This window comes from Dactylosporangium sp. NPDC049140 (genome assembly GCF_040648435.1).
The window spans coordinates 210,265-263,138 of record NZ_JBEZDS010000009.1; the positions used below are offsets into that span (position 1 = coordinate 210,265).

Annotated in this window: 50 protein-coding genes, 1 tRNA gene and 1 pseudogene (1 of these 52 running past the window's edge); 24 read left to right on the plus strand and 28 right to left on the minus strand. The window is 73.1% G+C overall.

All coding sequences use genetic code 11. The features are described 5' to 3' along the window. On the minus strand, nucleotides 1–277 hold the beginning of the coding sequence (locus tag AB0B76_RS17755) for a hypothetical protein (protein ID WP_360375850.1). 305 nt of this gene lie to the left of the window's left edge; only the first 277 of its 582 coding nucleotides appear in the window; it begins with the start codon at nucleotides 275–277; its stop codon lies beyond the left edge, outside the window. 96 nt (nucleotides 278–373) lie between these two features. Here AB0B76_RS17755 and AB0B76_RS17760 point away from each other — a divergent pair, with 96 nt between their 5' ends. The 4 genes from AB0B76_RS17760 to AB0B76_RS17775 are packed head-to-tail and all read left to right on the plus strand — an operon-like array spanning nucleotide 374 to nucleotide 3,819. Then, nucleotides 374–1,039 carry a response regulator transcription factor gene (locus AB0B76_RS17760; protein WP_360375852.1) on the plus strand — a complete coding sequence of 222 codons (666 nt, stop codon included), beginning with the start codon at nucleotides 374–376 and terminating at the stop codon, nucleotides 1,037–1,039. Further along, the gene (locus AB0B76_RS17765; RefSeq protein ID WP_360375854.1) at nucleotides 1,036–2,412 is read left to right on the plus strand and encodes a HAMP domain-containing sensor histidine kinase; all 1,377 of its coding nucleotides are present in this window, start codon (nucleotides 1,036–1,038) and stop codon (nucleotides 2,410–2,412) included. Before AB0B76_RS17760 ends, AB0B76_RS17765 begins: the two co-directional genes overlap by 4 nt. Before the next feature lie 54 nt (nucleotides 2,413–2,466). Next, nucleotides 2,467–3,039 (plus strand): TIGR03086 family metal-binding protein, encoded by a 573-nt coding sequence (locus AB0B76_RS17770; protein WP_360375856.1) that lies wholly within the window; start codon nucleotides 2,467–2,469, stop codon nucleotides 3,037–3,039. Nucleotides 3,040–3,093: 54 nt separating this feature from the next. Then, nucleotides 3,094–3,819, plus strand: a complete 726-nt coding sequence (locus AB0B76_RS17775; protein WP_360375858.1) for a hypothetical protein — start codon at nucleotides 3,094–3,096, stop codon at nucleotides 3,817–3,819. A gap of 135 nt (nucleotides 3,820–3,954) precedes the next feature. Here the strand turns inward: AB0B76_RS17775 and AB0B76_RS17780 are convergent, their stop codons facing one another. Beyond that, a complete protein-coding gene (locus AB0B76_RS17780) occupies nucleotides 3,955–4,623 on the minus strand; it encodes a uridylate kinase (protein ID WP_360375860.1) in 669 nt (222 codons plus the stop codon). Next, on the minus strand, nucleotides 4,620–5,348 hold the full coding sequence (locus AB0B76_RS17785) for a TetR/AcrR family transcriptional regulator (RefSeq protein WP_360375862.1): 729 nt from the start codon (nucleotides 5,346–5,348) through the stop codon (nucleotides 4,620–4,622). Before AB0B76_RS17785 ends, AB0B76_RS17780 begins: the two co-directional genes overlap by 4 nt. A gap of 30 nt (nucleotides 5,349–5,378) precedes the next feature. On the opposite strand from AB0B76_RS17785, the gene AB0B76_RS17790 reads away from it, so the two are divergent. Then, entirely contained in the window at nucleotides 5,379–6,608 is a 1,230-nt protein-coding gene (locus AB0B76_RS17790) for an NAD(P)/FAD-dependent oxidoreductase (RefSeq protein ID WP_360375864.1), read from the plus strand. An 8-nt stretch (nucleotides 6,609–6,616) separates the two neighbouring features. Here AB0B76_RS17790 and AB0B76_RS17795 read toward each other — a convergent pair whose 3' ends face one another. The 7 genes from AB0B76_RS17795 to AB0B76_RS17825 are packed head-to-tail and all read right to left on the minus strand — an operon-like array spanning nucleotide 6,617 to nucleotide 13,317. Continuing rightward, nucleotides 6,617–7,534: a TAXI family TRAP transporter solute-binding subunit gene (locus AB0B76_RS17795; RefSeq protein ID WP_360375866.1), complete on the minus strand. Its 918-nt coding sequence runs from the start codon at nucleotides 7,532–7,534 to the stop codon at nucleotides 6,617–6,619. Next, nucleotides 7,531–8,142 carry an HAD family phosphatase gene (locus AB0B76_RS17800; protein WP_360375868.1) on the minus strand — a complete coding sequence of 204 codons (612 nt, stop codon included), beginning with the start codon at nucleotides 8,140–8,142 and terminating at the stop codon, nucleotides 7,531–7,533. The genes AB0B76_RS17795 and AB0B76_RS17800 overlap by 4 nt, the downstream gene beginning before the upstream one ends. A 13-nt stretch (nucleotides 8,143–8,155) precedes the next feature. Beyond that, a complete protein-coding gene (locus tag AB0B76_RS17805; RefSeq protein WP_360375870.1) occupies nucleotides 8,156–9,229 on the minus strand; it encodes a glutamate--cysteine ligase in 1,074 nt (357 codons plus the stop codon). Then, nucleotides 9,223–10,209, minus strand: coding sequence for an aldo/keto reductase (locus AB0B76_RS17810; protein ID WP_360375872.1), 987 nt, complete (start codon nucleotides 10,207–10,209; stop codon nucleotides 9,223–9,225). The genes AB0B76_RS17805 and AB0B76_RS17810 overlap by 7 nt, the downstream gene beginning before the upstream one ends. A 39-nt stretch (nucleotides 10,210–10,248) precedes the next feature. Further along, entirely contained in the window at nucleotides 10,249–12,027 is a 1,779-nt protein-coding gene (locus AB0B76_RS17815) for a 5'-nucleotidase C-terminal domain-containing protein (protein ID WP_360375874.1), read from the minus strand. A gap of 24 nt (nucleotides 12,028–12,051) precedes the next feature. Continuing rightward, complete coding sequence (locus AB0B76_RS17820) at nucleotides 12,052–12,672, minus strand: TetR/AcrR family transcriptional regulator (protein WP_360375876.1); 621 nt, start codon at nucleotides 12,670–12,672, stop codon at nucleotides 12,052–12,054. Between the two features lie 21 nt (nucleotides 12,673–12,693). After that, entirely contained in the window at nucleotides 12,694–13,317 is a 624-nt protein-coding gene (locus AB0B76_RS17825; protein ID WP_360375878.1) for a TetR/AcrR family transcriptional regulator, read from the minus strand. A gap of 45 nt (nucleotides 13,318–13,362) precedes the next feature. Here AB0B76_RS17825 and AB0B76_RS17830 point away from each other — a divergent pair, with 45 nt between their 5' ends. The 3 genes from AB0B76_RS17830 to AB0B76_RS17840 are packed head-to-tail and all read left to right on the plus strand — an operon-like array spanning nucleotide 13,363 to nucleotide 16,950. Continuing rightward, nucleotides 13,363–14,514 carry an acyl-CoA dehydrogenase family protein gene (locus AB0B76_RS17830; RefSeq protein ID WP_360375880.1) on the plus strand — a complete coding sequence of 384 codons (1,152 nt, stop codon included), beginning with the start codon at nucleotides 13,363–13,365 and terminating at the stop codon, nucleotides 14,512–14,514. Between the two features lie 13 nt (nucleotides 14,515–14,527). Next, nucleotides 14,528–15,877 (plus strand): aldehyde dehydrogenase family protein, encoded by a 1,350-nt coding sequence (locus AB0B76_RS17835; protein ID WP_360375882.1) that lies wholly within the window; start codon nucleotides 14,528–14,530, stop codon nucleotides 15,875–15,877. Continuing rightward, the gene (locus AB0B76_RS17840) at nucleotides 15,874–16,950 is read left to right on the plus strand and encodes a Zn-dependent alcohol dehydrogenase (RefSeq protein ID WP_360375884.1); all 1,077 of its coding nucleotides are present in this window, start codon (nucleotides 15,874–15,876) and stop codon (nucleotides 16,948–16,950) included. Before AB0B76_RS17835 ends, AB0B76_RS17840 begins: the two co-directional genes overlap by 4 nt. On the opposite strand, the gene AB0B76_RS17845 is transcribed toward AB0B76_RS17840, so the two are convergent. The 7 genes from AB0B76_RS17845 to AB0B76_RS17875 all read right to left on the minus strand — a co-directional run bounded on the left by AB0B76_RS17845 (nucleotide 16,901) and on the right by AB0B76_RS17875 (nucleotide 23,474). Further along, nucleotides 16,901–17,716 carry an alpha/beta fold hydrolase gene (locus AB0B76_RS17845; protein WP_360375886.1) on the minus strand — a complete coding sequence of 272 codons (816 nt, stop codon included), beginning with the start codon at nucleotides 17,714–17,716 and terminating at the stop codon, nucleotides 16,901–16,903. The two genes, AB0B76_RS17840 and AB0B76_RS17845, sit on opposite strands and share 50 nt — an antisense overlap. Continuing rightward, nucleotides 17,713–19,161, minus strand: a complete 1,449-nt coding sequence (locus tag AB0B76_RS17850; protein WP_360375888.1) for an NAD(P)/FAD-dependent oxidoreductase — start codon at nucleotides 19,159–19,161, stop codon at nucleotides 17,713–17,715. Before AB0B76_RS17850 ends, AB0B76_RS17845 begins: the two co-directional genes overlap by 4 nt. Nucleotides 19,162–19,261: 100 nt before the next feature. Next, nucleotides 19,262–20,269: a hypothetical protein gene (locus AB0B76_RS17855; protein WP_360375890.1), complete on the minus strand. Its 1,008-nt coding sequence runs from the start codon at nucleotides 20,267–20,269 to the stop codon at nucleotides 19,262–19,264. 11 nt (nucleotides 20,270–20,280) lie between these two features. Then, complete coding sequence (locus AB0B76_RS17860) at nucleotides 20,281–21,039, minus strand: hypothetical protein (protein ID WP_360375892.1); 759 nt, start codon at nucleotides 21,037–21,039, stop codon at nucleotides 20,281–20,283. A 62-nt stretch (nucleotides 21,040–21,101) separates the two neighbouring features. Continuing rightward, entirely contained in the window at nucleotides 21,102–21,704 is a 603-nt protein-coding gene (locus AB0B76_RS17865; RefSeq protein ID WP_360375894.1) for a hypothetical protein, read from the minus strand. A 9-nt stretch (nucleotides 21,705–21,713) separates the two neighbouring features. Continuing rightward, nucleotides 21,714–22,166 carry a hypothetical protein gene (locus tag AB0B76_RS17870; RefSeq protein ID WP_360375896.1) on the minus strand — a complete coding sequence of 151 codons (453 nt, stop codon included), beginning with the start codon at nucleotides 22,164–22,166 and terminating at the stop codon, nucleotides 21,714–21,716. Nucleotides 22,167–22,364: 198 nt separating this feature from the next. Continuing rightward, a complete protein-coding gene (locus tag AB0B76_RS17875; RefSeq protein ID WP_360375898.1) occupies nucleotides 22,365–23,474 on the minus strand; it encodes a damage-control phosphatase ARMT1 family protein in 1,110 nt (369 codons plus the stop codon). Between the two features lie 29 nt (nucleotides 23,475–23,503). Here AB0B76_RS17875 and AB0B76_RS17880 point away from each other — a divergent pair, with 29 nt between their 5' ends. After that, nucleotides 23,504–23,824 carry a YkvA family protein gene (locus tag AB0B76_RS17880; protein ID WP_360375900.1) on the plus strand — a complete coding sequence of 107 codons (321 nt, stop codon included), beginning with the start codon at nucleotides 23,504–23,506 and terminating at the stop codon, nucleotides 23,822–23,824. Here AB0B76_RS17880 and AB0B76_RS17885 read toward each other — a convergent pair. Further along, nucleotides 23,763–24,962: an MFS transporter gene (locus tag AB0B76_RS17885; RefSeq protein ID WP_360375902.1), complete on the minus strand. Its 1,200-nt coding sequence runs from the start codon at nucleotides 24,960–24,962 to the stop codon at nucleotides 23,763–23,765. The genes AB0B76_RS17880 and AB0B76_RS17885 overlap by 62 nt on opposite strands. 164 nt (nucleotides 24,963–25,126) lie before the next feature. Between AB0B76_RS17885 and AB0B76_RS17890 the strand changes: the two genes are divergently transcribed. From AB0B76_RS17890 to AB0B76_RS17900, 3 genes are all read left to right on the plus strand, one after another. After that, nucleotides 25,127–26,956: a pentapeptide repeat-containing protein gene (locus AB0B76_RS17890; RefSeq protein WP_360375904.1), complete on the plus strand. Its 1,830-nt coding sequence runs from the start codon at nucleotides 25,127–25,129 to the stop codon at nucleotides 26,954–26,956. Nucleotides 26,957–27,030: 74 nt separating this feature from the next. Beyond that, the gene (locus tag AB0B76_RS17895; protein ID WP_360375906.1) at nucleotides 27,031–28,101 is read left to right on the plus strand and encodes a DUF5937 family protein; all 1,071 of its coding nucleotides are present in this window, start codon (nucleotides 27,031–27,033) and stop codon (nucleotides 28,099–28,101) included. A 7-nt stretch (nucleotides 28,102–28,108) separates the two neighbouring features. After that, the gene (locus AB0B76_RS17900; protein ID WP_360375908.1) at nucleotides 28,109–29,554 is read left to right on the plus strand and encodes a beta-N-acetylhexosaminidase; all 1,446 of its coding nucleotides are present in this window, start codon (nucleotides 28,109–28,111) and stop codon (nucleotides 29,552–29,554) included. Here the strand turns inward: AB0B76_RS17900 and AB0B76_RS17905 are convergent. Beyond that, entirely contained in the window at nucleotides 29,551–30,588 is a 1,038-nt protein-coding gene (locus AB0B76_RS17905; protein ID WP_360375910.1) for an SAM-dependent methyltransferase, read from the minus strand. The two genes, AB0B76_RS17900 and AB0B76_RS17905, sit on opposite strands and share 4 nt — an antisense overlap. A gap of 76 nt (nucleotides 30,589–30,664) precedes the next feature. Here AB0B76_RS17905 and AB0B76_RS17910 point away from each other — a divergent pair. Continuing rightward, a tRNA-Val gene (locus AB0B76_RS17910) sits at nucleotides 30,665–30,736 on the plus strand. 343 nt (nucleotides 30,737–31,079) lie between these two features. Here AB0B76_RS17910 and AB0B76_RS17915 read toward each other — a convergent pair. Beyond that, nucleotides 31,080–32,021, minus strand: a complete 942-nt coding sequence (locus AB0B76_RS17915; protein WP_360375912.1) for a D-2-hydroxyacid dehydrogenase — start codon at nucleotides 32,019–32,021, stop codon at nucleotides 31,080–31,082. 5 nt (nucleotides 32,022–32,026) lie between these two features. Beyond that, on the minus strand, nucleotides 32,027–33,214 hold the full coding sequence (locus AB0B76_RS17920; RefSeq protein WP_360375914.1) for a mandelate racemase/muconate lactonizing enzyme family protein: 1,188 nt from the start codon (nucleotides 33,212–33,214) through the stop codon (nucleotides 32,027–32,029). A gap of 99 nt (nucleotides 33,215–33,313) precedes the next feature. Between AB0B76_RS17920 and AB0B76_RS17925 the strand changes: the two genes are divergently transcribed. Continuing rightward, a complete protein-coding gene (locus AB0B76_RS17925) occupies nucleotides 33,314–33,673 on the plus strand; it encodes a GntR family transcriptional regulator (RefSeq protein WP_360375916.1) in 360 nt (119 codons plus the stop codon). On the opposite strand, the gene AB0B76_RS17930 is transcribed toward AB0B76_RS17925, so the two are convergent. After that, nucleotides 33,670–34,617, minus strand: a complete 948-nt coding sequence (locus AB0B76_RS17930) for a hypothetical protein (protein ID WP_360375918.1) — start codon at nucleotides 34,615–34,617, stop codon at nucleotides 33,670–33,672. The two genes, AB0B76_RS17925 and AB0B76_RS17930, sit on opposite strands and share 4 nt — an antisense overlap. 49 nt (nucleotides 34,618–34,666) lie before the next feature. Continuing rightward, complete coding sequence (locus AB0B76_RS17935) at nucleotides 34,667–34,912, minus strand: hypothetical protein (protein WP_360375920.1); 246 nt, start codon at nucleotides 34,910–34,912, stop codon at nucleotides 34,667–34,669. A 146-nt stretch (nucleotides 34,913–35,058) separates the two neighbouring features. Between AB0B76_RS17935 and AB0B76_RS17940 the strand changes: the two genes are divergently transcribed. Together AB0B76_RS17940 and AB0B76_RS17945 are read left to right on the plus strand one after the other, a co-directional pair. Further along, nucleotides 35,059–36,912, plus strand: a complete 1,854-nt coding sequence (locus tag AB0B76_RS17940) for a hypothetical protein (RefSeq protein ID WP_360375922.1) — start codon at nucleotides 35,059–35,061, stop codon at nucleotides 36,910–36,912. Between the two features lie 79 nt (nucleotides 36,913–36,991). Next, nucleotides 36,992–38,065, plus strand: a pseudogene (locus tag AB0B76_RS17945) (MFS transporter); the annotation flags it as partial. Between the two features lie 50 nt (nucleotides 38,066–38,115). Here AB0B76_RS17945 and AB0B76_RS17950 read toward each other — a convergent pair. Next, nucleotides 38,116–38,757 carry a TetR/AcrR family transcriptional regulator C-terminal domain-containing protein gene (locus AB0B76_RS17950; protein ID WP_360375924.1) on the minus strand — a complete coding sequence of 214 codons (642 nt, stop codon included), beginning with the start codon at nucleotides 38,755–38,757 and terminating at the stop codon, nucleotides 38,116–38,118. Between the two features lie 70 nt (nucleotides 38,758–38,827). On the opposite strand from AB0B76_RS17950, the gene AB0B76_RS17955 reads away from it, so the two are divergent. Further along, a complete protein-coding gene (locus tag AB0B76_RS17955) occupies nucleotides 38,828–39,727 on the plus strand; it encodes an ATP-binding cassette domain-containing protein (protein ID WP_360375926.1) in 900 nt (299 codons plus the stop codon). After that, nucleotides 39,724–40,512 carry an ABC transporter permease gene (locus AB0B76_RS17960; protein WP_360375928.1) on the plus strand — a complete coding sequence of 263 codons (789 nt, stop codon included), beginning with the start codon at nucleotides 39,724–39,726 and terminating at the stop codon, nucleotides 40,510–40,512. The genes AB0B76_RS17955 and AB0B76_RS17960 overlap by 4 nt, the downstream gene beginning before the upstream one ends. A gap of 4 nt (nucleotides 40,513–40,516) precedes the next feature. Here AB0B76_RS17960 and AB0B76_RS17965 read toward each other — a convergent pair whose 3' ends face one another. The 3 genes from AB0B76_RS17965 to AB0B76_RS17975 form a co-directional block, all read right to left on the minus strand. Next, nucleotides 40,517–41,434 (minus strand): hypothetical protein, encoded by a 918-nt coding sequence (locus AB0B76_RS17965; RefSeq protein ID WP_360375930.1) that lies wholly within the window; start codon nucleotides 41,432–41,434, stop codon nucleotides 40,517–40,519. Between the two features lie 128 nt (nucleotides 41,435–41,562). Further along, nucleotides 41,563–42,897, minus strand: coding sequence for a chitosanase (locus AB0B76_RS17970; protein WP_360375932.1), 1,335 nt, complete (start codon nucleotides 42,895–42,897; stop codon nucleotides 41,563–41,565). A gap of 95 nt (nucleotides 42,898–42,992) precedes the next feature. Further along, complete coding sequence (locus AB0B76_RS17975) at nucleotides 42,993–43,589, minus strand: TetR/AcrR family transcriptional regulator (protein WP_360375934.1); 597 nt, start codon at nucleotides 43,587–43,589, stop codon at nucleotides 42,993–42,995. Between the two features lie 111 nt (nucleotides 43,590–43,700). Between AB0B76_RS17975 and AB0B76_RS17980 the strand changes: the two genes are divergently transcribed. The 3 genes from AB0B76_RS17980 to AB0B76_RS17990 are packed head-to-tail and all read left to right on the plus strand — an operon-like array spanning nucleotide 43,701 to nucleotide 46,554. Continuing rightward, nucleotides 43,701–44,843, plus strand: coding sequence for an NAD(P)/FAD-dependent oxidoreductase (locus tag AB0B76_RS17980; RefSeq protein WP_360375936.1), 1,143 nt, complete (start codon nucleotides 43,701–43,703; stop codon nucleotides 44,841–44,843). A gap of 10 nt (nucleotides 44,844–44,853) precedes the next feature. Further along, entirely contained in the window at nucleotides 44,854–46,011 is a 1,158-nt protein-coding gene (locus tag AB0B76_RS17985; RefSeq protein WP_360375939.1) for a DUF2786 domain-containing protein, read from the plus strand. 48 nt (nucleotides 46,012–46,059) lie between these two features. Then, on the plus strand, nucleotides 46,060–46,554 hold the full coding sequence (locus AB0B76_RS17990) for a hypothetical protein (RefSeq protein ID WP_360375941.1): 495 nt from the start codon (nucleotides 46,060–46,062) through the stop codon (nucleotides 46,552–46,554). Between the two features lie 69 nt (nucleotides 46,555–46,623). On the opposite strand, the gene AB0B76_RS17995 is transcribed toward AB0B76_RS17990, so the two are convergent. Further along, complete coding sequence (locus AB0B76_RS17995; RefSeq protein WP_360375944.1) at nucleotides 46,624–49,794, minus strand: glycoside hydrolase family 3 C-terminal domain-containing protein; 3,171 nt, start codon at nucleotides 49,792–49,794, stop codon at nucleotides 46,624–46,626. A gap of 163 nt (nucleotides 49,795–49,957) precedes the next feature. Here AB0B76_RS17995 and AB0B76_RS18000 point away from each other — a divergent pair, with 163 nt between their 5' ends. From AB0B76_RS18000 to AB0B76_RS18010, 3 genes are all read left to right on the plus strand, one after another. Beyond that, nucleotides 49,958–50,968: an SDR family oxidoreductase gene (locus AB0B76_RS18000; protein ID WP_360375946.1), complete on the plus strand. Its 1,011-nt coding sequence runs from the start codon at nucleotides 49,958–49,960 to the stop codon at nucleotides 50,966–50,968. A gap of 51 nt (nucleotides 50,969–51,019) precedes the next feature. Further along, nucleotides 51,020–52,168, plus strand: coding sequence for a nucleotide disphospho-sugar-binding domain-containing protein (locus AB0B76_RS18005; protein ID WP_360375949.1), 1,149 nt, complete (start codon nucleotides 51,020–51,022; stop codon nucleotides 52,166–52,168). Nucleotides 52,169–52,248: 80 nt separating this feature from the next. Then, complete coding sequence (locus tag AB0B76_RS18010) at nucleotides 52,249–52,665, plus strand: hypothetical protein (RefSeq protein WP_360375952.1); 417 nt, start codon at nucleotides 52,249–52,251, stop codon at nucleotides 52,663–52,665. Nucleotides 52,666–52,874: the final 209 nt, after the last annotated feature.

Below are 52,874 nucleotides of genomic sequence, written 5' to 3' on the forward strand. Positions count from 1 at the left end.
ACACGCGGAAGATCTCGTAGCGGTGCCGGTTACCGGCCGTGTAGCGGTGGACACTCGCCGTGCGGCCCGCGGCGGTCAGCAGCTCCGCGAGGCGCTCGGCCGCCGCCCCGCGGTTGAACTCGGCCAGCACTCCGTCGAGAGATCGTGCCCGGGTGCCCCCCAGCGCCCGGGCACGGCCTCCTCCTCCACACACCCCCGTACATCGCACCAGCACGGCCGCCTCGAACGCGGCGACGGTCGAGGCTCGGTAACGCTCGCCGCTCGACACGATGTCCACGGGAACACCGTGGCAACCGGCGACCCGCCGCGGGAGAGGCCGCCGCTGTTCCTTGACGAACTCTTGAAGGTGAGGCTCCCGTACCATGGGCGCACGATGCGGGTGATGCTGGTGGAAGACGACGCACGGGTGGCGGCCGCCCTGGCCACCGCCCTGCGCCGGCGCGGGCACGAGGTGGTGCACTGCCCGACCGCGCAGTCCGCCCTGGACACGTTCGCGGGCGAGCCCTTCGACCTGATCCTGCTCGACCTCAACCTGCCCGACGGCGACGGCATCGAGGTGTGTCGCACGCTGCGCCGCAAGGACGAGAGCGTCGCGATCATCGCGGTCACCGCGCGGGCCGAGGAGCGCGACCGGGTCATCGGGCTGCAGACCGGCGCCGACGACTACGTCGTGAAGCCGTACTCCATGGCCGAGCTCAACGCGCGCATCGAGGCGGTGCTGCGCCGGGCCGCCCGGGCCGCGCCGCCGCCGAGCGAGGTGCTCACCGCCGGGCCGGTCTCCGTCGACGTGGCCGCGCGCCGGGTGCTCGCCGACGGGCGGGACGTGGCGCTGACCCGCAAGGAGTTCGAGATCCTCGCCGTGCTGGCCCGCACGCCGGGGGTCGTGGTGTCGTACGACCGCCTGATCCTCGCCGTCTGGCAGACCAGCTTCGTCGGGCGGCACACGCTCGACGTCCACGTCGGCTCGCTGCGCGCGAAGCTCGACGTGCCCGGGCTCGTGCAGACCGTCCGTGGCGTCGGGTACCGCCTCGCGCCATGAGGGTCCGGCTCGGCACGGTGTACCTCGTCCTGCTGCTGCTCGTGCTGGCGGCGCTGGAGGTACCTCTGGCGATTTCCCTCGCCGGTCGCGACACCCAACGGCTGGTCGCCGACCGGCTCGCCGACGCGACGCGCTTCGCCACCTTGGCCGAACCCGCGCTGCGCGACACCGACACGGCGGAACTGGCGGCCGAGCTGACCCGCTACGACGACGTGTACGGCGTCGCCGCGGTCGTGGTCGACCAGGACGCCCACCAGGTCGTCGGCTCCCGCCCCGACCTGCGCCTCGCCGACGACGACGTGCTGCGCCAGGCCCGCCGCGCGCTGGAGGGGCGCGAGGCGAGCGAGGACGGCACGATCTGGCCGTGGCGCACCGACCCGCTCGTGGTCGCGGTGCCGGTCGGCCGGGGCGGCGAGGTGATCGGCGCCGTCGTGACCATCTCGCCGACCCGCAGCAACGCCAACGGCGTCGGCAGCGCCTGGGGCATCCTGGCCGGCGGCGGGCTCGTGGTGCTCTTCGCCGGCATCGTCGCGGCCTGGTCGCTGGCGCGCTGGACGCTGCGCCCGGTCGCCGAGCTCGACGCGGCCGCGCACGAGCTCGCGGCCGGCGACTACACGGTGCGCGTCCCGGCCGCCGACGGCCCGCCGGAGCTGCGCCGCCTCGGCAACGCCTTCAACGAGATGGCGGCGACCGTCGCCGACGCCCTGGAACGGCAGCGCGCGTTCGTCTCGCACGCCAGCCATCAGCTGCGCAACCCGCTGACCGCGCTGCGCCTGCGCGTCGAGGACCTCGGCGTCGACCTCACCGACCCGCAGGCGGTCGAGGGTCACCGCCTCGCGCTGGAGGAGACCGAGCGCTTCGGCGACGTGCTCGACAGCCTGCTCGCGCTGGCCCGGGCCGAGCGGGGCAAGTACGACCTCACCGACTTCGACGCGGGCGAGACCGCCTGGGCGCGCGTGCTGGCCTGGCAGCCGGTGGCCGCGAAGAAGGACATCACGCTGCGGTACGTGCGCCCGGCCCGTCCGCTGCGCGCCCGCGCCGTGCGCAACGCGATCGACCAGGCCCTGGACGCACTCATCGACAACGCGGTGAAGTTCTCCGGCCCCGGAACCACGGTGACGGTACGCCCCAGCGCCGACGACAACGGCGTGGACCTCCACGTGATCGACAACGGCCCGGGCCTGACCGAGCAGCAGCGCGAGATGGCGATGGAGCGCTTCTGGCGCGCCCCCGACGCCCAGAACGTCGACGGCAGCGGCCTGGGCCTGCCCATCGTCGCCGTGCTGGTCGACGCCTCGGGCGGCCGCTTCGACCTGCTGCCCAACGAGCCGTCGGGCCTGCACGCCCGGGTCTGGTTCCCCGCCGCCCTGTAACGCGACGTCCGATCCCCGCCGGCGTTCTTCCGGGTGTACCGGCACGCTGGGGGCATGGACGAGCCCGACCGCTACGAACGAGCGAGCGCGGGGTTCGCGGCCGCCCTGCGCGAGGTGCACCCGCAGCAGTGGACGGCTCCGACCCCCTGCGCCGAGTGGGACGTGCGCGCCCTGGTCAACCACATGACCCGCGGCAACCTGAACTACGTCGCCCTCCTCGCGGGCGCGACGGCCGCCGACTTCATCCGGCTCCGCGACGCCGACGCGCTCGGAGCCGACCCGGTCGCCGCGTACGACGCCTCGGTCCGCGACTGCGCGCACGCCTTCCGCGCGCCGGGCGCCCTGGACCGGCTGCTCGACTACCCGCTGGGCCGGGCGCGCGGGGGCCGGCTGCTTGCGGTACGGACGACAGACAGTCTTATCCACACCTGGGACCTGGCCCGCGCGGTCGGCGCCCCCGAGGCGCTCGATCCCGGGCTGGCCGCGTGGGCGGCGGCGAGCCTGGAGCAGACGTACGCGGGCCTGGCCGGCCTGGAGCGCTTCTTCGCGCCGGAGCAGCCGTCGGAGCGGCCGTCGGCCGGGGACGAACAGGACCGGCTGCTGCGCCGGCTCGGGCGGTGCCCCTAGACACAGTTCGGGCTGTCGGACATGGGCGTACTGCACTGCAGGTAGCGTGCGCGCATGCTTCGTGCCGCTCGAGTGCCGCTGGCGATCGCCGTGACCGCGACCGTCGTCGCCGAGGCCGGGATGCTGGTGACCATCGTCCTGCTCGTGCTGCCGGCGACGGGCCGCGCCCTGGCCGGCCCGGACGGCGACCCGCCGGCGGCCGCGCCCGAGCTGCCGATGGTGGACACCGGCTTCGCGGTGCCCGTGCCCGTCGCGGCGCCTCCGCCCGGGCCGCTGCGGGCCGCGCCGCCACGCTTCGCGGTCGCCGGCGCGGTGACGCTGGCCGGGTACGCCGCCGCGATGCTGCTGACCGCCGACCTCGGCGACGCCTCGATCGTGCTGCTGGTGCTCGGCGGGCCGTTCGCCATCTGTACCGCCATCGCGTGCAGCGCCGCGGTCCGGGCCCGTAGCGGCCGCCGGGGCGCGGTGATCGGGGGCCGCCTGGCCGCGGGACTCATGCTGCTGCTGCAGACGCTGCTGCTGATGCAGGTCGTCTCCGCGGCCGCCACCCCGCTCGCCGCGGAGGGCCCGCACCTGGCGCTGCCGCTCGGCGTCACGTTCGTCGCCGCCGTCACGGCCGGCATCGTGCTGACGCTGGCCGGGCGGGCGGGGCTGGGGCACCCGGCCACATCGCGGCACGTCCGGCCGCCGGCTCCCGTCTCCTGGTCCTCGTGGGCCCCGTCGGCCGCCGCGGGCCCGCCGCCGCCGGCCGCGTCCGGCAACGACTGGGTGGCCCCGTGAAGCCGGTCTACGCGGTGAGGACCCGCAACGTCTCGGTTCCGTGCTGGGGGAAGCCGCGCGCGTTGTAGCCGGTCAATCATCGCGATCGACACGAGGAGGCCGGGGGCCTCCTGCCGCGGAGGCCCGCCGTCCGGTTCAGCGGACGATGCGCGGGGCGTCGAAGTCGCGGTTGTCGATGACGATGTCCGCTCGTTCGGCGGGGCGGACCTCGGCCAGGTACAGCTCCTCGCCCGGGATGTAGTAGGTGCGGTACCGCTCGGCGGCCGCCTCCGCCGAGACCATCCACGCCTGGTCGCGCGCCGTGCCGCGGTGCAGTACGTCCGCCACCTCGATGTGGACGTACACGCGCAGGTCCCAGTGCCGGAACAGGGCCGGCTTCTGCAGGAAGCCGCCGTCCGCCACGAGGATCGCGTCGTCCGGAGCCACGTGCACGCCCGAGTCGACGGGCGTGCGGCCGCTGAAATCCATGATCTGGGTGCGGTACCGGCGGCTGCCGAGGGGGCCCAGCGGGACCAGCAGCTCATCGCGGATGGCGTCGACGTCGAACATTTCGAAGTAGTAGCTCTCCGGCGAGCCGGGTGGATATTGCGTACGCCGGTCCACGTGCCGTTTGAAGTGGTCGACCGCGACCCGGAGCACGGGCCGGGCCGTCCTCCCGCGCAGGACGGCGGCCAGCTCGTCGGCCAGGGTCGTCTTGCCCGCGGCGGAGTGGCCGTCGATGCCCACGCGTGTCGGGTGATCCGGCCGCGGCACGAGGACCCGGCGGGCCAGCTCGTCCAGCACCTGCTGCCGGGGCGTGGTCATCGCGGCGCGGGACGGCCGGTGATGCCGTCCAGGACGGTGGTCAGGTTGCGATCGAAGTCCTCCTCGGCCTCGAGGTGGGCGCCGTCGATGACGAGCCGGGCGATGGTCGGGTACCGGCCGGTCTCCAGTTGCCGCGTCAGGTAGGGGCCGAGGCTGGCCTGCCAGGCGCGCTCGTCGGTGCCGGTGGAGCGCGCGGTGCGCCGCTCGGTGATCTCCCGGCGGAGCGCGCCGATGAGGAAGGCGCTCAGGGTTCCCGCGGCCCGCTGCAGGTCGGCGATGTCCCGCACGCCCGGGGCCTGGCTGAGCGCCGCCGCCGTCGACTCGCCCACGGCGAGCGCGTTCGGGCCCAGGTGCGGCCTTCCGCCGAGCAGGTCGGCGAACCACTCGTGCTCCAGGGCGGCGACCCGGGTCAGGCGGGCGATGGCCACGACCGCGGCCCGCCAGTCGGCCGGCCGGTCGGCCTCGGCGATCCGGGCGTAGACCGCGTCGACCATCAAATCAAGCAGTTCGGACCGGTTCACCACGTAGTCGTAGAGCCGCATCGGACCGACGCCGAGCTCCTTGGCGATCTTGCGAACCGACAGCCCGTCGAGGCCGTGCTCATCGGCCACCCGGATCGCCGTGGCGGCGATCTTCGCGCGGCTCAACGGAACCGGCGCCGACCGAGTCCGGGGCTCGGGCCGCTCCCAGACGGGCTCCGCCGCGCTAAGGTACGGTGTAGTCACACGATACAGTGTACGCTAAGGAGGTTGACGATGCGCGTAGCGATCGCCGGTGGCGGCCTCGGCGGGCTGACCCTGGCTCGAATCCTGCACCGGCAAAACATCGATGCGGTGGTGTACGAGCGCGAGCCCGACCGATCCGCCCGATCACAGGGCGGATCGCTCGACCTGCACCCGGAGTCCGGGCAGCACGCCCTGGCGGAGGCGGGCCTCACCGCCCGGTTCCGATCCGCCGCGCGGCCCGAGGGCGAGGAGTTGCGCATCCTCGACCCGGCCGGCCGGACCCTCCTGCACCACGAGCCGGAGCCCGGCTCGTTCTCCGGACGACCCGAGATCGACCGGAACGCCCTGCGCGACCTTCTGCTCGATTCGCTCCCCGGCGACACGGTCGCGTGGGGGCACCGCCTCACCACGGCGACACCGGCAGCCGGCGGCGGCTTCCGGCTGGAGTTCGACGGCGGTGACCGATCGGACTGCGAGATCCTCGTCGGCGCGGACGGCGCACGGTCGATGGTCCGGTCGCTGCTGACCGACGCGAAACCGACCTACGTGGCCACCTTGGCCGAGCTGGGCATCGCCGACGTCGACCGGCGCCACCCGCACCTGGCCGAGCTGGTCGGCCCCGGAAACCTGTGGTGCCTCGGCGTGAACCAGCTCCTGGCCGCACAGCGCAGCGGCGACGGCAGCCTGCGCGTCGTCGCGTCCCTGCGCGCGGACGACCACCACGTCGGCAGCAAGCGTGCCCTGCTGGACCTGTTCGACGACTGGAATCCGAGGCTCACCGCACTCATCGAGGCCGGCGACGGCGAGGCGACCCCGCGCCGGATCGAGACCCTGCCGATCGGCACACGCTGGACCGGCCGCCCGGGCGTCACCCTGATCGGCGACGCCGCGCACCTCATGCCGCCGGTGGGTGAGGGCGCCAACCAGGCGATGCTGGACGCCGCGGTACTCGCCCGCGAACTGGCCGCCCACCCCACCGACCCGCACGCCGCGATCCGCGCGTACGAGGAGGAGATGTTCACCAGGATCGGCCCGATCGCCGAAATGTCCGCCCGGGTCCAGGCGATGATGCTGTCCCCGACCGCCGCGGAAGACCTCATCCGCTTCTTCACGGCCCACCCCGCCGAGAACGATGGGCCGCGCCGTGACGGCGCGGCCCACCCGGACGGATCAACGGGTCAAGCGGATGCCGGCGCCGGCGCGGATCTTGAGGGGGTTTGGGTGGAGCGAAGCTCCCCCAACGCGAGCGCAGCGAGCTGAAGGTACTGCTAGGCCTTCTGGGCGCGGTAGTAACGGATCGCGCCGGGGTGCAGGGGCAGTGGCGGAGTGGAAATAGCCGAGCGGATGTTCAGGCGTGCGGCCGCCTGGTGGGCCTTCGCGAGCTCGTCGCGCCCCTCGAACAGCAGGCGCGTCACGCCGTACGCCAGAGGCTCGTTCATCGACATGCGCACCACGAGGTAGTTGGCGATGCCTATGGCCACCGTCGCCGTGATGCCCGTGTACGTCGAGGCCGGTACGACCCGCTCCGCGTAGTAGTCGCCGTACTGCGCCCGCAGCGCCTTCACCGGCTCCGACAGGTCCAGCAGGCGGATCGGGAAGTCGCGGGCCAGGTCGGCGATCGCGGCCACCGGCAGGCCCCCGGAGAAGAAGAACGCGTCGATGCCGCCCGCGCGCAGCGCCGCCACCGAGTCGTCCAGGCCGAGACGCTTCCCCTCGATGGCGATGTCGGAGATCGACAGCACCCGGAGGGCGGTGATGGCGGTGCCGGAGCCCTCGCCGCCGATCGACACGCGGCGCTGGCGCAGGTCGTGCAGGCCCTTCACCGGGCCGCTGGCCGCGACGACCACGTGGATGTGGTCGTCGTACAGGCGGCCCAGGGCGGCCAACTGGTCCGGGTGGCTCTGGTCGTTCTCGGCGGCGATGTCGGCCTGGGTGAACGCCACGTCGGCGGTGCCGTCGAGGATGCTCTGCACGTTGAACTGGGACGCGGCCGTGGTCAGGACGCTGGCGTGGACGTTGGGCAGGTAGCGCTTGCACAGCTCGGCGATCGCGGAGCCGTAGCGGTAGTACACGGCGCCGGGGCTGCCCGTGGCGATGCGCAGGTTGCCGGTGGCCTCCGCGCCGTCCGACTCGCACGCGCTCAAAGGCAAGGCCGCGGCGAACGCGAGCAGCGTGCGGCGTCTCACCGGGTCAGGCCCAGCAGGGGGCGCAGAGCGTCGATGGTCTGCGTCGCGCCCCGGTGGTGCAGCGTGGTCATGCCCAGCGCCCGGGCGGGCTTCAGGTTGCCCGGCAGGTCGTCGACGTACACGCACTCGTCCGGCCGCAGCCCGACCGCCTCCGCGCCCAGGGCGTAGATCTCCGGCGCCGGCTTGCGCAGCCCGACCTCGCCGGAGATCACCACGCCGTCGAAGAGCTCGGCGAGCAGATTGCGGTCGTACCGGTCGATCCCCCACGAGTTCGAGATGAGCCCGGTGCGGATGCCGCCCGCGCGGGCGGCCCGGACGAAGTCGAGCATCGCCCGGTCGTCGCCGGCGTCGCCCATGAGCCGCGTGACGAGCCCCTCGGCGGCGATGCCCGGGCCGAGCAGCGCGGCGAAGCCGGCCTCGAACTCGGCGTCGGGCAGGGTGCCGTCCTCCAGGCCGGCGAGCAGCTCGCGCGCCCGGGGATCGGCGCGGAAGAGCTCGCGAACGGTTCCGGGCGCGAGCCCCTCCCGCGCGCAGAACGCGTCGAACGACGCGAACACGTCGGTGGTGAGCACGCCGCCCCAGTCGACCAGCAGACCCCTGTGCGTCATGCCCCGAGGGTAGTCACCCCTTCGCGGTTTCGGCGGCGAGGGCGAGCACCACCTCGCGGTGCGACTCCGCCCGGCGCTGCCGGTAGGCCGAGGTGCCGCGCGAGCGCAGGGCGGCCAGGAGCTCCAGGGCGGTGTCCCACTCGTCGCGGGCCTCCAGCGCGGGGCGCACGCGCTGGAGCAGGGCGTCGATGCGTACCCCGGCCGGCACCGCGCTGCGGGTCGACGGGTCGACGAGGTGGCCGCTGAGGCCGGAGCGGGCGGCCCGCCAGGTGGCCGCGCGCAGGAGCACCTGCGGCGTCTCGGGCAGGGCCCGGCCGGAGTCGTCCTCCTCGGCGGCGACGGTGAGCAGGCCCCGGGCGAGCGCGGCCAGCAGCACCACGTCGTCGATGTCGGGGCAGGAGTCGGCGACGCGCACCTCGACCGTGGGGTACCGCGCGGACGGCCGGGCGTCGAAGTACACCATCCCGGCGTCGCTTATCACCCCGCTCTCCACCAGCGTGGCGACGACCTTGTCGTACTGCGCGGCCGAGTCCAGGTCCGGCGGCGGCCCGACGGTCGGCCAGCGGGAGGTGACGATCGTGCGGTAGGAGGCGTACCCGGTGTCCTGGCCGGCGAAGTACGGCGAGGACACGCTCAGGGCGAGCAGCGTCGGCAGCCACTCCCGGATCCGCCGGGTGAGCCGCACCGCCTGGTCCCGGTCCGGCACCCCGACCTGCACCTGACACGCGGCGACCTGCTGCTCGTCGACGAGCTGGCGGTACTCCTGGGCCATGCGCTCGTACCGCTCGTTGGGGTACACCCGGCTGGGCGTGCTCCCGGAGCCCGGCACGGAGCCGGCGGCGACGATCGCCAGGCCGTGGCGGCCGGACGCCTCCACGAGCGACCGGCGCTTCTCCACCAGGTCGGCCCGCAGCGCGGTCAGGTCGGTGTGCACGGCGCTGGCGGTCTCGACCATCGAGCGGTGCAGCTCCGGCTCGGCGTCGACGCCGCGCAGCACCCGGCGCGCGGCCGGCTCTAGCATGCCGGTCTCGCCGTTGACGACGTGGAACTCCTCCTCGACGCCGATCGTGTCGCCGACGGCTACCACCGGTCGTGCACCGACCCCCGCACGAGCTCGTCGTAGACCACGGTGACCGCCTCGTGCGTCTCCGGCGGCAGCGGCGGCCGGGACGCGGCCTCGGCGTTGCCGCGGGCCTGCTGGGCGTTGCGCGCGCCGGGGATGACGACGGAGACGGCGGGGTGGTCGATGATCCAGCGCAGCGCGACCTGGGCCATGGTGGCGTCCTCGGGCCGCAGCGCGGCGAGGCGGCGCACGGCCGCGAGCCCCGTGGCGTAGTCGACGCCGGAGAAGGTCTCGCCCTGGTCGAAGGCCTCGCCGTGGCGGTTGTACGTGCGGTGGTCGTCGGCCCCGAAGGTGGTGTGCTCGTCGTACCGGCCGGAGAGCAGCCCGCTGGCCAGCGGCACCCGGGCGATGATGCCGACGCCGGCCTTCTCGGCCGCCGGCAGCACCTCGTCGAGCGGCTTGAGCCGCAGCATGTTGAAGATGATCTGCACGCTGGCCACGTTGGGCCGGGCGATCGCGGCGAGGGCCTCGGCGGTGGTCTCGACGCTCACGCCGTACGCCTTCATCCGCCCCTCGGCGACCATCCCGTCGAGCTCGTCGAACACCTCGTCGGTGTGGTAGACCTCGGTCGGCGGGCAGTGCAGCTGCACCAGGTCGAGGGTGTCGACGCCGAGGTTCTCCCGGGAACGGTCGTTCCAGGCCCGGAAGTTGGCGAGGTTGTAGTGCCGGGGCTCCTGCGGCACCCGCCGGCCCATCTTCGTCGCCACGGTGATCCGCCGGCCGTCCGGCAACGATCGCACGAACTGGCCGACGATCCGCTCACTGCGCCCGTCGCCGTACACGTCGGCGGTGTCGATGAACGTCACGCCCGCCTCGTGCGCGGCGGACAGGGTCGCGAGCGCCGCCTCCTCGTCGACACGGCCCCAGTCGGCGCCAAGCTGCCACGCGCCGAGCCCGATGACGCTGACGGGAACGCCGGTGCGCCCCAGAATCCTCTCCTGCATGGAGAACACCCTAAGGCGCACCGGATCTCCGCGCCCGCTTTAGAACACCGGCTCGCCCTCGCGGACGAGCCGCCAGTTCGGGGTGAAGAAGTCCGCGGGGTCGATGACGCCCTTGGCCTGCGCCCAGTCGATGAGCAGCTGGCGGATCTCCTGCTGGGCGTTGTACACCTGCGTCTTGACGATCCCCGGGAAGTTTCCGCCACCGGAGCGCCGGTAATTGTTCACCGCGACGACGAACTGCTCGGCGGCCCCGACCGGCGTGTCGGTGCCGGGATGGACGAGCCGCGTGATGCGCTGCCCCACCGGCTTGGAGATGTCGATGTCGTACTCCACACCCGACAGCGTGTCGTAGTTGTAGTCCGGCACCGTGGGGTCGCTGATCGTCGCCGGGTCGACCGGAGCGCCCGGGGCCAGCGTCACGAAGTACTTCGCCGAGTACTCGAGGTAGGCCCGGACCTCGGCCCCGGTGAGCACGACGGCCTCCAGGGTGTTGTCGTAGATGTACAGGCCGGCGACGTCCTTGATCTTCACCTGCCCGGCCGGGAACAGCGCGGTGCGGGAGAACGGCGCGGCGATCGACAGCACCGGCAGCGCCGCGTACTGCCCGCCGGTCAGCGCTGTGGCCACCGTGTCGGTCTGCACCTTGTTGATGTAGTCGAGGATCGCCGTGTCCTTGTACCGCGACTCGGCCGCCGAGAGCTCCTGCGTCGAGTTGGCCACGGCCTGGTTGACGTAGGCGACGGTCTTGTTGTGCTGGGCCCGCACCGCGGCGAGCACCACCGGGTCGGCCTCGTAGGCGTTGGTGTTGATGGTCGTGGCGGCCTTGGTGGTGATCTGCCAGCGGCCCCGGTCGCGGCTGAGCGTGAAGTCCATCCGGGTCACCCGCTGGCCCCACTTCGACGGCTCCGACAGCAGCACCTGGGCGCCGGTGGCGGTGTTGGTGACGAAGCGCTGCGGGATGTCGTTGTGCGCGTGGCCGAACAGGATCGCGTCGACGCCGGCCACCTGCGCGGCGAGCAGCGCCGCGGGGTTCTCGTTGGGCAGTTCCGGGCCGTAGCTGGAGGTGCCGCTGTCGCCGCCGTGCGCGCTGATGAGCACGATGTCGGCGCCGCGGCGGCGCATCTCCGGCACGTACCGGGCGGCGGTCGCGATCATGTCGTCGAAGCGCAGCCGGCCCTCGACGTTGGCGCGGTCCCAGATGGCGACGCCGGGGTTGGTCAGGCCGAGGATGCCGACGCGCAGGTTGGGCGCGCCGTGGCCGAGGTCGACCTTCTTGATGACGTAGGGCAGGTACGCCGGCCGGCCGGTCTTCACGTTCACCGCGTTGGCGGCCAGCGCCGGGAAGCCGAGCTGGCGGATCCACAGGTCCAGCAGCGGCAGCCCGTAGTTGAACTCGTGGTTGCCCAGCGTCACCGCGTCGTAGCGGATGACGTTCATCGCCCGGGCCATCGGGTGCCGCTCGTGGGTGGTGGTGATCGGCTCCTGCTTGGCGTAGTACGTCGCCAGCGGCGTGCCCTGGATGGTGTCGCCGGCGTCGAGCACGAGGGTCGCCTGGCCGCGGCGCTGGGCCCGGATCGTGTTCACGACCGTCGCGACCTTGGCCAGGCCGACGTCGTTGTGGGCGCCGTCGTCGTACTCCGCGTCGCGGTAGTAGTCCCAGTTGTAGACGTTGCCGTGGGTGTCGGAGGTGCCCAGCAGGGTGAGATCCCAGGTCTTCGGCTCGCTCGGGTGCGCCTCGGCCGCGGAGCCCGCGACGAACGGCGCGGCCGCGGCGGCCGCGGCGGCGGCGAGGACGCCGCGCCGGGAGAGGTTTGTCATGTCAGGCCCTCCATGTAGGGGTGGTCAGTCCGCCTCGTGGGCGTCCCCCGCACCATAGCGGCCGATCAATGCCGAGATCCCGGCCAGGTACGTCTCCCGCCCGACCCGCCCGGCCAGGACCTGCTGGATGATGTATCCCTGCACGAGCCCCATGATCACCGTGGCCACGGCCTCCGGGTCGGCGTCGGGGCGCAGCTCCCCCGCGTCGCGCATCCGCACGGCCAGCGCCGTGGCGCGGGTGCGGATGCGGACGTAGATGTTCCCGACGAGCTCGGCGAACGCGGGGTCGTAGGCGGCCTCGCCCCAGACCTGCACCGCGATGCGCACCGGCCCCTCGGCGCCGAGGTTGTGGTCGACCTGGGCGAGCAGCTCGGCGAAGGCGACGGGCAGGGGCGGCGGCGGTTCCTCGGCGAGCAGCTGCTCCAGGGTCGTGAGGATGCTGCCGACCTTCTCCTCGGCGATGGCCCGGATGAGTTCGGCCTTACTGTCGAAGTACCGGTAGAAGGCCCCGACCGACAGCCCCGCCTCCTTGATGACGTCCTGCATCGACGTCTGGTGGAAGCCGTTGCGCAGGAAGCAGCGCGTGGCGGCGTCGAGGATCTGCTCACGGCGGGCGGCGAGGTGGGCTTCCGAGACGCGGGGCATAGCTAAATATAGAGCGAACGCTCATTTTTCGGAGAACTTGCGCTCCAGGCCGTCGACGAGCGCGTCCAGGCCGAGCTCGAAGGCGGAGTCGTCGACCTGGGTGTGGCGGCCCGCGAGGCGGTGGGCGTCGCGCAGGTGCGGGTAGTCGGCGGCGTACAGCGACGGGTCGTCGACGAAGCCGAGCGCGAAGGAGCCCAGCGCCGAGCCGGCCACGAAGTACCGCATGGCCGCGCCGATCCGGGTCGCCTGGGCCGGCGTCCAGCCGGCGTCGACGAGGGCGCCGTAGACGGCGTCGGCGAGGCGGAGCGAGGCCGGACGGCGGGCCGGGCCGCGGGCCAGGAACGGGACCACGTTCGGGTGCGCGCGGAAGGCGGCGCGGTAGGCGCGGGCCCACGAGCGCAGCGCGGCCGGCCACGGGTCGCGGCCGAGCATCGACAGGTCGACGCCGGCCACGATGGCGTCGCCGATCGCGTCGACGATCTCCTCCTTCGTCGCGAAGTGGTTGTACAGCGATGGCGCCTGCACGCCGAGCTCGCGGGCCAGGCGGCGGGTCGAGAGGGCGTCGAGGCCGTCCGCGTCCACGATCGCGGTGGCGACCTCGACGATGCGGTCGCGGCTCAGCAGTGGCGTTCGGGGACGGACCATGAGTACGATCCTAGAAACTAACATCGTTAGTTAAGGAATCAGGTTATGGATCTGACCCTCAGCGACGAACAACAGGCCGTCCGGCGGATGGCCGCCGAGTTCACCGACCGCGAGATCGCGCCCCACGCGGCGGCCTGGGACCGGGCCGAGCAGGTCGACCTCCAGATCGTCAAGAAGCTGGCCGGCCTCGGGATCTTCGGCATCACGATCCCCGAGCAGTACGGCGGCAGCGGCGGCGACCACCTGACGTACTGCCTGGTCCTGGAGGAGCTCGGGCGGGGCGACTCGTCGGTGCGCGGCATCGTCTCCGTCTCGCTGGGCCTGGTCGCGAAGTCCATCCACACGTACGGCACCGAGGCACAGAAGACGCAGTGGCTGCCCCGCCTGTGCGGCGGCGAGGACCTGGCCTGCTTCGCGCTGACCGAGCCCGACACCGGCTCCGACGCGGGCTCCCTCGCCACCCGCGCCACGGCGGTCGAGGGCGGCTGGCGCCTCGACGGGGCCAAGATGTTCATCACCAACGGCACCTGGGCCTCGGTCGCGCTCGTCTTCGCGCGCACCGGCGGGCCCGGGCCGAAGGGCGTCTCGGCGTTCCTGGTGCCGATGCCGTCCGACGGCCTGCAGGTCACCGAGGTCCACGGCAAGCTCGGCCTGCGCGGCCAGGCCACCGCGATGCTCAGCTTCGACGAGGTCTTCGTGTCCGCCGCGAACCTGCTCGGGGCCGAGGGCGAGGGCTTCAAGATCGCCATGGCCGCGCTGGCCAAGGGGCGCATGTCGCTCGCCGCCGGCTGCGTCGGCATCATCCAGGGCTGCCTGGACGCGGCGACCGGCTACGCGACCCAGCGCGAGCAGTTCGGCAAGAAGATCGCGGCGTTCCAGCTGGTACAGCAGCTGCTCGCCGACATCTCCGTCGAGGCCGACGCGGCGCGGCTGCTCACCTGGCGGGTCGCCGACCTCATCGACCGCGGCCGGCCGTTCGCCACCGAATCCTCGACCGCCAAGCTCTACGCCAGCGAGGCCGCGGTCCGCGCGGCCAACGCGGCGCTGCAGGTCTTCGGCGGCTACGGCTACATCGACGAGTACCCCGTGGGCAAGTACCTGCGCGACGCCCGGGTCACTACCGTGTACGAAGGCACCAGCCAGATCCAGAAGCTCATCATCGGCCGCGCTCTCACCGGCGTGAGCGCGTTTTCGTAAGGGGCGAAGCAACGTGATCGACGTCGTCAATCCCGCCACCGAACAGGTCATCGGCTCCGTCCCGACCGGCTCGCCGGACACCGTGTCGGGCGCCGTCGCGGCCGCCCGCGCCGCCCAGCCCGCCTGGGCCGCCCTCCCCCGCGCCGAGCGGGCCGCGCGCCTGCAGGCGCTGCTCGACGCGATGAGCGCGGCCGCGCCGGAGCTCGCCGAGCTGATCAGCACCGAGATGGGCGCGCCGCTGCCGATCGCCCGCAAGGTGCAGGTCGGGCTGCCGCTGGCCACCCTCGGCTCGATGATCGAGCTGCTCAGGGCGCCGGAGGAGCCCCAGCGGATCGGCAACTCCGAGGTGTACCGCGAGCCGGTCGGCGTCGTCGGCGCGATCACGCCGTGGAACTACCCGCTGCACCAGACGGTCGCCAAGGTCGCGCCCGCGCTCGCGGCCGGCAACACCGTTGTGCACAAGCCCAGCGAGGTCGCCCCGCTCTCGGCCAACCGCCTCGCCGAGCTCGTGCGGGCCGCGGGCATCCCCGACGGGGTGTACAACGTCGTCCACGGCTACGGCGACCCGACGGGCGCGGCGCTCGCCGGGCACCCGGGCATCGACCTGGTCTCGTTCACCGGCTCCACGGCCGCGGGCCGCCGGGTCGCCGCGCTCGCCGCCGCGAACGTGACCCGGGTGGCGCTGGAGCTGGGCGGGAAGTCGGCAAACGTGATCCTGCCCGACGCCGACCTCGCCGCCGCGGTGAAGGTCGGCATCGGCAACTGCTTCCTCAACTCCGGCCAGACGTGCACGGCGTGGACGCGGATGCTCGTGCCCGAGTCCCGCCACGACGAGGCCGTGGAGCTGGCGGTGGCGGCCGCGGCGAAGTACACCGTGGGCGACCCCGCCGACCCGGCGACCCGCCTGGGCCCGCTCGCCTCGGCGGCGCAGCGCGACCGGGTGCTCGGCTACATCGAGCGCGGCCGGCGCGACGGCGCGACGGTGGCGTTCGGCGGCGGCGAGGTGCCGTCCGTCGGCTACTACGTGGCCCCGGTGGTCTTCGCGGGCGTCGACCCGGATGCCGCGATCGCCCAGGAGGAGATCTTCGGGCCGGTGCTGTCGATCATTCGGTACCGCGACGAGGACGACGCCGTGCGCATCGCCAACGCCACCAGGTACGGGCTGGCCGGCGCCGTCTGGTCGGCCGACCGCGACCGGGCCGTGGCCTTCGCCCGGCGCATGCGCACCGGCCAGGTCGACATCAACGGCGGATCGTTCAACCCCCTCGCGCCCTTCGGCGGCATCGGCCACTCCGGCTACGGCCGCGAGCTGGGCGTGCACGGGTACGAGGAGTTCACGGCCGTGAAGTCGGTGCAGCTGTGACCAGGGCCGCGGTCATGCGCGCGCTCGACGGGCCGCTCGCCGTCGAGGACATCGAGCTCAACCCGACCGGGCCCGGCCAGGTGCGGGTACGGCTGGCCGCGGCCGGGGTCTGCCACTCCGACCTGTCGCTGGCCGACGGCACCCTGCGCCAGCCCTTCCCGGCCGTCCTCGGCCACGAGGGCGCCGGGGTCGTGGTCGAGACCGGCGCCGGCGTCACCGGCCTGGCACCCGGCGACCACGTGGTGCTGAACTGGTCGCCGCCGTGCCGGGCCTGCTGGTTCTGCGAGCACGGCGAGCCCTACCTGTGCGTGCACGCCGACGACGCCCGCGGCGTGCCGTTCGCGACCGCGGCCGGCGAGCCGGTCTACGCGGGCCTGGGCACGGGCGCGTTCGCGGCCGAGACGGTCGTCGGCGCGCACGCGTGCATCCCGGTGCCCGACGACATCCCGCTCGCGGAGGCCGCGCTGCTCGGCTGCGCGGTGCTCACCGGCGTCGGCGCGGTCACGAACGCGGCGCGGGTCCGGCCGGGCCAGACCGTGGTCGTCGTCGGGCTCGGCGGCGTCGGCCTGGCCGCGATCCAGGGCGCGCGGCTCGCCGGTGCCTCGGCGATCATTGCGGTGGACCCCGCCCCGGCCAAGGAGGCGCTGGCCCTGTCGCTGGGCGCCACCCACTACCTCGCCCCGCACGCCGGGCTGGCCAAGGAGATCCGGGCGCTGACCGGCGGCCTCGGGGCCGACCACGCGATCGAGTGCGTCGGGCGCGGCGAGACCATCCGGGCCGCCTGGTCGGCCACCCGCCGCGGCGGGACCGCGACCGTGGTCGGGCTCGGCTCGGCCCAGGACCCGGTGACGTTCAACGCCCTCGAGGTCGCGTTCTTCGCCCGGACCATCGTCGGCTGCATGTACGGCAGCACCGACCCGGCGGTCGACGTGCCGATCCTGCTCGAGCACTACCGGGCGGGGCGGCTCGACCTGGCCGCGCTCGTCTCCGACGAGGTGGAGCTGGCGGACGTCGGCGAGGCGTTCAGCCGGATGCGGGCCGGTCAGGGAGCACGGACGCTGGTCCGGTTCTAGCGGCGGTTGCGAGCACGACCCGGGCCACCGCGTCCGGGTCGTCGCTCATCGGCACGTGGCCGCAGCCTTTCAGTTCCTGAAAGAGCGCATTCGGCAGTACCTCCTGGGCCCGCCGGGCCTGGACGGGCAGCAGGATGCGGTCCCGCTCGCCCCAGGCCACGGTGACCGGGACCGCGCCCAGGTCGCCCGCGAACGCGTAGCGCGACCCGTGCCGGGCCACCGCCGCGAACCCCCGCCCGCCGCGCAGCGCCAGGGTGTCGGCGAGCGCGCGCTCGGGCGTGAGCACCGTCGGGTCGACGACGAGCGCGCCGAAGGAGAACCGGCGCCCGAACGCGGTGCGGTAGAACACGCGCAGCACCGGCGCCGGGGTGAACGCGCCGAAGCGGAGGCTGCGCAGCACGCGCAGGGCCCGCCGCACCTGTTCCGGAGTGGCGAAGCCGGCCGGGGACAGCGCCGTCGCCGAGCGGGCCAGGCCGGCCGCGGCCAGCTCCAGCGCGATCGCGCCGCCGAGGCTGTTGCCGGCCACGTGCGGGCGGTCGAGGCCGAGGTCGGCGAAGAACTCCGCCAGCGCCGCGACGGCGGTCGGCATGCCGAGGTTGACCGCGGGCGCGGGCGAGCGGCCGAAGCCGGGCAGGTCGAGCGCGATCACGTCGTGGTGCTCGGCAAGCGGGGCGATGACCGGCTCCCAGGCCCGCCAGTGGTGCCCGATGCCGTGGATGAGCACGAGCGGCTCGCCGGCGCCCTCGCGCACGTAGTGGATGGTCATGTCGTGATCTCCCGGTACGCGGCGGGGTCGAAGCGGCGCATGCGGCGGCGGTACGCCCACGTCGACCCGGGCCAGAGCGTCGAGTTGCGGCCGGTGGCGTCGATGTACCAGCTGCGGCAGCCGGTCGACCACACCGTGCCCGCCATCCGGCGATCGAGCCCGGCCACGAAACGCGCCTGAACCTCGGGCCGGGGCTCCAGCGCCCGGATGCCCTTGCGGTCCAGGGTCTTGAGGGCGTCGAGGACGTACGCGATCTGGGCCTCGATCATCAGCACGACCGAGTTGTGGCCGAGACCGGTGTTGGGCCCCAGCAGCAGGAAGAGGTTCGGGAAGCCGGCCACGGTGGTGCCGCGGAACGCCTGCGGGCTGCCCTGCCAGTGCTCGGCCAGGCTGCGCCCGTCGCGCCCCCGGATGCGCTCGGCGATCGGCAGGTCGGTGACCCGGAACCCGGTGCCGAAGACGATGACGTCGGCCGGGTGCTCGGTGCCGTCGCGGGTGACGACGGCGTGCGGGCGCACCTCGGCGATCGGGTCGGTGACGACCTCGACGTTGTCCCGCGCCAGGGCCGGGTAGTAGTCGTCGGACTTGAGCACCCGTTTGCAGCCCATGCGGTACCGCGGCGTGAGCTTTTCCCGAAGCCCCGGGTCGGGCACCCCGCGGCGCAGGTTCGCCCGCGCCGCCCGCTCCGCGACGCGCATGAGCGCCGGGCGCAGGAAGGCCAGCACCGTCGCCTCGGTCTGCCAGTACACGAGTGCGCGCATCAGTCGCTGGGCGCCCGGGATCCGGCGGTACACCCGGTGCTCCCAAGCCCGCAGGGGACGCTCCCGGCGGGGCATCACCCACGCCGGGGTCCGCTGGAACACGGTGAGCTTCCCGGCCTCGGGCTGGATCGCCGGCACGATCTGGATCGCCGACGCGCCGGTGCCGATCACCGCGACCCGGCGCCCGGCGAGGACGGCGTCGTGGTTCCAGCGGGCGGAGTGGAAGGCCTCGCCGCGGAACGTCTCGAGGCCTGGCAGCTTCGGGATGACCGGCTCGTTCAGCGGGCCGCCGGCGGCGATGAGCACGTCGGCGGTCCAGCCTCCCTGCGTGGTCTCGATACGCCAGCGGGCCGCGGCGGCGTCCCAGTACGCGCAGTGCACCTCGGTGCCGAAGCGGATCGCGGGGCGGACGCCGAAGCGGTCGGCGCACGCGCGCAGGTAGTCCCAGATCTCGGCCTGTGGGGAGTACGTGCTCGTCCAGCGCGGGTTCAGGGCGAATGAGAAGGAGTACACCTGGCTGGGCACGTCGCAGGCGCAGCCCGGGTAGCTGTTGTCGCGCCAGGTGCCGCCGAGCTCGCCGGCACGCTCGAACACGACGAAGTCGGTCTGGCCGCGCTGCCTGAGCCGGATGGCGGCGCCGAGCCCGCCGAAGCCGGCGCCGATGATCGCGATCCGCGTGTGCACTGGCCGCTCCCTCGGTACTAGCCGGTACCAAGGCACGTTACCATCGGGTAACGCACGACAAAAGGCCCGCCGCACCGGCGGGCCTTTCGCGTTCGGGTCGTCACATGCCGAGCAGGCGGTCCAGGTAGTCGCGGTAGCCGCGGACGGCCGCGCGCAGGCGCTCGGTGTCGTCGCCCGGCTCGTTCTGCCAGTTGGCCAGTTCGCGCCGCTGGGCCTGCAGGGAGTTGGTGATGGTGTCGAGGGCCTCCCCGACCAGCGCGTCGGCCTCGTCGGCGACCGAGCGGGGCTCGTCGATGAAGCGCAGCTGCAGCTCGCGCCACCGCTCGCGCAGGCCGTCGGCGGCGCCGTCGGCCCAGATCGCCCCGACGGCGGTCACGTCCACGGAGCCCGGCGTCGAGCCGGCCGGGGTCTCGTCCCGGTCCCGGTCCCGGTCCTCGTCGGCGTCCGCCTCGCCGGTCATCTCCTCGACCGCCACGGGCGCGGCGACCGCGGCCGGCTCGTCGTCGAGGTTGGTCTCGTCGAGGTCGTTCTCGTCGCCGGTCTCGTCGTCGTCGAGGTTCGTCGAGCCGGCGCCCAGCTCGGTGGCGTGCTCCGCCGCCCACTGCCGGTCCTCCTGTGCCTCGGCGCTGGCGATCTCGGCCTCGTCGCGCTCGTCCTCGACGGCCGCGGGGGCCTCGCCGGCCTCGGCGTCCGCCTCCGTGTCGCGGACCTCGTTCTCCCGCACCGCGTTGTCGTAGGCGGCGTCGACGTCGTCGACGTCCTCGTCGTCGGTCTCGCGGACCTCGTTCTCCCGCACCGCGTCGTCGTAGGCCGCGTCGACCTCGGCCTGGTCGACGGCGCGCGTGTCGTCGTCGCGATCCCCGTTGTCGTCGTCCCCGCGCTCGTCCTCGGCCAGGGCCTCGTCGCGGTCGACGACCTCCACGTCGTCACGGTCGGCGACGTCGGTGTCGGCCGAGCCGGAGGCGTACGTCGAGGCCGGGTAGGCCTCCTCGCCGCCGCGCTCGTCGTTCTCCTCGTAGGGCGCGTGCGCGGTACCGACGGCGTGCTCTTCCTGCTCGCCGTCGCGCTGCCCCGGCACGTAGGTGTGGTGCTGCTCCTGCTGCGTCATCGCCTTCCCCTTCACGACCGGCTGCGGGTGTCATGCGGCACGTCGCCGCCGTTGCGCTGGGCGGGCACGTCGTTCGCCACGTCGGCGGCGGGCTCGTCGTCGACCTCGTCGTCCGCGCGGTGCAGCGCGGCGTCGTGGCGGGCCTCCGGGTCGTCGAAGCCGGTGACGTGCTCGGCGTCGTGCTCGGCCGCACGGGCGGCGGGCTCCGCGTCCTCGGCCCGGTCGCTCGCGGTGGGGGTCACGTCGGTGCCGAGCAGCTCCGAGAAGAGCGTGCGGTAGTGCACGACGGCCTGGCGCAGCTGCTCCGTGGTGGCCTCACCACGGTCCGAGAGCTGCGAGATCTCGTGGGCGTCGCGGTAGTGCCCGATGGTGCGGGCGTGCTCGACCGACAGGTGGGCGAGGTGCTGCTCGTAGTCGCCGGTGGGGTACCCGCGCTCCGCGACCAGCTCGGTCACGAGCGCGTCGGCGTCACGCACGGCGCCGGCCGGGTCGTCCAGGAAGCGGGCCTGGATCTCCTCCCACTTGCTGGTGTATCGGGCCCGGGACTCCGGGGAAAGCTCCTTGAGCTCGAGCTCGGCGTGGCGCCGTTCGCGCTCACGCAGCTCACGCTCGGCGGCGAGGCGGCTGTCCCCCTCGGCTACGGCCCGGTCGTACTCGGGGCCGAACCGGTTCTGCAGGGCCCGCCGCCGGGTGACGAACCAGATGCCGTAGCCGAGCGCGGCGATCACGACCAGGACAATGATCGTGACCAATACTTGGGTGGCTGTCATGGCGGTCCTCCTTCAATGGAGGTATTCCCGCCTCGCACCCCCGCTCAAACGAAGCCGATCGTTCACGCTCCCACGAGGTGGTTGAGGAAGTCGCGGTAGCCGTGGACCGCGGCCCTGAGCTGTTCGGTGTCGTCGCGGCCGGACACCCGCCAGTTGCTGAGCTGGTCCTTGCGCGCGTTGAGTGAGGCGGTCACCCCGGCGAGGGCGTCGTCCACGAGCCGCTCGGCCTCCCCGGCCGCGGTCTGCGGGTCGTCGACGAAGCGCAGCTGCAGCTCCTGCCAGCGGTTGCGCACCTCGTACGCGTGCGCCTCGCTCGTCAGCGACGAGTTGACCGTGAAGCCGCCGCCGTACGGCACCGACGACATCGGCGCGGCCGCCTGGGGCATCGCGGCCGCCGGGGCCATCCCGCCGGCCGGCATCCCCGCCGCCGGCGCCATCCCCGCCGCCGGCGGCATCCCCGCGGCCGCCGGCATCCCGGTCGCCATGGTGCCGGCCGCCGCGGCCGTCCCGGGTGACGGCGGCCGGGGCTGGGCCACGGGCGCGGCCGGCGCGGCCACCGCCTCCTCCAGCTCCTCCTCTTCCTCCTTGCCCCCGCGCAGCAGGATCCAGCCGCCGACCGCCAGGGCCAGCACCACCAGGCCGATCGTGATCGTCGTGGAGTTCATGGGTACCCCTCACAATCCGAGGATGCGGTCGAGGAACTCGCGATAGTCGCGCAGCGAGGCGCGCAGATTCTCGGTGTCCAGCCCGCGGGCGGCCCGCTGCTGGTGCAGCTGGCCCCGGCGCGTGTCCAGCGACGCGGTCAGCGAGGCCACCGCCTCCTGCACGAGCCGCTCCGCCTCCCCCGCCACCAGGTGCGGGTCGTCGATGAACCGCAGCTGGAGCTCCTGCCACTTGGTCTTGATCCGCTGCCGGTCGGCGTCGTTCCACAGCGCCGCCAGGCTCCCCGGCGAGCCCCCGACCGGCCGGTACGCCGATCCGTTGACCGGCGCCGGACCGCTGACCGGCGCGGTGCCACCGACCGGCGCGGACCCGACCGCGGGCGCGGGCGCCGCCGAAACGCTCTCCGGCGCGGGCGGGGCGTCCACATCAGGTTGGGGCGCCAGCTCGTCGCCTTCAGGTTGCATGCGCGCGTTCCTCTCCATCGGGAGGTGGCGCGATACCCCGGTACACCCATACAAAAGCCACTCCCGGGGGTGACCCAGAGCACGCTTGCGGCCCTTCGCAAGCCGGCCGCAAGCGCCCGCCAAGTCCGTCACGGCAGAGTGCGGAGCATGACGAACTCCTGCAAGTCCTGGGCCGGCCCGACCTTCTCCTCCCCGACCTCAGCCTCGCACTTGGACAAGGGCAAAAGCGCCGCTGGTGCGCCATGAGGCGGGCAGTCCCCGCTCCGCGCCCGCGTCCAGCCCGGCGACCACGTCGGACTTCACCGTCCGCAGCGCGGCGACCGGCCCCGGAAAGTACCCGCTGACCTCCCCGAACGACGTGGTCGCGGGCCACATCCGGTCCCCGGCCAGGCGGCGGTAGTTGAGATCCCCCTTGAGGATCGTCAGCTCCGCCGCCGCGAACCGCGCCGCGAGCCCGTCCGGCGCGTCGTGGAAGGTCAGCGGCGCGCAGTAGAAGTCCTCGGTGTACAGCTGCAAGGCCCCGCTCCGCAGCGCACCGTCCAGCCGTCCGCCGATCGCACTGCCCACGGGGAAGCGCCCCAGCTCGGCCAGCACGTCGGCGGTCAGGGCGTCGGAGACGAAGTACGGCGCCGGCTTGACGTGCAGCTCGACCCGTGACGCCCGCCCGGTGCGCAGCAGGAAGTCGATGAGCACCAGGTCGGGCAGCAGCTCCCGCCCGGCGTTGTCGGCGACCACGATCACCGGCCCGCCGCGTGTCAGCGCCCACAGCCGCGCGCTGTCGTCGACGAGCGGCGTCTCGACCCGCTCCTTCTTCTCCTTGACGAGCCCGAACCCGAGGTCCGCCCGGTTGCCCCAGAGCGCCGCCCGCACCACCCCCGCGGCCTGCTCCTCCTCCGGCAGCCGCTGCAGCGCGTCGAGCTCGGCCAGCTCCCGCTCCCCCGGCAGGTCGACGGCCTTCTGCGGCCCGAACGGGTCGATCCCGCGCCAGGCCCCCGGCGCGTAGTAGCCCACCGCCTCCAGCAGCCGGCGATAGAAGAAGTTCTCGGCGAAGAGGAACGGCACGTCGTACCACGACCGCCCGAACATCCCCGCCCCCCAGACGCCCCAGGCCTCGAAATCGTGCGCCTCTTCACCCAGCGGCCGGACCAGGTCCTCTTGCAAGAGCATTCCAAGCCGCTCTTGTACCTCGGGCGCGTACGGATATGCCTCGAGCACCCGCTTGACGATCGCGGGGTGCCGGTCGCGCAGCACGGAGTGGGGGAACGAGCGCGGGTCGGTGCTCACGATGACGGGCGGCTCGACGGGCATGGGGGCAGTATCACCCGTAAACTCGAACCATGTCGGACGGTTGGTTCTACGCCCTCTTCGTGATCGGCACCCTGGTGCTTATCGCAGTCCTGGTGGTGGCCATCGTTCTGGCCGTGCGGGTGTGGAAGACCGGCAAGTACCTCCAGGCGATGGGCCTGGGCGGCAAATGGGTCATCTGGGGCGCGATCCTCTACACGATCTTCCCCATCGACCTGCTCCCCGACCCGATCTACCTCGACGACGTCGGCGTGCTGGGCGGCGCGCTGATCTACCTGAGCCGCCTGGCCGTCAAGGCGCGCCAGAACCAGAACCGCCAGCCCGTGCCGCCACCACAGGTTCAGCGCCGCTGAGCTCGGCCCGCTCCGGCGGCACCGGCCCCCACCGCCCGATCACCCACCCCCCGAGGGCGGTGGCGACGACCAGCCCGCTCCACAGTGGAGCCTCACCGGCCTGCAGCAGCCCGAGCAGCAACGCGGGCGCGAGCGCGTTGGCGACACCGGTGGAGAGCTGGAACCCGGCGAGCGCCCGCCCGACCTCACCGGACGGCGCCGCGGCGGCTACGAGGGCCGTGCCGAATCCGGCGTAGAGCAGCTCCCCGACGGTGTACACCACAGCGACCCCGGCGACCGCACCGGCGCTGCCGCTGACCCAGAACCCGGCATAGGACACGGCCAGCACTCCCCCGGCCACGGCCAGCAGCCCCCGCCGCGACCGCCCGGCGAGCCGGACCACGAGCGGAACCTGCAGGACCACGACGAGCACCGTGTTCCCGGCAAAGATGAGCCCGGCCCAGACCGCCGGCGCGTGGAGCCGCTGGGTGAGCACGACGGGCAGGACGACCTCGAGCACGGAGTAACACAGCGCGAGCGGAAGATTCCCCCAGACGAGCACCCGATGGCTCCGGCCCTTCCCCTTCCGGCGCACGCTCGTCGCGGCCGTGACGCGCATGGTGCCGACAAGCCCGGCCGCCACCGCATAGCCGACCATGGTCCCGACGGCGAGCAGCCGCAGCACCCCGGTCCCCGCCCCGACCGCCACGGTCGCGACGAGCGCCCCGACCCCGAGCCCCCCGTTGCGCAACGCCCGCCCGAACGCGAGCGCCCCGTCGGCCCGCCCGCCGGCCATGGCACTGACGAGCGCCGCATGCGCGGGCGGCCACGCCTGGTTGCCGACCCCGAGCAGCACCGCGGCCACGGCGAACGCCCCGAGCCCGCGGGCCCCGAGCAGCACCGCGACCCCGGCCACGCGCACGACGAGCGCCGCCACGACCGGCCCGACCCGCGCGCCGCGATCGATCCACCGCCCGACGGGAGGCACCACGACCAACCCGGCGAGCAGCCCGGCGGTGAGCGCGATCCCGGTGGCCGCGGCGGGAAGCGCCAGGACGCCGACGCCGTAGACCACGAGAAACGGGCGGAGGAGCCCGGCTCCGATCGCGTCGACCGCGAGAGCCGCGGCGTACCGCGCGCCAAACCCACCCCATCGCATGCGGCCAAACCTGCGCCCCACCACCCATGGCGGTCACGCCGATTGACGATCCCCGTCAACCCTTCCGGCTCACCGGTTCGTCGAGGGGCCTGAGCTGATCGGCCGCCGGAGTCGGAACCTTCCGCGCTGCGTTTCCGTGGTCACGGATGGTCACAATGCCGGGCATGGGTCTGCCGAAGGTCGGGCGAGCAAGCCGGACGAGCCACGAACCGGTGCCGTCCGCCGATGTGCCGCTACAGGTGCTGCCCTGGTGGTGGGCGGTCGTCATCGTGGCGGCCGTCTTCGCGGGCGGCGCGCTGGCGATGTGGTGGCTGAGCGTTGCGGTACCGATCCCGTCCGGGCCCGCGAATCCTGCCTCGGGTGCTGTTCCTTCCTCGGGTTCCGTTTTTTCCTCGGGTTCCGTGAACGCCGATCAGTTGCGGCTGGATCGGATCAAGACCGCGTTGACCGTGGCGGCGGCGCTGGCGGCCGGCGCGACGTTGTTGATGACGTTGCGGCGGCAGATGCTCAGCGAGCGGGCGCAGTTGTACAACGAGAGGGCGCAGCGGTTCGCGGAGAGCGAGGCATTGGAGCAGCGTTCGACGGCGTTGTACGTGGCGGCCGCCGACCAGTTGGCGAGCGACCGGGCGGCGGTCCGGCTGGCCGGTTTGTACACGCTGGAGCGGCTGGGCCAGGACAACGTGAAGCTGCGCCAGACGGTGGTGGACGTTTGGTGTGCGTACCTTCGGATGCCCTACAAGCCTCCGAGTGAGGTCCTGCGCGGCAACGCCCACGAATCGCCGGAGCACCCGGGCGCCGGCAGCGTGGTGCCGGATGCGGCCGCAGAGGCGGAGCGACGCGAGGAGCTGCAGGTCCGGCTGACCGCGCAACGCCTGCTGAAGACCCATCTCGACGAGGCGCTCGGCGACGCGTACTGGCTTGACGCTCGGGCGGGCCGAATGGTGATCGACCTCGTCGGTGCGGTGCTCGTCGACTTCAGCTTCGGTGGGTGCACGATCGGTCGCCTGAGTCTGAGCACGGCGCAGTTCCACGGCCGCACCGACCTGACCGAAACGCGGTTCCACGAAGCCGCGAACCTCCGTGGGGTGCAGTTTCACGGCCGCGCCGACCTGGGTGACGTGCAGTTTCATGGTCTCGCTGATCTTCGCGGGGCGCAGTTCCACGGCGTCGCCGACCTCGCCGCGGCCTGGTTCCGCGGCCACGCCGACCTGCACGGGGCGCGATTCCACGGCCTCGCCACTCTGCGTGGGGCGCAGTTTCGCGGTCGCGCCGACCTGCGGGAGGCGCAGTTCCATGGTCTGGCCGACCTGCACGAAGCGCAGTTCCACGGTGTCACCACCATGGGCGGGTCATGGTTCGGGGGCGACGTCAACCTGCGTGAGGTGCAGTTCCATCGTCGTGCCGATCTGCGCGAGGTCCATTTCGACGGAGTCGCCGATCTGAGTGAGGCGCAGTTCCGCGGCGTCGCCGACCTCGGGAAGGCGAGCTTCTTCGGCAGCGCCGCACTGGTCGGCGTGCAGTTCCGCGGCGATGCCGGCCTGTGCGGCACCCAGTTTCACGCGGTCGCCGCACTGGACGGCGTGAAGTTCGGCGGCGATGCCGATCTGAGCGAGGTGCACTTTCGCGGGAACGTCCGGATGCGTAAATCGCGGTTTGAACGGTTCGCCTACCTTCGTGGTGCGCGGTTCGAAGGCGATGCCGACCTGCGCGCGGCACAGTTCTACGGCGAGGCCGTTCTGGTCGGGGCCCGGTTCCAGGGATCCGCGGACCTGCGCGACGTCGAGTTCCACCGCAACGCCGACCTGTCCAACGCACAGTTCGTACAGCGGCTCGAGATGACGGGTGCGGTCGGCACCGCCAACGTGGTCCTCCCCCGCGGCTGGGAGCTGTCGGGCGAACCCGGGCCGGCCGACGGGCTCCGGGTGGTGACGCCGGCGAGCGGCTGGTCCGCCGGCCAGGAGGCTCATCGGGCCGGGAACACCGAGGAGGCGTAGCCGCGGCGGCGGACGATTGACGATCCGCGTCAAGTGGCGGGCCGTAACCGGGTGGACGCTGGCACGATGGGTGGGTGCTCACCATCGACGTGACCGGGATGCCGGCCGAGTGCGTGACGTTCGCCGCCTCGCCGCTGGCCGAGCTCACGTCGATGCTGCACGTCCTCGCGGAGCCGGCGCACCATCCGGCGACGCAGGCGTGGGCGGCCGCGACGCTCGCCGGGCTCAAGCCGGCGCTCGCCGATCGGCTCTTGGAGGCCGAGTTCCTGTGGCGCTCCTCCCGCGCGGACTTCCTCGTCCCGGCCCGGCCCGGTGCGACGCTGGAAGATGAGCTGGACGACGTGGACCGGCTTCCCGACGACGTGTACGTCGCCGCTGCGCTCGTTACCACCTGTGGCTCCTCCCGGCTGTCCTTCCGCCGTACCGTGTCGGCCGAGCGGGCCCTGGAGCTTGCGCTCGCTCGGGGGCCTCGGCAGGCCGCGTTCGCCGAGCGGTTGCTCTCCGATCCCGGCTCCGTGCGGGCCGTTGTACGGCGGCTGCTCGAGGACTGTGCGGACGCGTTCTTTGCCGATGCCTGGCGGCGCGTCGAGCATCGGCTCGCGGCCGATGCGCGGCACAAGTCGGAAATCCATGCGCGGCTCGGGCTCGGGGCGGCACTCGAGGCCGTCTCGCCCGCGGTCGGGCTGGTCGAGCGGGGCGGCGGGGCTCGGGAGGTACAGCTCGACAAGCTCCAGGACAACTGGGCGAGCGGGGTCGGCGGGGTGACGTTCATTCCCTCGGTGTACAACCGGCCGCACCTGCTCACCGTGCACGCCCCGGGCTGGCGGCCGGTCGTGCAGTACCCGGCCGCGGACCGGCACGACGCGGCGCCGCTCGCGCTCGATGTCGTGCGGCGGCGGCTCGACGCGCTCGCGCACCCCGTCCGGCTGCGGCTGTGCCGGACGCTCGCGCGCGGGCCGCACACGACCGGGGAGCTGGCCGAGGCGTGGGAGCTCAGCGCGCCCGAGGTGTCGCGCCACCTGGCGGTCCTCAAGAAGGCGGGCCTGCTCACCACGACCCGGCGCGGGCGGTACGTCAGCCACGCCCTCGACGTCCAGGCGACCGCCGCGCTCGGGGCCGACCTGCTCGCCGCTTTCCTGCGATGATTTGGACATGAACGACATCACGGTCGTACCCGTCCCGGCCCGCGTCGAGCCCGCCTCCGGGGTCACCTTTGTGCTGCCGGCCGACGGGGTGATCCGCTCGGACTCGGCGTCCGCCGGGGCGTTCCTCGCCGGCGCGCTGCGGCCGGCGACCGGGTTCGCGCTGCCCGTCGTCGCGGATCATCCGGCCCCGGCGATCGAGCTGCGGCTGGTCGCGACGGGGGCGGACGAGGGCTACGAGCTCGACGTCGACGCGGGCTCGGTCGTCGTTCGGGCCCGTACGGCGGCGGGGTTGTTCTACGGGGTGCAGACGCTCCTGCAACTGCTGCCGTCCTCAGTGGACGCTACGACCGTCCAGGACGGACCCTGGACCGTCCCGGGTGGACGGATCCGTGATGAGCCGCGGTTCGCCTACCGGGGGGCGATGCTCGACGTGTCGCGGCATTTCTTCGGGCCCGACGTGGTTCTGCGGTTCGTCGATGAGCTCTCGCGGTACAAGATAAATTTCCTGCATTTGCACCTCAGCGACGACCAGGGCTGGCGCATTGCGATCGAGTCGTGGCCGGAACTTGCGCGTTCGGGCGGTGCGACGCAGGTCGGGGGCGGGGCCGGTGGGTGTTTCAGCCAGGCCGAGTATGCGCGGATCGTCGCCCATGCGGCCGAGCGGCACGTCACGATCGTGCCCGAGATCGACCTGCCGGGGCACACGAACGCCGCACTGCACGCGTATCCGCAGCTCAATGCCGACGGGACCGCACCGCCGGCGTACACCGGCGTCGATGTCGGGTTCAGCACGCTCGCGGTCGGCCGGGAGGCGACGTACACGTTCGTGCAGGATGTACTGCGCGAGGTTGCAGCGCTGACGCCCGGGCCGTACCTGCACATCGGCGGCGACGAGGCGCAGAGCACGTCCACAGAGGACTATCTGGCGTTCATGGACCGCGTGCAGCCGATGGTGACCGCGCTCGGCAAGACGGTCGTCGGGTGGCACCAGATCGGGCCGGCACGGCGGGAGCCGGGGCGGATCGCGCAGTACTGGGGCCACAAGCCCGAGCCCGACGAGGACCTGCTGGCCGCCATCGCGCAGGGCGACCGGATCCTGTTGTCGCCGGCGGATCGCGTGTACCTCGACATGAAGTACACAGTGGACAGCCCGATCGGGCTGGACTGGGCGGGGCACATCACCACGCGGACCGCCTACGACTGGGACCCCGCGGCGCTGCTGCCGGGCGACGCCGACGTCGCCGGCGTCGAGGCTCCACTGTGGACCGAGACGGTCGCGACCGTCGACGGCATCGACCTGCTCACGTTCCCGCGCCTGCCGGCGATCGCCGAGGTGGCGTGGTCACCGCAGGCCGCGCGGGACTGGGCCGCGTTCCGGGTGCGGCTGGCCGCGCACGGTCCACGGTGGACACTGCGCGGCGTCGGCTTCCACCCCGACCCCGAGGTCTTCTAGGCGGGCTTCCGCGCGACCAGGACGTCGCGCAGGATGGCCTGGTCGACGCGGTGGCGGAAGGACTGGTACGGCTCGTCGTCCACGACCTCGAGCCCGGCCTCCGCCAGCAGGCCGGCCGCGACCTCCCGTTTGGCCACGAACGTGTTCCACGCGATGCCCATCGCCCCGCCCGGCCGCAGCAGTCGCGCCCACACCGGCGCACCCTCCGCGAGCAGGTCCTCCGGGCTGCGCACGAGCCCTTTGCCGGCCGTTCGACTTCCGTGTTGTACCCCGTAAGGCAGATCGGTGACGACGAGGTCGAACGTGCCGTCCTTGAAGAACTCCCGCGACCGCATCGTGTCGGCGTTCACGACGTCGAACGACTGCGTGGCGCCCGCCTTGTAGTCGTCCCGATCGGCGGCGAGGTCGATGCGCAGCCGCTTCGCGACCACCTGCCGCTCGCGCCGCACCGGCCCGAACTCGGCCTTGTGCTTGATCCGCTTCCGCTTCAGCCACGTCTGGATGAACGCCGCGTACGCCTCGAAGTCCTTCTGGTCCCGATCGATGCCGGCGGCGTCGAAGCCGTACATCAGCGCCTGGTTGAGCGTCGTCCCGCGCCCGCAGAGCGGGTCGAGCACGCGGAACCGCCGGGTGAGGAAGTCCTTGGCGTGCTCGGATGCCAGCAGCGTGACGTTGAGCAGCAGCTTCGTGAACTGCTCGTTCGTCTTGCCCTGGTACTTCTGGATGGTGATGAGATCGTCGTCGAACCGATCGAGCCGCGTGACGTCGACGGGCCGGAACAGGTCACCGACGACCTCGAACAGCGCATAGACCGACGAGAGGTTCCCGAGCACGGCCGCGTCCTGTTCGGTGATCGCGTCCGCCTCGAACGTCACGTAGGGCACGCCGCCGACGGTGCGCGTCCTTACCTCGGCGAGCCGGTTCCCGAGCACGCCACGGTCGAACGCTGTGAGCTCGGCCTGAGTGAGCTCGACGGACGCGTCGGCGTAGACGCGGTTGGCGGAGGGCAGGATGAGCAGCGCATACAGGGCCATAGACCCTCCACCCTACCGACACGCGGGGTACCGGGATGCATCGCCCGCCCCCCGTGCTGTACAGTTCGACACGAAGGGGCGATTGGCGCAGCGGGAGCGCGCTTCGTTCACACCGAAGAGGTCACTGGTTCGATCCCAGTATCGCCCACCGCCGAGGGTGCAGCCTGCTCATAGGGCTGCGCCCTCTTTCGCGTGTCGGCGGTGGATTCCTCGCGCTCGCTTCGCTCGCTCCCCAGCGGGGGGCTTTGCCACCCCGCACCCCCCCCGCCGCTCGCGCTCGCTCCCCAGCGGGGGGCTTTGCCACCCCGCACCCCCCCCCGCCGCTCGCGCTCGCTCCCCAGCGGGGGGCTTTGCCACCCCGCATCCCCCATCGACGGTGTTCAGGGTGACCCAACTGGCATCTCGCGCCTGCACACTACGATGCCCGGGCTCGCCGGAGGGTGAACGCTGGCTATGCGGATGGTCGCGGACTGCGCCGCAGTCGTCGAAACCTACAGGAGGTCCGTCGCGGCTATTGCGTTCAGGAGTGGCCGGCCGGTTTTGTAGCGGCTCAGGTTCGTCAGGAACAGGTCCCAGATTCGCTCCAGGTAGTGCGGGCTTTCCGTCGAGCCCGATATGTGCGCCGTCGTGATGGTGTTCGGCAAGGTCCAGAACGGGTCGTCCGCCGGCATGGGCTGGCGGTAGTGGTCGTCCAGCGCGGCGCCTCCCAGGTGGCCGTCCCGGAGGGCGTTGATCAGCGACTGCTCGTCGACCACCCCCGCGCGGGCCGGGTTCAGGAGCAGGGCGCCCCGGGGAAGGGTCGCCAGGGCCTCCGCGTCGACCAGGCCCGCGGTCGCGGACGTCAGCGGGGTGGTCACGATCAAGGCGTCCAGGCCCGCGTAGAACGCGGCGCGGCCGGCGAGGTCGAAGGATCTGGACGGCGCGACCGGCGCGGCGCCGAGCGGGTCGTAGCGCGGGCCGCGATCGTGGACGCCGCCGCGGGTCATGACCCAGATCTCCAGGCCCAGGGCCGTGCAGTGGCGGGCCACCTCCTGGCCGATGTTGCCGTACCCCAGGATCCCGACGCGGCGGCCCCGGATCTCGGTCTGGAACGCCGGGCTGCGGTCCCATCGGCGGGAATGCTGGGCCGAAAGCATGCCGGGGAAGTTGCGCGACAGGGCGAGCAGCATCAGTACGCACCACTCGGCGATCGGTTTGTCGTTGACGCCGCTCGCGTTGGTCACGAGGGCCGTCACGCCCGCCGCCTGGGCGTAGCCGTGGGAGCCGAGCTGGAGCCAGCGCAGCGCCGGCAGGTCCGGTGGGCAGTGGTCGGCGAAGAGGATGGTGGCCGTCGCCGGGACGGGCGGGCCCAGGGAGATCTCGGCGTCGGGGGCCAGGTCCCGTACCGCGGCCAGGTAGCGGTCCGCCATCGGCTGGGCCAGAACGATGTGCATCAGCACTAGCTCCGCATCAGTTTGCCGGGGACGCTCGAGAACTCCTCGGCCCCGGGGCGGAAGGGGTACCGCTCCTCGACACCCGGCGGCAGGTGTACGCCCAGGCCGGGCTCGTCCGGGCGGACCACTCGGCCGCCGCGGGTCTCCAACGTCCAGAGCTCGGTGTGCAACGGGCCCGCGGCCGGCGGCAGCTCCACGATCAGCGTGTTCGGGACGCCGAAGGCGGCGTGCACGTTCTGCATCACGCCCACGCCCGCCGACCAGGCGTGCGGGGCCACCCGCGGGAAGCGGGCGGCCACCCGGGTGAAGGCGTCGATGCCCAGCCAGGCCGCGTCCGGCTGGGCCACCCCGAAGGCGAAGACCGCGAACTCCGCGTCGCTCGTCAGCTGTTCCCCACCGGCGATCGGGATCGGACCGGCGGCGTGCAGGACCGCGTAGCCCGAAGGGTCGTCATACGGCAGCGGCTCTTCGAAAAAGATGAGGTTGTACCCGGCCAGAGCGCGCAGCACCGGCAGCGCGGCGGCCACGTCCCAGCGTGACTCGCCCTCGCGGTGGCCCATGTGCCCGTCGAGCAGGATGCCCAGGTCGGTGCCGAACTCGGCGCGCAGGCGCTCGAGCTTGTCGACCTCCGTCGCCACTGTGCAGTCCCGCTCGGAGCGGGTCGCGGAGTCCAGGTAGCCCGAGGACAGCTTCACCGCCTCGAAGCCCAGGCCGCGGTAGAACTCGACCTTGCGCAGGAGGTCGTCCACGGGCCACGGCGACGGGCCGCCGGTCGCGTACGCGGGCAGCTCCGCCGGGGCCGACTCCGCCAGCAGGCGGTGGACCGGCAGGCCGGCGAGCTTGCCGGCCAGGTCCCACAGGGCGGCCTCGATGCCGGCCAGGACCGCGGCGCCCAGGCCGACCCGGCCCCAGAACTGGAAGCAGGTGCGCATGCGGGCGACCAGGCCGCGCACGTCCAGGCCGCCGGGCTCGAAGTCCTCGGCGGCCAGCAGGATCGGGCGCAGGTACTCGACGATCAGCGGGACGCTCTCGGGGAAGAAGTAGCCCGCGTAGGTCTCGCCCAGGCCGGTCTCGCCGGTGCCGGTGCGCACCTCGATCAGGGCCGCCGAGCGGCTCTGCTTGAAGACCGACAGCCAGGGGTCGCCGGTGCACGGGCCGGTCAGCAGGACCGTTCGGACCTCGGTCAGGCGCACACCCACACCGTGTCTGGAACAGCGTTCCATGTCAAGGAAGGGTCGCGCGGGGAGCGAGCCGGTGCCGCTGCGCGCCCACCACGCCGGGATACTGGCGGGATGTTCGTCATCGAGGGCGAGTCGGCGGTGCCGCCGTACGAGCAGCTGCGTCTCCAGGTCGCGGCGCGGATCCGGGACCGGTCGCTCGCGGTGGGCACCCGGCTGCCGACGATCCGCGCCCTCGCCGCCGAGCTCGGGCTGGCCGTGAACACCGTGGCCCGCACCTACCGTGAGCTGGAAGATGCCGGGCTGATCGAGACGCGCGGCCGGGCCGGGTCCTACGTGACCGCGGCCGGGCAGGCGGCGCTGGAACGGGTGCGGCGCGCGGCCGAGGAGTACGCGGCCGTCGTGGCCGCCTCCGGGATCGAGGCCCAGGAAGGGCTCCGGATCGCGGAGGCGGCGCTCACGAGAAAGAGCTAGGCGGCGATCGCCATCGAGGGGAGCATCAGCTTCGCCTGGATGGCGGCCGCCGACGGCTCCATCCCGTTGAACATGAACGCGAGCAGCGCGTCGTTGCCGACCCAGGCGCAGATCGAGATCGTCACGCCCGTCGCGGTCGTCTTCTGGCACTCGGCCTTGCCGCCGAGCTTGCCCGCCTCGAACGGGGTCGAGTCGCTGCCGGTGCCGCCCAGGGACTTGAAGGCGCCGTCGAAGAAGTCCTTCAGCTGCTTGTCCGGGCCGCCGACGCCGAACGCCGAGCCGGTGCCGCCCCAGACCACGACGACGTGCGCGGTCTGCTTGGAGTCCTGGTACTGCGCGGCGAACGGGTTCTGCACGCCGGCGTCGGACATCTGCTGGCTCATCTGCTTGGCCTTGTCCTGGTTGGACTGCTTCTTCCAGCTGCTGATGGTGGCCGGGGCGGTGAAGATGACCTTCGGGCTCTTCGGGGCGGCCGCGGAGGTCTTCGCCGCGCCGGTCGACGCCCCGGGCTGCGGCGCCGTGGTGGTCGAGCTCGCCGTGGGGGTGTCTATTTCGTCGGAGTTCATGACGTACGCCACGGCGCCGATGCCGCCGATCAGCACGATCCCGATCGCGACGACGATGCCGATCAGGAGGCCGTTGCCCTTCTTCGGCGGCGGGGGCGGCGCGTAGCCGGGCTGCTGGTTGTAGCCGTAACCCTGGTCGTAGGCCGGCTGGGGCGGCTGCTGGTACGCCGGCGGCGGCTGCTGGTAGGACGGCGGCTGCTGGCCGTACCCCTGGTCGTACGACGGCTGCTCGTACGCCGGCCGGCCGTACGCCGGCTGGCCGTAGGCCGGCGGCTGGTTGTAGGGAGGCTGCTGACCGTACGAGGGCTGCTGCTGACCGTAGGACGGCTGCTGGCCATAGGGGTCGTAGTTCGGCTGTGGCGCGTACGGGTCAGACATGAGAGCTCCTCGGCACACGGAAGACCCCGCGCAGCATAGTCGGCGCTCGCTACAACCGGTGTCCGATAACAGCCGGAAGGGCTCCGCTGCCCACGCAGGACCCGAGCTCGAACCCGTCGGCGACGCCAACCGAGGCGCCCACGCCGGTCCCGACGCCGAGCTGCACCAGCGCGGCGCCCGCACCGCAGCCGACGGACACGTTCGGCAACCCGATGCCGATGCCGACGGACACCATGAGCCCGGTACCGATGCCGACCGACATCAACGGCAACCCCGTGCCGGGGCCGACCGACACGTTCGGCGCGGTCCCGGCGCCCCTCCCGATGTTCACCGGGCGCGGGCGGTAACCACACGGCGCAAAATCGCGGGGCGGGTCCGGTCAACGGGTCCGCCCCGCGGTCGCATATGAAGGTGAAGTCGGCTCGCTGATATTGTCACGCGATGCTGACGGGTACGGCCGGCCAGGATGACACGACCGCACCGGCCACCACCGGCAGGATCGTGCGACAACGCGACGGCGCGCCGGCGCAGCCGACGAGCGAGGAATCGGACAGCATCGCCGATAACACCACCAGGCGGACCAGCCGCCGGGCGGACCTGCTGGCGCTCGGCAGCTTCCTGCTGGGCGCGCTGTTCATCGTCGCGCCGATCCTGGCCCACTACGGCCGGCGGATGCCGATCAGCCCGGGCGACCGGGCCCAGGCCGAGTACTTCCTCGCCTGGTCCGCCCACGCCATCACGCACGGTGAGAACCCGCTGCACATCGTGCAGTACAACTTCCCGCTCGGCGTCAACGGCATGGCCAACACGACGGTGCTGGGCTTCGGGATCCCCCTCGCCCCGATCACCCTGCTGTTCGGCCCCCAGGTCACGTTCGACCTGCTGATCGTGCTGGGCATCGCCGGCACCGCGGCCGCCTGGTACTGGCTGCTCTCCCGCCACCTCGTCACCAGCCGCACCGCCGCGTGGGTGGGCGCCCTGGTCGGCGGGTTCGCGCCGACGGTCGCCTCGCACGCGTCCTACCACCCGAACCTCGTCGCGCAGTTCCTGGTACCGCTGCTGGCTTGGCGCACTTTCAAGCTGCTCGAGGGCCGCCCGGTGCGCAACGGGCTCATCCTCGCCGCGCTGGTCGTCTATCAGGTCTTCATCAACGAGGAGACGCTGTTCCTGGCTGCGCTCGCGATCGCGGTGGTGCTGGCGCTCTACGCGGTGCAGCGCCGCGACCGGGTGCGGGCCGCGATCCGGCCGCTCGCCGCCGGGCTCGGGGTGACCGCGGGCGCGTCACTGGTGGTGCTCGCCTACCCGCTGTACTTCCAGTTCTTCGGCCCGGGCACGTACCACGGCGGCGACAAGTACATGACCACGTTCCGCATGGACGTGCTCGGCCTGACCTCGTACGGCAGCAACAGCGTGGCCGAGCGACTGCGCCGCTTCGGAGAGCCTCCGGCGCCGCTGGGTGCGGAGGAGCACGGCTTCCTCGGCTGGACGCTCGTGCTGCTGCTTGTCGCGCTGGTCGTCTGGCAGTGGCACGACGTGCTCATCCGCTCCCTGGCGATCACCGGCCTCGGCTTCCAGGTGCTCGCCTGGGGCTCGCCGCTGCAGTTCCAGGGCCGCAACACCCACGTGCCCGGGCCGTTCTGGCTGCTGCAGCACCTGCCCCTGTTCGACACGCTGCTGCCGACCCGCCTCGGCGAGGTGACGAACTGGGCGGTGGTACCCATTCTGGCCCTCGGCGTGCAGCGGCTGCTGGAGCTGGGCGGGCTGCCCGTGCGCACGCGGCGGCTGTTCCTGGGCACGGTGCTCGTGGCGGCGCTGCTGCCGGCCGCGCCGATGCCGATCAAGGTCGTGAACCGGACCCCGATTCCGGCCTTCGTGTCGGCGGGGACCTGGAAGCAGTACGTCGGGGCGGACCGGACGGTGCTCATCGTGCCGCTGCCGCAGTGGGACTTCCCCACCGCGATCTACTGGACCGGATCGACCGGCGCGGACATGAAGGTCTCGCACGGGTACTTCCTCGGCCCCGCCGACGGCATCGACGGCCACCACGCCGTCGCCGGGCCGGCCCCGCGCCCGACCGACCGGCTCTTCGCCGAGGCCATGTACTACAACCGGGTGCCCGCGGTCACCGACGCCGACCGGGCGCAGGCGCGAACGGACCTGGCGTACTGGCACACCTCGCTGATCCTGGCCCCCGAGGGCGCGCAGTGGTCCGCCGTGCGCACCACGCTCACCGAGCTCTACGGTCCCGGTACGCACACCGGCGGCCTGTGGATGTGGGACGTACGTAACTCCTAGCGGTTGACAGATCGCGCTGCGTGCGCGTCCATCGAGTAATGCCGATCGTGATCGCACGCGCGTGAAGCGCGTGCTCGCCGTGCCGGCGGCCCGGACGTACCTGCTCGGGCAGACGGTGTCACTGCTCGGCGACTCGACCCTGTGGCTGGCGACCAGCGTGTGGGTCAAGACGCTGACCGGCAGCAACTCCGCGGCCGGGCTGGTGTTCTTCTGCTTCACCGCCCCGGCGCTGCTGGGCCCGGTCGCGGGGGCGCTTGTCGACCGGTTCCGGCGGCGCCCGCTGCTCGTGTGGGCCAACACCGGGGCCGCCGTCGCCGTCCTGCCGCTGCTGGCCGTGGACGGGCCGGGGCGGGTCGGGCTGGTGTACCTGTCGATGGCGCTGTGCGGCGCGGCGTACACCCTGCTCACCCCGGCCCAGTCGGCGCTGCTGGTCTCGATCGTCCCCGGCGAGCTGCTCGCCGACGCCAACGGCCTGCTGCGCACCGCCCAGGAGACGCTGCGCCTGGTCGGGCCGCTGCTCGGGGCCGGGCTGTTCGTGCTGGCCGGCCCGAAGGCGGCGGTACTGCTCGACGCGGTCAGCTTCGCCGTGCCGATCGCCTGCCTGCTGCACCTGAAGGTCGACGAGCGGCGGCCGGTGCGGATCGCGGGCGGGGGCGGCGGGCTGCGGTTCATCGCCCGCTCGCCCCGGCTGCGGCCGGTGGTGCTGGCGGCGGCGTGCGCGCTGTGCGTGTTCGGGTTCAGCGAGACGACCGTGTTCGCGGTCGCCGGGCAGGGGCTGCACCGCTCCCCCGCGTTCGTCGGGGTGCTCGCCGCCGTGCAGGGGGCGGGGGCGCTGCTCGGCGGGCCGAGCGCGGCGCCGCTGGCCCGCCGCCTGGGCGAGGCGCGCCTGATGGCCGCGGGCATGCTGGCCGGGGCCGCGGGGGCACTGCTGCAGGCGGTGCCGGCCCATGCGGTGGTACTCCCGGGAGCCGCACTCTTCGGCATCAGTCTGCCCTGGCTGGCGGTCGGGTTCACCACACGCCTCCAGCGCGCGACGCCCGACGGGATGCAGGGCCGGGTCTTCGCGGCCGCGATGATGGCGGTGACCGTGCCGCAGACCGGGTCGATCGCGCTCGGGGCCGCGCTGATCGCCGCGGCCGGCTACCAGGCCCTGCTCGCGACGATCGCGGTCGTGCTCGTGGCCTGCGCGCTCTACCTGCTCGCTCAGCGGGCGGAGCGGGCCACGGCGGCGCGGATGCCGTCGAGCACGATCTGCAGGCCGCGCTCGAAGCTGGCGTCGCTCTGCGGATCGCGGATCTCGCGGAGGCTGGCGTTCATCAAGGGGTACGCCTCCAGGAACCGGAACACCTCGTCGACGCCCAGCTCCTCGTCGACCGGTTCGGCCGCGCGCAGCCGGTCGGCCTGCTCGTCGAGGGTGAAGCCCGACACGTAGTTGGCGACCGCCATCATCGCCGCCATCGCGTCGCGCGGGCTCAGGCCGACCCCGCACAGCACCTGCAGCTGCAGCTCGATCGCGTTGAGCTGGACGGCCTGCGGCCGCGTCGCCGTGGCCAGCCGGACGCCGTCGCGATGGCGGGTGAGCGCCGCGCGGATCCCGCGGGCCCGCTCGGCCAGCCACTCGTCCCACGCCTGGCCGGGCGCGGGCGGCTCGGCGGCCCGGGCCTCCGCCGCGATCGTCTCGACGAGCTGGTCGAGCAGCTCCTGCTTGTTCTTGAAGTGCCAGTAGAGGGCCGGGGCCTGGACGCCGAGCTCGCGGGCGAGGCGGCGCAGCGACAGCCCGTCGAGCCCGACCTCCTCCAGGAGGTCGATCGCGGCCTTGATGACCTGCTCCCGATCCAGCGGCACGTTGACACCTTAACAGCGTTCAGGCATCCTTAACACCGTTAAGTCCTTAACGGTGTTAAGGGGACACGTCATGATTGAAGCGAGTGGATTGACCAAGCATTTCGGCGGTCGCCCCGCGCTGGACGGGGTCGATCTGCACGTGCCGGCCGGGACGGTCTGCGGGCTGCTCGGGCCGAACGGGGCCGGCAAGACGACGGTGGTGCGCATCCTGGCCACGCTGCTGCGCCCGGACGGCGGGTGGGCGCGGGTCGCCGGGCACGACGTGGTGCGCGACGCGGCCCGGGCGCGGCTGGAGCTGGGCCTGGCCGGGCAGTACGCGGCGGTGGACGAGGTGCTGACCGGGCGCACCAACCTGGTGCTGTTCGGGCGGCTGTACCACCTCCAACCGCGCGAAGCCCGGCGGCGGGCCGACGAGCTGCTCGAGCGGTTCCGGCTCACCGCGGCCGCGAACCGGCCCGTGCGCACCTACTCCGGCGGCATGCGGCGCCGGCTCGACCTGGCCGCGAGCCTGATCGTGGCGCCGGCCGCCCTGTTCCTCGACGAACCCACGACGGGCATCGACCCGGGGACGCGGCTGGAGATCTGGGACATGGTCGCGAAGCTCGCCCGGGAGGGGACCACCGTGCTGCTCACGACGCAGTACCTCGACGAGGCCGACCGCCTCGCCGACCAGATCGTGGTGCTGGACCGGGGCCGGGTCGCGGCCGCGGGAACGCCGCTGGCGCTCAAGCGCTCCCTGGGCGGGGCGCGCGTCGACGTGGTGGTGCGCGATCCCGCCCGCGCGGGCGCGGCCGCCGCGATCATGGGCGGCGACGTGACCGTCTCCGGCGCGCGGCTGTCGGTCACGTCGGACGAGCTGGTCCGCATCGCCACCGAGCTGGCCGCCGCGGCGATCGAGGTCGACGACATCGCGCTGCGCCGCCCGACGCTGGACGAGGTCTTCCTGCACCTGACCGGCGGTGCGGCATGATCTCGGACACCTACGTCATCGCCGGCCGCAGCTTCTCCCGCCTGCGCCGCGAGCCGGGCGAGCTGATCGGCTTCCTGCTGTTCCCGGTCATCATGATCGTGCTGTTCGCGTACGTCTTCGGCAGCGCGATCGCCCTGCCCGGCGGCGGTGACTACAGCTCGTTCCTCATGCCGGGCATCTTCATGCAGACGATGGCGCTGACCGCGGTGCAGGCCGCGATCCGTACCAGCACCGACATGACCCGGGGCATCATCGACCGGTTCCGCTCGATGCCGATCGCCCGCGCGGCCGTGCTGACCGGCGGGAACCTGGCCGAGCTGCTGCTGCGCCTGCTCGGCCTGGCCGGCATGGCGGGGTGCGCGCTGCTGCTGACGAACTGGTCGCCGCACCGCGGCGTGGCCGCCACCGCGGCGGGCTTCGGCCTGCTGGCCCTGTTCGGACTGGCCATGATCTGGGTGGGTACCTTCATCGGCCTGGCCGTGGCCAGCCCGGCGATCGCCGACCAGGCCACGTTCTCGTGGCTGTTCCCGATGACCTTCCTCGCCAACACGTTCGTCCCGACCCAGGGCCTGCCGTTCTGGCTGCGCCCGGTGGCCGACTGGAACCCGATGAGCGCGACGGTCGCCGGGGTGCGCGCCCTGTTCGGCAACCCTTCGCCCGCGGCCACCCACGCCGCCTGGCCCCTGCAGCACCCGATCGGCATGTCGCTGGCCTGGTCGGTCGCGCTCGTGGCGGTCTTCGTGCCGCTTTCCGTGTGGCGGTACCGCAAGGCGTCGCCGCGCTGAGACGTCAGCCCATGACCCGCGCGCCGTGCGCGGTCGCGACCGACAGGAGGGCCCGCGCGGTCCGGGCTCTCCTCAGGTCGGCGACGCTCAGCGCGCGCCAGTCCGGGGGCAGGGTGTGGAGCTGGGCGACCGTCATCGGCAGCGCGGCCAGGCTGAGCCGGGTCAGGTCGGCGGCGAGCGGGGCGGCGGCCCGGGCGGTCAGGCTGCGGACAAACCACATCCAGCGCCAGACCCACTCCTCGCGGGCCCAGACGCCCGCGTCCCCGGCCCGGTCCAGCAACCACAGCTCGAGGCCGGCCCAGTCGGCTGCGTGCCGGGGGTCGCCGAAGCGGAGGGTGGCCAGCGGGTGCAGCAGGGAGGTCCACCAGTCGGCGGCCTCGGAGGTGTCGGGCACGCGGTCGGCGAGCCACTCGGCGCGCTCGGTGCGCGTCAGCGGGAGCAGCAGGCGCAGGCTCTCGCAGACCGCCCGCCAGCGGGCCTCGGGCAGCGCCGGGGACTCCGGGACGGGCCAGACCGGGGCGGCGATCGCGATCACGGTGTCGTCGTCGGCGGCGGTAACGGTCGAGCCGCTCAGCGGGGCGCGGAAGGTGACCTCGGTGGCGCCGGCCCGGCTCGGCGGGAGCGGGACCAGGGCCTGGCCCACCCGGCGCAGCTCCTCCTGCAGGTCGTCGAGGCGGACCGGGGCCGGGAGGCGGTCCGCGCGCACCACCAGGAAGCGGCCCTGCCACGGCTCGTCCGGGCCCAGGCGTTCGTAGTGGCACTCGACCTCGCCGAAGTCGCGGTACATGCCGTCGGGGCCGGCGTGCTCGGTGAAATCGGCGCCCAGCGTCGAGGCCAGCGCGTGGATGGGGGCGTCGGCGCTGAGGCCCTGGACACGGGCGGTGGCGAGCGCCTCCGCACACAGCTCCAGCGGGCCGGTCATCGGGCGTCCCCGTCCCCGGGCGCGGTCGCTACGGCCGCGCGCGGGGATTCATCCTGATCGAAGATCGCCAGCACCACGCCAGCGATCGTACGCACCCGTGCAAAGGGTCGCCCGGCGTTCGGTTGCGCTCAGGAGATTTTGAAGGTCTCGCCGTAGACCTTCCACGTCAGGGGCGTGTGCAGGTCCAGGTTGCCGTCCTTCAGGAACTGGCGCTGGGCGGTGTCGACACGGCTGGTGTCGCTGTGCGCGGCCTCGGTGCGCATGGCCGCGGTGCGCGCGTCCAGGAAGGCGGTCAGGTACGCGGCCTCGGTGCCGCCCTGGGCCGGGGGCTTCGCCTTGGCCAGGGCGGCCTTGCGGATGCCGCCGAAGCTGTCCGCGTCCGGGCCGGGGCCGTGCATGACCATGGCGTCGTAGTACGCGAACTGGCCGAGCGCGCCCAGCCCGTCGGCCTTGGCCTGGTTGACGGCCGGGTTGAAGTAGACGCGGTCGCGCTCGTCGTCCTGGGCCCGCGTGAACGCGGGGTCGGCGACGACGCTGCGCCAGGCCTCGGGGAAGCCGTCGAGGCCGGCGTGCGAGGCGGTGCCGTTGACCTTGCGCAGGGCCGGGAGGAACCGGGCGAGCGGGTTGCCGGGGACGGCCTGCGTGTACGCCTCGACGAGCTCCAGCATGTCGCCGGTGCCGGAGCAGAAGCCGATGATGCCGCCGGTGTAGCCACGGCCGTCGCCGATGTCCTCGAGGTACTGGTACTGGGCCTTCCAGTCGAGGCTGGAGTTCTCCGCCGAGGAGACCAGCTGCATGGCGATGTCCTTCTTGCGCGGGTCGGCCAGGCCCGTGCCCGCGGCCGTCGTGGCCGGGGTCGTCGCGGTGGGCGTGGGCTTCGACGGGCGCGGGGCGCCGGAGGTGACCACCGGGGCCGCCTGCGAGGCGCGGCCGGGGCGGCGCGGGGCCGGGGCGTCGCCGGAGGCCGGGGCGGTGCCGTAGACCTCGAAGTCGTACAGCGAGTAGCCCCACTTCGTTCCGCGGGCCGTGCCGTACAGGCGCACGTAGCGGCCCTGCCCCGCCAGGCCGGTCAGGTCGTCGGTGCCGCCGTCGCCGGCGCGGGTGCCGGCGATCGTGGTCCAGGCGGTGCCGTCGTCCGAGGTCTGGATGTCGTACGCCCGCCCGTACGCGGTCTCCCAGCGCAGCCGGACCCGGCTCACCGAGGCCCGCGCGCCGAGATCGACGGCGATCCACTGCGGGTCGACGCCCTCCTCGCTGCCCCACCGGGTCCGGCCGTCGCCGTCGACGGCGTTGCCCGCCGCGTACTGCGCCGACTCGGCCGACGACGCCTCGGCGGGCCGGTCGCGGGACAGCAGCGGGTCGGTGGCCGCCTCGGCCCCCACGTTGGCCCAGACGACGAGCGGAACCGCGATGAGCGCCCCGGTGGCGGCGATCCACCCGGCGAGCCGGCGAGTCAAGTGCATGCGTGGATCGGACCATGCGTAAGGGTGAGCTGACTGCGCGCTAAGCGGGATTTCAGGAAGCCATCAGGCGGCCCCATCCCGAACGGGTGACGGCGCTAAGAAAGGCCCTTGAGCAACAGGTCCGTGAACGCGTCCACGACCTGCTCGTCGCCGTAGGCGTGGCCGGGCGGCAGCGCGTAGCTCACCAGGGCCAGCATCGCGCCCATGGCCGCGGCGAGCAGCTCGGGCTCACCCGGCAGGGTGTGGCCGCGCTCGCGCAGCCACTCCAGGTGCTCCCGCAGCACCGCCGTCTGCCCGGTCAGGTCGCGCCAGGAGCGGCCCGAGGCGGGGTCGGCGGCCACCATCGACTGGAACAGCGCCACCTGGATCGCCCGGTGCTGGCGCATCACCCCCCAGGCGATGCCGATGTGGGCACGCAGCTGGTCGCGGTCGGTCAGGTCGTGGTCGCGGGGGTGCCCGGTGGCCGCCATCCGCTCGTCGGCGGCGTCCTCGATGTCCTCCAGCAGCGCCCGCAGCAGCTCGTCCTTGTCCGCGAAGTGCTCGTAGAACGAGCCCGTGGAGCGGCCGGCGGCGGCGGTGATGTCGGTGATCTTCGTGTTGAGGTAGCCGCGCTCGCCGAACAGCGTGCGGGCCGCGTCGAGCAGCGCGGCCCGGGTCTGCGCGGCCCGCGCCTTGCGTACCCCCTGGCTCATGGCGAGTGATCCTTCCAGATTTCCCGGGTTGACGAGCACCACTCTACTGAACATACTTTCACTGAAATTGACTTCAGTGAAGCTTGGTTCGGCCAAAGGGGAGGGCACGACATGCGAGCGATCGTGATCGGGGGCGGGGTCGGCGGGGCCACGGCGGCGCTGGCGCTGCGGCGCATCGGGGCCGACGTGACGGTCTACGAGGCGTACGAGGACCCGGCCGGCGACGTCGGGGCGTGGGTCAGCCTGGCCGCCAACGGACTGCGGGCCGTGGACGCGCTGGGCGTCCTGGACGCGGTGCGGCAGGCCGGGTTCGAGATCGAGCGGCAGCGGATGTGGTCGGCCGGCGGCATGCTCATCGCCGACGTGGCCCGCGGCCGCCGGAAGAGCGACACGCTGCGCAGCGTGTCGCTGATGCGGGGCCGACTCGTCGCCGCGCTGCGCGAGGCCGCGGCCGGGGCGGGCGCCCGGATCGTCACCGGCGCCCGGCTCAACGGCGTCACCGAGACCGAGCGGGGCGTGCGGGCAACGTTCGAGGGCGGCGCCACCGACACCGCCGACGTGCTCGTCGCCGCCGACGGCATCTGGTCGACCGTGCGGGGCGTGCTCGACCCGGCCGCGCCGGTGCCGCAGTACGCCGGGCTGTACTCCGTCTCCGGCGTCGCGAAGCTCGACGGGGTCGACCCCGGGGTGTTCAACATGACCTTCGCCCGCAACGGCGCCTTCCTGCACCTGCGCGCCGGCGCCGAGGTGTGGTGGTCGGCCCAGGTCAACTCGCCGGTGCCCCCGGCCCGCGACGGCGCCGGCCGGCTGGACGAGCTCGCCGCCCTCTACCGCGAGGAGGCGGGGCCGGCCGCGATCATCGCCGCCACCGTGTCGCTGCAGCCGGCGACCCCCATGCACGTCGTCGACCGGGTCAAGACGTGGCACAGCGACCGGATCGTGATCATCGGTGACGCCGCGCACCCGGTCGGGGCCGGGCAGGGCGCCTCGATGGCGATCGAGGACGGGCTGGCGCTGGCCGCGTCGCTGCAGGCCGAGGCCTCGATCGCCGGGGCGCTGCGCCGCTACGACGCCGAGCGGCGGCCCCGGATCGCCAAGGTGCTGGGCACCGCCGAGGACAACCGCCGCGCCAAGAAGGCCGGCCCGGTCAAACGCCGCATGCAGGCGGCCATGATGCGGATCTTCGTGCCGATGTTCTACGAGAAGGCGACGGCGTGGTTGTACGCGTACGAGCCCGCCCGGCTCGCCCAGTAGATTTGGCGCGGTGAAGCAGATCGACGACCTCGTCCGCGGGGCGGTGGCGTACGAGGACGGGCTCGACCTCCTCGCCGTCGCCCCCGCCGCCGAGGTCGACCCGGCCCTGTCCGCCGCCATCGCCGACGCCGTCGCACGGCTCGCGCGCGGCGGGTGGCAGCCGGCCGAGCTGCATCGGGCCGTGGTGCGCCGCGGCGGGACCGACCGCCCGCTGCTCGGCCAGGCCGTCGTGGACGCGGTCGCCGGGCTGCTGCGGCGGTACGACCGCCGGACGGTCGACGAGCGCTGGCTCTCCCAGGCCGACGAGCTCGGGGCGAAGGTGTGGTGGAGCGCCGACGCGCACTATGTGTCGGAGCTCACCGCCCGGCGCCGGCTGGACCGGGTCTCGGTCGTCGACGACCTGGTGGGCCTGCTCGTCGTGCTCGCCGAGCTGCCGGCGATCGAGGTGCTGGTACCGCCGCCGGGGTCGGCCAAAAAGCTGCCGAAGAGCACCCGGGTCGACGAGCGCCTGCTCGGCCGGGTGCGCGCGCTGCTGGCCAAGGCCGAGTCGACCGGCTACCCGGCCGAGGCCGAGACGTACACGGCGAAGGCGCAGGAGCTCATCGCCCGCCATGCGATCGACGAGGCGCTGCTGGCCGGGCGGGAGGGCGCCGCCGCGGTGGTGCCGTTCGCGCGGCGGATCGGGGTCGACCACCCGTACGAGGGCGAGAAGGCGTCGCTGCTCAGCGCGGTGGCCCGGGCGAACCGCTGCCACACCGTGTGGTCGCCCGACCTCGGCTTCACCACTGTGTTCGGGTTCGACTCCGACATCGACGTCGTCGACCTGCTGTACACCTCGCTGCTCGTGCAGGCCGGGCGCGCGATGGCAAGGACCGAGCCGCCGGGCGGCAAGGCGGGGCGGGCCCGGCTCAAGGCGTTCCGCCAGTCGTTCCTCGTCGCCTACGCGGTGCGCATCGGCGAGCGCCTGGCCCGCGCGACGGAGCTGGCCCTGGAGGAGGCGGCCGCGGCGAGCGACCTGCTGCCGGTGCTGCGCTCCCGCGACGAGCAGGTGCGCGAGACGATGGCCAAGGTCTTCCCGCGCACCGTGCGCGGGCGCGGCAGCCGGGTCGACAGCCGGGAGGGCTGGGAGTCGGGCCGGGACGCGGCCGACCAGGCGATCTTGAACTGAGCGTTCGCCCGACGCCGGACGGCCCGTTCGTGTGCGATCCTCCCGCGCATGATTCAGCTTCCAGCCGGGCAGGTCGCGGCCGGTCACCTGCCGCACGTCTGCCCCCGCCACGGCGAACCCGCGATCGAGATGAAGCGGATGCGCCTGGTCTCGAAGCCCCCGCCGTGGGCCGCCGTCCTGATCATCCTCGGTGGCATCGTCTACGCCATCGTGGTGATGGTCCTGCGCAAGACCGTCCAGGCGGCGGCGTTTCCGTGGTGCGCCCAGTGCAAGGCGGCCCGCTCGCGCAACCTCGGCATCGGGTTCGGGGTGCTCGCGCTCGGCCTGCTCCTGATCGTCGGCGGCATCGCCACGATCGACGGGGACGCCGGGCCGATGCTGTTCCTGCTGGGGCTCGTCGTGCTCATCGTCGGCATCGTCGTGGCCTCGCGCAGCAACTACCAGGTGATCAGCGGCGCCTACGTGTCGCAGGACGGGCAGCGCGTGGAGCTGACCAAGGTCGACCCGCGGTTCACGCACGCCCTGCAGTACGGCCGGGTCTGATAAAAACGGGCCGCGCACTCCGCCAACTGGTGTGCGCGGCCCGCCTCCCCCGCCCTCAGGGGGTCTATCTCACGGGGTGGTCGTCCACACGAAGGTGGCGCTCGCCCCGGTGCTCGCGGTGACGGTCACGGTGCTCGTGCCGGCCGCGGTGGCCGAGCCCGAGATGACGCCGGCCGAGTTGATCGACAGCCCGGCGGGCAGGCCGCTCGCCGTGTACGTGGCCTGAGACCCACCCGCTGTGGCGCCGAAGGCCCAGCTCACCGCCTTGCCGACCGGGCTGCTCATGCCGTAGGGGTTGGGCAGCAGGTTCGCCGGGACGGTCGCGGCGGTGACCGCGAGGCTCCCGGTCAGCGGCAGGTTGCGCGAGGAGTTGCCGACCGAGATCTGGTACGTCCCGGCCGCGGTCGTCCACGCGTTGCCCGTCGTGTTCCAGTACGCCAGATCCTGCTGCGTCACCGTGAACGTCACGGTGCTCGAAGCGCCCGCGGCCAGGCTCACGCGCTGGAAGCCCTTGAGCGCACGCGGGGGCTCCCCGGCGGACGCCGGCGCGGTGACGTACAGCTGCACGACCTCGGTGCCGGCCCGGCCGCCGGTGTTCGTGACGGTCGCGGTGACCGTCGCCTTGCCGTTGGCCAGCGCGCCGACCTGGAGGTTCGAGAAGCCGAAGGAGGTGTACGACAGGCCGTAGCCGAACGGGAAGAGCGGCGCGATGTTCTGGCTGTCGTACCAGCGGTAGCCGACCTTGAGGCCCTCGGAGTACTGCACCTGGTTGTTCGCCCCCGGCCACTGCGCCGCGGTGTGCGCGGGCACGTCGGCGAGGCTCTTCGGGAAGCTCACGGGCAGCTTGCCGGACGGGTTGGCGTCGCCGAAGAGCAGCGCCGCGGTCGCCGTGCCGACCTGCTGGCCGGCGTAGAAGCCCTCGAAGACCCCGGCCACCTGGTCGAGCCACGGCATCGTGGTGGCCGAGTTGGTGTGCAGCACCACGATGGTGCGCGGGTTCGCCGCGGCGACCTGGCTGATGAGCTGGTTCTGGGTGCCCGGCAGGTCGATCGTGGTCTGGTCGGAGCCCTCGTTGCCGTAGTTGTTGCTCGCGAACACGATCGCCACGTCGGAGCTTTTGGCCAGGTTGACGGCGTTGGTCAGGTTGCTGCCGTCGTTGTACGTCACGGTCGTGCTCGTCCCGGCGACGCGGTTCTGGATGCCGGTCAGCGGCCAGACCGTTCCGGAGCTCGTGGCGGTGGCGCTGCCCCCGCCGACGCTCTGCACGCCCGCCCCGCCGTCGACGCCGAGCACGGCGATCGAGTGCGTGGTGCCGGTCGACAGCGGCAGGATGCCGTTGTTCTTGAGCAGGACCGTGCCCTCCTCGGCGCCGCGGCGGGCCACGTCCTGGTGCGCCGCGGTGCTCACGTTTGCCGTCGGCGAGCCGGTCTTCGGCCGGTCGAAGAGCCCGAACGCGAACATCGGGGTCAGCACCCGGGTCACCATCAGGTCGAGCTGGGCCGTGCTCACCTGGCCGTTGGCGACGGCCTGCCTGAGGAAGTCGGCGAAGAAGTACCCGCCGGGCATCTCCATCGTCATGCCGTTGTTCGCGGCCGGGACGGTCGAGTGCGCCGCGCCCCAGTCCGAGGTGACGAACCCGCCGAAGCCGGCCTGCTGGTACAGGGCGGTGTTGAGCAGGTACGGGTGGTCGCAGTCGTACGTGCCGTTGACGGTCGAGTACCCGCACATGATCGACGCGGTCGCGCCCTGGGTCACCGCCGCCTGGAAGCCGGGCAGGTAGATCTCCTGCAGCGTGCGCGTGTCGACGATGGCGTTGTCGGCCGGCCCGTTGCGGTTGGTCTCCTGGTTGTACACGGCGGCGTGCTTGGCCTGGGCCATCACGCCCTGGCTCTGGATGCCGCGGATGTCGGACGCGGTCATCCTCCCGGTGAGGTACGGGTCCTCGCTGAACGTCTCGAACGCCCGCCCCCAGCGCGGGTCGCGCACGATGTTCAGGGTCGGCCCCAGCGCCACGTTCGCGCCCTTGCCGGCGAACTCGGCCCCGATCGCCGCGCCGTACTCCTGCTCCAGCGCCGGGTCGAACGTCGCCGCCGAGGTCACCGCGGACGGCATCTGCGTCACGCCGCCCATGCCGTCGCCGACCCCGCCGGGCCCGTCCTGCAGGCCCAGGCCCGGGATGCACAGGCTCGGGATGCCGTCGAGGTTGCCGATGTACGGCGACGAGGCGCCGTTGCCGTGCAGCAGGGCGATCTTCTGGTCGGTCGTCATGCGGCCGAGCAGCTCGCTCACGCGGGTGGCCACGGGCGCGGTGGAACCGACCCACGGACAGCCGGCCGGCGGACTCGTTGTCGTTGTCGTCGTCGTGCCGATCTGGCGGACCTCGAACTCCCACAGGGAATAGCCGTACTGCGTCGCGCGGGCCGTCCCGTACATCCGGACGTATCGCCCGCTGCCGCTCACGGCCAGCGTCTGGGTTCCGCCGGCCCCGGTGGTGGTGGAGTAGACCGTCGTCCACGTGCTGCCGTTGTCCGACAGCTGGATCTGGAACGCGGTCGCGTAGGCGGCCTCCCAGTTGAGGACCACCTGGCACACCTGCGCGCTCGCGCCCAGGTCGACCTGGATCCACTGCGGGTCGGCGAACGCGCTCGACCAGCGGGTGCCGGCGTTGCCGTCGACCGCGCTCGCGGCCGGGCTGGCCGCGTTCTCGCTGGACGACGCCGTGGCCGGGCGGTTGAGCGCCGCGTTCGTGGTGCCGCACGTGCCGGGGGTGCCGGTCTCGCCGTACACCTGGAACTCCCACAGCGAGTAGCCGTACTGCGTCGCGCGGGCCGTGCCGTACAGCCGGACGTATCGGCCGGTGCCGCTCACGGTGAGCGTCTGGGCGCCGCCGGTTCCCGTGGTGGTGCTGTACACGCCGGTCCAGGCGGCGCCGTCGCCCGAGACCTGGATCTGGAAGGCGGTCGCGTAGGCGGCCTCCCACTGGAGCTTGACCTGACTGATGGTCGCGGTCGCGCCCAGGTCGACCTGGATCCATTGCGGGTCGCCGAAGGCGCTGGACCAGCGGGTCCCGGCGTCGCCGTCGAAGGCGCTCGCGGCGGGGGTGCCGGCGTTCTCGGTGGAGGAGGCGGTGGCGGGCTTGCCCTGCGACAGCAGCTGGGTCGCGGCCGACGCGGTGAGGGTGGTGACGACGAGGTATCCGGCCGCGAGCACGGCCACGACCAGGGGGATGACGCGTTTCATTCGGCGACCTCTTGGCGGAGAGGCTTTACACGCCCTTCGGGTGAGAGAGCGCTCTCTGAAGAGTTCCCCTTGTGGGCCCGGCTGTCAAGGGCCCACATCGATTCCTCGGGGAGAGCGCTCTCCGATGGTTTTCCCGATTTTGGTCGCGGGTATGCGTGTTCGTATGAGGCATCAGGGCGTTGGGCAGGTCGTTGTCATCACCGGGGCCAGCGGCGGGATCGGGCGCGCCACCGCGCGGCTGTTCGCCTCGCGCGGGGCCGCCGTGGCGCTGCTCGCGCGCGGCGAGGCCGGCCTGCAGGCGGCCGCCGAGGACGTCGAGGCCCGCGGGGGCACCGCCCTGCCGATCGCCGTCGACGTGGCCGACCAGCACGCCGTGGACGCCGCGGCGAGCCGGGTCGAGAAGGAGCTCGGCGAGATCGATGTGTGGGTCAACGACGCGTTCACGTCGGTGTTCGCGCCGTTCACGCAGATCGAGCCGGAGGAGTTCAAGCGCGTGACCGAGGTGTCGTACCTCGGCTACGTGTACGGCACGCGCGCCGCCCTGGACCGCATGCTCCCCCGCGACCGCGGCGCGATCGTGCAGGTCGGCTCGGCCCTGGCCTACCGCGGCATTCCCTTGCAGAGCGCGTACTGCGGGGCCAAGCACGCCATCCAGGGCTTCCACGAGTCGCTGCGCACCGAGCTCCTGCACGACAAGAGCAACGTCCACGTGACGATGGTTCAGATGCCGGCCGTGAACACGCCCCAGTTCGACTGGGTCCTGTCGCGCCTGGGCCGCCACGCCCAGCCGGTGCCGCCGATCTACCAGCCCGAGGTGGCCGCGCGCGCCGTCGTGTACGCGGCCGACCACCCGCGGCGCCGCGAGTACTGGGTGGGCGCCTCGACGGTGGGCACGCTGATCGCGGACAAGTTCATTCCCGGCCTGCTGGACCGGTACCTGGCCCGCACGGGCTTCGACTCCCAGCAGACGCCCCAGCCGCGCGGCGCGCACGAGCCCCGCAACCTCTGGCGGCCGGCCGACCGCACCGAGGACTTCGGCGCGCACGGCGACTTCGACGGCCGCTCGAAGGGGCGCGCCCCCCAGCTGTGGGCGTCGCAGCACCACGGCCTGCTGGCGGCCGCGGGCGCCGGCCTGATCCTCCTAGCGGGCGCCGCCGCGGCCCGCCGCCGCTGACGCTTTTCCGACAGTGTTGAACCGTCCCGCGGCGGGCGGCGTGAGCTCGGTATGCGCATTCTGTTCAGTGCGTGCCCCCTGTCCGGACATGTCGCGACAATCCTGCCGCTCGCGCTGGCCGCGCGGGCGGCCGGGCATGAGGTGGTCGTCGCCACGGGCGCGGGCGTCCTCGCGCCCCTCCTCCGGCACCGCCTGGAGACCTGGCCCGTCGGCACGCCGGAGGCCGGGCTGCCCGGCGGCGGTACGACGGCCCAGCGCTCCGCCTTCTTCGCGAACTCGGCCGCGGGCCGGGCCGAGGACCTGATCCCCCGCGCCCGGGACTGGCCCCCCGACCTCGTCATCTCCGACACCGCCGAGGTCGCGGGCGTGGTCGCCGCGGCCGTGACGGGCGCCCGGCACGTCGTGCACGGCCTGGGCATCATGCCCCCGATGGTCCTGTGGAACGCGTACGCGGTGCACCTGGACGGCCTCCTCACCCGCTGGGGCATCCCGGCGACGGCGGACGCGGTGCGCGAGGCCACGTACCTGGACGTCTGCCCACCCGCCCTGCGCCGCCCGGGCGAGCCGATCTGGACCCGGACCCTGGACCTGCGACCGACGACGGCCGGGTGGGGCGCGCCCCACCCGGCTGCTTCGCCCCGGCAACTGACGGCGGATCTCGACAGCGGTTCCCGCCGCCAGCTGACGGCCCGCATCGACGCCCTGCCGCACCGCGACACGGTCCTGGCCCGCCCGGGCTCGCCCGCCGAGGCCGCCGCGATCCTCAGCGCCCTCGACGGCCACCCGATCAACCTGGTGATGTGCGCGGACCCGGCGGACCTCGGCCCGCAGCCGCCGAACGTGCTCGTCACGCCCGGCTGGCCCGACCCCGCGGTGCTGTCCCGCTGCCACGTGCTGGTCTCCCGGGGCGGCCCCGGCGTCGCCCTGCCGGCGCTGGCCCACGGCCTGCCGCAGCTGATCCTCTCGCTGGAGAACACCGCACCGGACGGGGACATGACGCACGCGGGCGCGGCGCTCACGGTCAACGCGCCGGACCCCGCGGCGGTGGAACGCGCGGTGCGCACCCACGTCCCGCGCCTCCTGAAGGACCCGATCTTCGCCGCCGCGGCCGCGTGGGCGCAGGTGGAGATCGCGGCGATGTCGTCGCCGGAGGCGGTCGTGCGGGCGTTGACCACGGAGGGAGTTCCCGCCCTGCGCTGAACCGGCCCGCCTCCGCTCCTCATCCGATCGGCTCACGGGACCGCGTTTGCCGCACCGGCGGGGCGGGTAGCGTCGCGATCATGTGGCTGATTGCACGCTCCGCCCTGCTCGGTATCGCCTCCGGTGGGCGCAGTCTCGCGGCGCCCGCGGCCGTGGCGTTCGGGGGCGGCTCACGGGGCCTGCGCTTGGCCACCGCCGCCGCGGCCGCCGGGGAGTTCGTGGTCGACAAGCTCCCGGGCGCGCCGAGCCGCCTGGCCGCTGCGCCGCTGGCCGGGCGGCTCGTCTTCGCGGGCCTGGCCGCCGGGTTCCTGGCCCGGCGCGAGGGGCGCGATCCGGTGGCTCCGGCCCTGGTCGCCGCGGCCGCCGCCGCGGGTGGGAGCGTCGCGGGCGCTCGCTGGCGTGCGTACGCGCAGGACCGCCACTGGGCCGCTCTTCCCGCCGCCCTGGCCGAGGACGCCGTGACGTGGACCCTGGCCACGACCGCCGCCCGCCGCTGACCCGGCCCCACACGCGAACCGTCCCCGCCCGCCGCTGACTCGGCCCCACGCGAACCGTCCACCCGCCGCTGTTTCAGCCGCACGCGAACCGTCCCCGCCCGCCGCCGACCCAGCCCCACGCGAACCGTCCACCCGCCGCTGTTTCAGCCGCACGCGAACCGTCCCCGCCCGCCGCCGACCCAGCCCCACGCGAACCGTCCACCCGCCGC

Excerpts from the sequence above, each read along its gene's own strand:
- AB0B76_RS17760 (WP_360375852.1), top strand. The coding sequence starts at position 374 with ATGCGGGTGATGCTGGTGGAAGACGACGCACGGGTGGCGGCCGCCCTG.
- AB0B76_RS17765 (WP_360375854.1), top strand. The coding sequence starts at position 1,036 with ATGAGGGTCCGGCTCGGCACGGTGTACCTCGTCCTGCTGCTGCTCGTG.
- AB0B76_RS17770 (WP_360375856.1), top strand. The coding sequence starts at position 2,467 with ATGGACGAGCCCGACCGCTACGAACGAGCGAGCGCGGGGTTCGCGGCC.
- AB0B76_RS17775 (WP_360375858.1), top strand. The coding sequence starts at position 3,094 with ATGCTTCGTGCCGCTCGAGTGCCGCTGGCGATCGCCGTGACCGCGACC.
- AB0B76_RS17780 (WP_360375860.1), bottom strand. The coding sequence starts at position 4,623 with ATGACCACGCCCCGGCAGCAGGTGCTGGACGAGCTGGCCCGCCGGGTC.
- AB0B76_RS17790 (WP_360375864.1), top strand. The coding sequence starts at position 5,379 with ATGCGCGTAGCGATCGCCGGTGGCGGCCTCGGCGGGCTGACCCTGGCT.
- AB0B76_RS17800 (WP_360375868.1), bottom strand. The coding sequence starts at position 8,142 with ATGACGCACAGGGGTCTGCTGGTCGACTGGGGCGGCGTGCTCACCACC.
- AB0B76_RS17810 (WP_360375872.1), bottom strand. The coding sequence starts at position 10,209 with ATGCAGGAGAGGATTCTGGGGCGCACCGGCGTTCCCGTCAGCGTCATC.
- AB0B76_RS17815 (WP_360375874.1), bottom strand. The coding sequence starts at position 12,027 with ATGACAAACCTCTCCCGGCGCGGCGTCCTCGCCGCCGCCGCGGCCGCC.
- AB0B76_RS17820 (WP_360375876.1), bottom strand. The coding sequence starts at position 12,672 with ATGCCCCGCGTCTCGGAAGCCCACCTCGCCGCCCGCCGTGAGCAGATC.
- AB0B76_RS17825 (WP_360375878.1), bottom strand. The coding sequence starts at position 13,317 with ATGGTCCGTCCCCGAACGCCACTGCTGAGCCGCGACCGCATCGTCGAG.
- AB0B76_RS17830 (WP_360375880.1), top strand. The coding sequence starts at position 13,363 with ATGGATCTGACCCTCAGCGACGAACAACAGGCCGTCCGGCGGATGGCC.
- AB0B76_RS17845 (WP_360375886.1), bottom strand. The coding sequence starts at position 17,716 with ATGACCATCCACTACGTGCGCGAGGGCGCCGGCGAGCCGCTCGTGCTC.
- AB0B76_RS17855 (WP_360375890.1), bottom strand. The coding sequence starts at position 20,269 with ATGACGCAGCAGGAGCAGCACCACACCTACGTGCCGGGGCAGCGCGAC.
- AB0B76_RS17860 (WP_360375892.1), bottom strand. The coding sequence starts at position 21,039 with ATGACAGCCACCCAAGTATTGGTCACGATCATTGTCCTGGTCGTGATC.
- AB0B76_RS17865 (WP_360375894.1), bottom strand. The coding sequence starts at position 21,704 with ATGAACTCCACGACGATCACGATCGGCCTGGTGGTGCTGGCCCTGGCG.
- AB0B76_RS17870 (WP_360375896.1), bottom strand. The coding sequence starts at position 22,166 with ATGCAACCTGAAGGCGACGAGCTGGCGCCCCAACCTGATGTGGACGCC.
- AB0B76_RS17875 (WP_360375898.1), bottom strand. The coding sequence starts at position 23,474 with ATGCCCGTCGAGCCGCCCGTCATCGTGAGCACCGACCCGCGCTCGTTC.
- AB0B76_RS17880 (WP_360375900.1), top strand. The coding sequence starts at position 23,504 with ATGTCGGACGGTTGGTTCTACGCCCTCTTCGTGATCGGCACCCTGGTG.
- AB0B76_RS17885 (WP_360375902.1), bottom strand. The coding sequence starts at position 24,962 with ATGCGATGGGGTGGGTTTGGCGCGCGGTACGCCGCGGCTCTCGCGGTC.
- AB0B76_RS17890 (WP_360375904.1), top strand. The coding sequence starts at position 25,127 with ATGGGTCTGCCGAAGGTCGGGCGAGCAAGCCGGACGAGCCACGAACCG.
- AB0B76_RS17900 (WP_360375908.1), top strand. The coding sequence starts at position 28,109 with ATGAACGACATCACGGTCGTACCCGTCCCGGCCCGCGTCGAGCCCGCC.
- AB0B76_RS17905 (WP_360375910.1), bottom strand. The coding sequence starts at position 30,588 with ATGGCCCTGTATGCGCTGCTCATCCTGCCCTCCGCCAACCGCGTCTAC.
- AB0B76_RS17915 (WP_360375912.1), bottom strand. The coding sequence starts at position 32,021 with ATGCACATCGTTCTGGCCCAGCCGATGGCGGACCGCTACCTGGCCGCG.
- AB0B76_RS17925 (WP_360375916.1), top strand. The coding sequence starts at position 33,314 with ATGTTCGTCATCGAGGGCGAGTCGGCGGTGCCGCCGTACGAGCAGCTG.
- AB0B76_RS17930 (WP_360375918.1), bottom strand. The coding sequence starts at position 34,617 with ATGTCTGACCCGTACGCGCCACAGCCGAACTACGACCCCTATGGCCAG.
- AB0B76_RS17940 (WP_360375922.1), top strand. The coding sequence starts at position 35,059 with ATGCTGACGGGTACGGCCGGCCAGGATGACACGACCGCACCGGCCACC.
- AB0B76_RS17955 (WP_360375926.1), top strand. The coding sequence starts at position 38,828 with ATGATTGAAGCGAGTGGATTGACCAAGCATTTCGGCGGTCGCCCCGCG.
- AB0B76_RS17960 (WP_360375928.1), top strand. The coding sequence starts at position 39,724 with ATGATCTCGGACACCTACGTCATCGCCGGCCGCAGCTTCTCCCGCCTG.
- AB0B76_RS17965 (WP_360375930.1), bottom strand. The coding sequence starts at position 41,434 with ATGACCGGCCCGCTGGAGCTGTGTGCGGAGGCGCTCGCCACCGCCCGT.
- AB0B76_RS17970 (WP_360375932.1), bottom strand. The coding sequence starts at position 42,897 with ATGCACTTGACTCGCCGGCTCGCCGGGTGGATCGCCGCCACCGGGGCG.
- AB0B76_RS17975 (WP_360375934.1), bottom strand. The coding sequence starts at position 43,589 with ATGAGCCAGGGGGTACGCAAGGCGCGGGCCGCGCAGACCCGGGCCGCG.
- AB0B76_RS17980 (WP_360375936.1), top strand. The coding sequence starts at position 43,701 with ATGCGAGCGATCGTGATCGGGGGCGGGGTCGGCGGGGCCACGGCGGCG.
- AB0B76_RS17990 (WP_360375941.1), top strand. The coding sequence starts at position 46,060 with ATGATTCAGCTTCCAGCCGGGCAGGTCGCGGCCGGTCACCTGCCGCAC.
- AB0B76_RS17995 (WP_360375944.1), bottom strand. The coding sequence starts at position 49,794 with ATGAAACGCGTCATCCCCCTGGTCGTGGCCGTGCTCGCGGCCGGATAC.
- AB0B76_RS18000 (WP_360375946.1), top strand. The coding sequence starts at position 49,958 with ATGAGGCATCAGGGCGTTGGGCAGGTCGTTGTCATCACCGGGGCCAGC.
- AB0B76_RS18005 (WP_360375949.1), top strand. The coding sequence starts at position 51,020 with ATGCGCATTCTGTTCAGTGCGTGCCCCCTGTCCGGACATGTCGCGACA.
- AB0B76_RS18010 (WP_360375952.1), top strand. The coding sequence starts at position 52,249 with ATGTGGCTGATTGCACGCTCCGCCCTGCTCGGTATCGCCTCCGGTGGG.